The sequence below is a fragment of the Streptomyces sp. NPDC048584 genome, from assembly GCF_043199595.1.
GTDB classification, from domain to species: Bacteria; Actinomycetota; Actinomycetes; order Streptomycetales; family Streptomycetaceae; genus Streptomyces; species Streptomyces edwardsiae.
Map to the genome: position 1 here is coordinate 417,425 of NZ_JBICWF010000003.1, position 56,477 is coordinate 473,901.

Sequence of the window (56,477 nt, forward strand, 5' to 3'; positions counted from 1 at the left end):
TTTGGTGCCCGGGCACCCGGCCGCCCGCGGGGGTTACGGGGGGTTGGGCCGGCCCGGGGGGGGGGGGGCCCCGGGCGCCCCCCCCCCCCCGCCGATCAGTGACCGGCGCTCTGACCACCGTCGACGTGCAGCACCTCGCCGGTGACGAACGGCGCGTTCTCCAGGAACAGCACGGCGTCGACGATGTCGCTGATCTCGCCCATCCGCCCGACCGGGTGCAGGGCGGCGAACGTGTCGAAGTTCTCCTCCGAATGCATCGGGGTCTTGATGACGCCCAGGGCGACCGCGTTGCTGCGGATGCCCTCGGAGGCGTACTCGATGGCCAGCGCCTTGGTGGCCGACTGCAGGCCGCCCTTGGTCAGCGAGGCCAGCACCGAGGGCACGGCGGACAGGGCGTGGTCGACCAGGCTCGTGGTGACCTGCACGACGTGGCCGCCGCCTTGACGGAGCATCTGCTCGACGGCGAGCTGCGTCAGACGGAAGAACCCCGTCAGATTGACTCCGGTGACCGCGTCGAAGTCCTCCCGCGTGTACGCGGTGAACGGCTTGGCGACGAAGAGTCCGGCGTTGTTGACCAGGGTGTCGATGCGGCCGAACCGTTCGATCGCGGTGGCGGCGACGCGCTCGGCCGTGGCCGGGTCGGCGATGTCGCCCCGGACGGTCACGAAGTCCGGCTCGTCCACGACGGCGACGGTCCGCGAGGTGGCGACCACGGCGTACCCGTGCTTGCGGTACGCCTCGGCCAGCGCGGCGCCGATGCCCTGGGACGCGCCGGTGATCACGGCGACCTTCTTGGCGTAGTTGCTCATGATGTCCTTCTTCGCTCTCAAGTGGGGGTGATGTTGCCGGCCCGTGCTCATCGGCCGGTCGCGGGCTACAACCAGACGACCGGTCGTCCCATTTCAGGGCTCCCCGCCCCGACTGTCGGCCGGCAAGGCTCTGACCTGCGGTGGGAGCCTGAGCCTCCCAGCAGGGAGGAAAGCCGTCATGCAGCGGTTCATGAAGGAGGCGGGCGCGAATGTACGGTCGCCCCGGACAGCCGAACGGTCGTCCGTCCCGGGACACTCCGCCGTCGGCGAGCAGCCGGCGGCCTTGCGGCGGAGCGCGTGATCGGACACGCCTCGCTGCCCCGCGACGGCTGTCCGACCATGTGTCCAGGGAGCACCGGCGAGGCACGGCTCACGGCAGGCGACCCGCTCACTCAGGCTCAGGAGGAACACGATGGACGAGTTCTTGGTCGTACTCACCACGACCGTGCCCGAGGGGACGGACCCCGCCGAGGTCGACCGGCGCCGCGCGGCCGAGTCGGCCCGGGCGGGGGAACTGGCCCGCAGCGGTCACCTCGTCCGGTTGTGGCGGCCGGTGGGCGAGCGTCACAGCATCGGTCTGTGGCGCGCGAAGGACGAGGCGGATCTGCGCGAGAACGTCATCGGCAGCCTGCCCCTGTGGCCCTGGATGACCGCCGACGTGACCGCCGTACAGCCGCACCCCAACGACCCGGGGCCTGCCGCCCCCGCCGCGTGACCTCCACCCCGTCCCGACGAGAGGATTCAGCGATGAGCAGAACAGCGGAGCAGGAAGCCGTCGTACGCGGCGTCATGGACCGGTGGAAGTCCGCGGTCGACGCGCACGAACCGGAGAAGGTCGCGGCGCTCTTCACCGAGGACGCCATCTTCCAGGGACTCCACCCCTACAGCGTCGGCCGCGAAGGCGTCGCCCGGTACTACGACTCTCAGCCCCGCGGACTGGTGGCCGAGTACTCGTTGCTCGAGACCCGGAGCCTCGCGGACGACGCTCTCCTCGGGTATCTCGCGGTGGACTTCACCTTCACCGACAAGCCGGGCATTCATGTCACTCTCAGCGTCGTCCTCAAGCGCGACGACGCCCGGTGGTACCTCACCCACTACCAGGTGACCAGGCTCGACTGACGCTCCCGCACGGGCTGTTCCGCCCTCGAGGTGACAGACGAATGGCCGTACGCTCCACGCTCGGTGCGCACGAGCGATGCCGGAAGCAGGATTCTCGACGTTGCGCGGTCGCTCATCGAACTGCTCGAAGCGCTGTGGGACAACTGCCTGGCGCTGCTCGGACCCCGCCCCTCCCGGCCGGGCGGACGGGTACGAAGCGTCATGCGCGGAACTCACGCCGACATCAGCGCGCCTCGGACGGCCGACGCCGGTACGGGTCGCCCTCGGGGAGCCAGACGTCGGGTCCGTCGAGGCCCAGGTCTCCCACGTCGTCGCACAGGGCGTCGACCACGCCGGTGACTTCGGGGCGGGAGTCGTTCCGACGCCACACGAGCGACCAGGTCCAGTGGATCTCGGGCGCCACGACGGGACGCCGGACCAGGTCAGGGGGGATCGAAGCGGTCTGCCCCTTCGGTGAGTTGACGACCGGGCGGCCGGTGCGGCGGACGTGGTCGTAGAACGCGGGCCCGGTGATGCCGTTGTCGGAGATGCGCATCGCGCGTGCCCCCGTGTCCCGGGCCAACCGCTCGGCGTACGCGTTCCACGACGACCAGGAGATGGTGTCGTCGTCCAGCAGGACGAGGGTGTCCCGGGCGGCCACGTCGCCGGTGTCGCCCGCCGGCGCGAGGGCGTGGAGCCGGTCGGCGCCGACAAGCCTGGAGCGCAGGCCGAGCCTCTCCAGATCGCCCGTCCGCACCCAGCACACGGCCAGGTCCAGGCTGCCGTCGGCGACCCGCCCGGCCTGGGTGTGCGAGGGCGCCACCCACGCGTCGACGTGCACCTGCGCCACGGACGACGTACGGGCGAGGAGGTCCGCCGGGACCCAGTTGACGTAACCGATTCGGATCGGCTCCGAACCTGACAACCGACGTGCCTCGTGCCGGAAGCCGTCGGCCTGTTCCAACAGGGCACGCGCACGCGGAAGCAGCGCCGCACCGGCGGTGGTGAGCGACACCGAGCGGCGGTCGCGGTCGAACAGCCGCACGCCGAGATCCCGTTCCAGAGCCTTGATCTGCTGGGACAGGGACGGACCGGCGATCAGGAGCCGTTCGGCGGCCCGGCCGAAGTTGAGCTCTTCGGCTACCGCCACGAAGTACCGCACCTGACGCAGCTCCATGCCGGACATGCTATGCCGCGTGGAGACCGCCCCTCCCGCAGAGAGGACGCCCGTCAGGGCCTCGCCGCCCGTCGACGGCACGCTGGAGGACGAGCGGTTCGTCGTGGGACGCGGCGAGCAGTACGCGATCCGGGTCGCGGCTTCGTACGGGACGGCAGCGGGCGTGCCTGTCCGGCGGCCGGTGCCGCCGTGTGGCGAAGCGCCGGGTGGCTGTGCACGCGCGGTCGGTTGCGGAGTGACGGCGTACCTCCGTGACGCCGACGCGCGGGCGAGCCTCTGTCGAGGGGCGGCGGTCCGTGTCGCGCGCGCTCCGCGCCGGAGCGCCTGTCCCGCGACGAGCCCAGCCCTCCGCGCGTGCTTACCGTGTCGGGGGAGTGGTTGAATGCCCCAGTCCCCTCCGCCGCTCGGTCACCGGCCGACGCACTGAGCCGGAACGGCTCAGCCGGCCATGATCGCCCTGCCACATCTGGAGCCGCACATGACCACCGCCCGGGACCTCGCGATCGTTGCCGCCGGACCGGAGAGCAACCCCGGCGTGGAACAGGGGGACCTCTCGCTCGCTCTGGCGGGAGCCGAACTGATCGACCTCGTCGACTCCCACGCCGTCACCATCGAGGACGACCGGGTCGTGCCCGGCGCCCCGCCGGAAATCGACGATCCCCTGCTGCGGGAAGCCGCGTCGGCGCTCCTGCGGCAGGAACCGTACGAGACCGTGGGGGACTGGCTGCGGCGTCGCGGCCGGGACCTCGCCGCCCGCTACCGTGCCACGCTCGAAGCGGAAGGGCTGGTGGCACCCGCCCGTCCTCGGCGCAACCCGTTCCGCCGGGCTGACCCGACGTCGCCGGACGCCCCGGCGCTGCGTCTGGCAGCCGAGCACTGGAGCACCGGCGAACCCGTCCTCCGCGGACTGGCGGCCGCGGCGGGCGTCACCGACCAGCCGGACACCCTGTCCACTGGACTGACCGACGACCAGGGCGTTGTCGTGGGCACCGTCTACGACGCCGTCACACAACTGGCCGCCGTACGGCAACGTGAAACCATCGAGCAGGCGGCCTTCGACAACATCTGGCGGGGCAACTGAGCCGGGGGGCCACCGAGACCGCCGGTGCGGGCCGGGCCTGGTGCCAGAAGTGGCGCCGCCGGCGCCACGCAGCACGGTGAAAAACCTTCCGCCATGTGCCGCCTCACGATCAGGACCGGTACATCGACGGCACGCGCCGTCCGCTGTTCGCCCTGCTCGCCTACCCAGGGTGCCGCCCGTCCCACGATCACCATCCGCGTCACCGACATCACTTCGCTCGGACGCCTCCAGTGAGCGTCGGCTGACCGTCACCGATCACCTGGCCCGCCGACCTGACGGTCGGCGGGCCCGCAACACTCAGGTCCCCGAGCGCAGCTGGTCCAGTTCGCTGCCGATCGCATCCCGCAGCGCGTCATGCTGCGGACCGAGCCTGAACCGTTTGTCGCTCCATCGTTCACGCGGATAGAGCCACACCGGCTTGGCCACCACATCGGCCGGCTCCCACTCGAACCGCGGCCAGACATGCGCATGCAAGAACGGGTCCGTGTTCCCCAGGATCTCCAGATTGACCCGGCGGAAAGCCGGATCCAGCCGCCGACAGGCACGCTCGACCGCTTCACCGAGCTGGTCCATGTCAGACAGGAACGACAGCCGCTTGGCCTTCGGCAGTTCCGACAGCCGCTGCACCTCCGGCACGTCCACGAGCAGAACCGAGTAGCCCGGCAGGAACTGAACGTCCCCGATCACCGCGAACCCCGACGTCAGCCGTCGCAGCACGGTCGGGTTCTCGCCCTTCAGCGCAGCCCCGATCCGGTCCATCCGCCAGTCACCAGTCATGGCCGGAACCTACATTCTGGTGATCAAGGACCGCTCTTCGATCCCCACCCCCCTCACACAGTTCACGGACCAAGCAGGTGGGGCGAGGAGCGGCCCCGGCCGCTTCCTGCCGTGTCCGGACGGCGGGGTCATGGCGGGGCAGGTCGTCGGCGCCGAACCCGTCGTAGGCGGTGTGCTTGGACCGTTCCGGAGCGGGATGATCCAGGGCGCCGACGTCGACGAGATGGTCGGCCTCGTGCCGTGTTCCGTACCCGTCGTCGCCGGTCCAGATACTGACCCCGAGGAGCCGCCGGAATGGCGCAGGCGTTATCCGGTCTCCTCCTGGACCTCGCGGACGAGGGCGTCCGGCAACGATTCGCCGGGCTCGACATGACCGCCGACGATGTGCCAGCAGTCGGGAAAAGCCGCCGGTCGGCGCTGCGCTTCCGAGCGAAGGCATGGCCGCGCGGATCGAGTATGACGGCGCCGACCGTCCAGGTCTCACCGTCGGCCGGCACCGGAATCTCGACGTCTTGGCCCACGGTCGCGCCGCGCTGTTCGTGTGGCATGCCCCCACTGCAGGACCCGGGGTCTGTCATGCCCGGCTCGCCGGTCATTGACATTGTCACTCCCGCCGGAAGACGGCGATGATGATCAGACTCGATTGGTGACTACGAAGGAGCCCGAGTGCCCAGAACCGGTGACGAGACAGTCCTCGAGGCGGCTGACCACCGCGCCGTCCCTGCGCCGGCGGCCGGCGGCCGGATCATCTTCTTGAACGGGACGTCCAGTTCGGGCAAATCCAGCATCGCGAAGGCCCTGCTCCAGATCCTGGACGAGCCGTCCTTCCACATGCCCGTGGATGCCTTCCACGCGATGCGCTCACACCGGGACGTCTCTGCGGAGGAACTGCCCGAGGTGCTGCGCCGCACGTGGTTGGGCTACCACCGAGCGGTCGCGGGGATGGCGGCGGCCGGCAACGACATCGTGGTGGATCACGTGTTGAGCGAGGAGTGGCGTCTGCTGGACTGCCTCGGGCTCTTCCGCCCGGCGGACGTCGTCCTGGTCGGTGTGCGGTGTTCGCTGGACGAGCTGCAACGGCGTGAGCAAGCGCGGGGCGACCGCCCGGCGGGCCTCGCGGCGCGGCAGTTCCAGCGTGTCCATACGCATGGCCTGTACGACGTCGAATGCGACACGACCACAACCGGTGCCATGGACTGTGCACGGCAGATCAGGGCCTTCCTCCCACAACGGCCGTTCCCGACCGCGTTCCAGCGGCTTCGAACCGAGCTGCGCCCGGACCTGCCGGCCGCCGGCTGACAGCCCACGGCTCGCCGACACGGCGGAGGCGGGGCCCACTTCCTTCTGCCGCGCGGCGCTGCTTTCGTCGCCTGGCCGGCTGCGCGATGAGACCGTGACGGTGCTCCCGCCGTCCGCAGTCGTGGCAGGCCACACCATGTACCCGAATCCGTCCCCGCTGTGCCCCCCAGTAGCCGCCGCCGCAGGACAGCGGTGCCCAGAACAGGCCGAGCCCGTCGCGCGTGCCCGGTGGAAAGCCGTGGTCGGCGGGGACCTCGACGGTCCGCTGCATCTCGGCCTGCTGAGCGAGGGCCGGGAGCCGGCCACGGACCGATGCGCGGAAGAACCCGTTGACGTCCGAGCGAACGCGCGCTCCACGACCCGGAGCCGTGTGCGGTGCCGCGGCGGGCGAGCGGTGGCTTCACGCCGAGATCCCAGACCAGGCGGCCGGACCGCAGTGGAGCTCGGCACGGACCGTCAGCCCGTCCGGATGAGGAACCGCTGGTCGGCCGCGCCCGTACATCGTTCTTCGGTCGCCTCGGCTCCCTCAGCGGTGTCGTTGTCGGCGATGCCGATGCACATGCTGCTGTTGGCCGGGCGAAGCCGGAAACCCTTGCCGTCACCGGCGGTGGCTTCAACGCGGAACAGGGTGGCCCGGGCACAGTCGTCCCGGGGCTCCAGCATGCCTTTGACCGGGCCGGAGCTCATGACCGTCAGGCATCCTTTCCCCTCCTGGGGGTGATGCCACTGGATGCGGTAGAAGTTCCCGCCGGCCCGTTCGAGGTAGGTGCGCGGCACGGTGGCCTGGGCGCAGGGGAGCTGGGCGGCGACGGCGCTGGGGTAGGCGCCGTCCCGGTCGCGTCCGTCGGTCAGGCAGAGGTCGGGCGTATGGGCGGGGTGGATGGTGACCCAGCCGTCGGCGGGAGCCCGGAAAGCGGCGGCCGGATCATCGGAGCTGTCGTGGAGCAACCCCCAGGCGCCCCAGGCGAGCGGCGGGACCATGAGTGAGGCCACGAGGACGACCGCGCGTCCCTTGGTCCGGCGTGGCTGGGGGGCCGCGGATCCCTCGGTCCGCGGTTGAGTCGTGGCCTCGGGCCCGGGGCCCGATGCCACGGCAGGCACGGTGGCGACCCCTGCGGCGATCCGGTCCCTGGCGTCCAGCCAGGCGCCGACCTGCTGCCCGTCCCCGCAGGCGCGGACGAACGCGGCCAGTACGTCGGGTCGCGGCAGGCTCGTCCGCCTCAGGATGTCGGCCAGCGTGCTGCGCGCCAGTACGTCACCGTGTCGGGCGGCCCGCTCCTCCAATTCGCGATACGTCAGCCCGGAACGTTCTTTGAGCTGCCGCATCGACTCGATGAAACCGGCCGCGTCTCGGGCATCGTGCGGTGATACCTCCCCCAGGTTCCCCATGAACATCATCCTGCTGCGGTCATGCCATCAGGGCAACGGCGGAATTCCGCCATGTCCGGCTGTCCGGGACGTGCCGCGGACAAGGCTCTGACCAGCCCGGACAGCCTGCGTGTGTCCGGGACACCCGGCTGCCGTTGCTCTGGCCCGCCGACGGTCAGCAGTCTCTGCGGTGCCGGCCGGTCGAACCACCGCCATGGCAAGGCGAGTACGCGATGTTTCCGCGCAAACGGGCTGGGGCGGCTGCCGGACGACGGCCGGGCCGTAGGGCGCGAGCGTGCGCACAGCAGAGCAACGTGTCCGAAGGAGAGAGGATGGGAGTGCCGACGGTGAGAACGATGTCGATCGAACGGAAGTTCGCCATCGGAGTGGCGGGGTTGTGCGTCGCCAGTGGGGCGATCGGTGTACGGACGAGGACCGTCGGCAAGCGCCGGCGGATGGCGGCGTTCTCCACGATGCCTCGCGTCGATGGCGGTGTGGTCGAGGTCGATCACCGGCGTCCGTCGGGCGCCGCATTCGGAGTCGTCTTCTTCAACGGCCTCGGCCTCCCGCACGAGCAGTGGGCCTGGGTACGTGAGCACCTGCCCGAGACTGCGGCCTGCGTGGGCTACAACCGTCCGGGCCACGGGCTCAGCAGCCCGCTGCCCGGGGTCACCCTGGAGGAGCAGTTCCAGATAGTCGACCAACTGCGCGAGCGTTACCTCGACGGGCTGCCGGTGGTGCTGGTGGGGCACTCCCTCGGAGGGTATCTGGCCGCCGCGTACGCCGGGTCGCGCGGCGACGCGGGGCTGTCCCACGTGGTGATGGTGGATCCCACGGTCATCGACGACCTGCAGGCCATCGTCGGCGAGTCCTCCGACTCGTGGACGCGGCAGCGGCTGCTGCTGGAATGCCTGTGGGCTGCCGCCGGGCTCAACATCCTGCGTCCGATAGGACCGTTTCGCGAGCCCTATGCCGAGGAGATCAAGAACAGTCTCACCGAGTACCACGCCCTGCCGCGCACATGGACCACCGCGTACCGGGAGTACATGGCGGCACGCACCTACCCGCCCCTCGGGAAGCTGACGGTCCCGTTGCACGTGGTCACGGCACTGAAGGGCACGCGCAGTGCCGTGAAGCACCGGGCGTCGCAGGAACGGATGCTGGAGCTGTCGGATCGCTGCCGGCACCACGTGCGTGAGGACGCCAACCATATCGGGATCGTCGGGGAGCGGACACACGCGAAGGCTCTTGCCGAGCTGATCGTCCCGGGGAGCAGGACATGAACGGACAGCGTGCCGTGTACGCGGCGGTATCCACCGGACTCGCGACGTGGCTGGTCAGCACCGCAGCCGGTCAGCTTCCCGACCAGAGGTTCGACCACCTCCTCGAGAGGGGACCCCTACGCCTTCTCCGGGCGCCCAACTGGAGGTTCTTCGGGCCCAATCCCGGTGTGTCGGACATGCACCTGCTCTACCGGGACATCACCGGCAGCACGGCGACTCCCTGGAGGGAAATCGAGGCGGTCCGGGACCGGCCCTGGTACAGCCTGGTCTGGAACGCGGGCAACCGTGTTCCCAAGGTCGTCTTCGACGCGCTCCAGGTCATCGTCAAGGCAGCCAACGAGTCGTCCGCGGACCTGCCCCACATCGTTTCCAGTCCCGGCTACCGGCTCATGCGGCGCTACCTGACCACGCGGGCCCCGCACGAGCCGGGCGCCGACCACACCCAGTTCATGATGCTGCAGGGCCACCCCGAGCGCGAAGGACAGTACGCGGTGCAGCCCATGTTCGCTTCCGAACACATTCCCCTGCACCCCGCGCTGCCGGCGGCCGCTGCCGCACGGTGAGACCGCATCGGCTGGGAGCCCAGCCCTCAGGCCGCCGTGGGCACGCGTGAGGGCGGAACCCTCAGTCGAAGCGGGCGTCACGCCTCGCTGGGGAGCGGTCACCGTTTGCCGGAAAGACCACCAAGAAATCCGTCACGAAGATCACGAAGAAAGGGACCAGATGTCTCTCGTAGCCCAGTTCGCCAACGAAGCCTTGGCCGACGTCTCCCCGGGGATGCTCTCGGAGGCCGACGCCGCCTCCCCGCTCGACACCCCCGCCGACCCCGTGATGGCCACCTTCCTCACCGTCACCTGCCCGGAGGTCGCCGTGCTCGCCGCCGCCGGGTTCGGGGCGCTGGCGGCGAACATCAACAACTACCTGGCACGCAACGCCTACTGAATCCAGCAGCGGGCTGAGTGCCGCTGACCGAGAACGCAGGGATCGCCGGCGGCCGGTGACGCCGAATGCGCGTGCACCACCGCCGGCGATGCCTGAGCCTGCCCCAGGACCACGGCCAGGTCCTGTCCCCGGCCCGCCCGTACCCATTCCCACCACAAGGAGATCTCGTGTTCCGTCGTCTGACCCGGGTGGCCTTGCCTCGCACCGCGCCGGACCCGGCCACCACCGCACGCCGCATCGCCTCCGCGGGGACGTTGGTCGCGGCGCTGGAGACACTCAGCCAGCACAAGCGGTTCGTGAAGGGCGACCTGCTGGGAAGCCAGGTCGATGCCTTCCATCCGCAGCTCGCACAGCAGCACCCCGGGCTGCACCGCGTGTTGGCGTCCAGGGTGTTCCCCTACGCGGTCTACGGTGCACAGGCCGCCGTGTCGGCGGCCACCTTCATATGGCCCAGGAACCGGACCCTACGGATCGCGGGCGGCGCGTCGCTGGCCGCCCTGCAGAGCGCGCAATCCACCTTCATTCCGTTCGGCCGGGACGGCGCCGACCAACTGCAACTGGTCATCAACGCCACGATGGCTTCCACCGGGCTGATCCGCGATCGCGAGCAGGCCGACGATCTCGCGATGCGGACGCTGGCGTTGGAGACTTCGCTCTCCTACGTCGCCTCCGGGTTGGTGAAGGCCGTCTCCCCGGTCTGGCTGAAGGGGGACGCCGTTGCCGGAGTGATCCGGACGAAGAACTACGGAGACCCGCGTGCACACAAGCTCCTGACCCGCTGCCCGGTGGTCTCCAAGGCATTGTCCTGGGGCACGATCGCCATCGAGTGCGGCTTCCCTCTCATCTACGTGCTCCCCAAACCCGCCGCCCGCGTCTACCTCGGCACGATGACGGCGTTCCACCTCGGCATCGGCGAGTTCATGGGGCTCAACCGGTTCGTTCTCGCGTTCGGTGCCACTCATCCGGCGATCCACTACGTGCTGTCACAGCGCCGGCGCGAGCTGGCCGCCGCGCCCCAGCCCGCCCCGCCCCGGCCCATCGCCGCGCCTGCCGCTTGAACTGCGTGGACGCGCCCCGTGCGCACCATCGCCCGCGGGCCGCCCGAGGCAGCCAGGCCCTCGCCGCGAGGGCGTTCCTTCGACTGATCCCTGAAACGGAGAACTCATGACGATCGCCGATATCGGCTACGGCAGGCAGTTCGGCGGCTGGTACGACCGCATCTTCCGGGGCGGCGGGGCTACGCGGGTCACCGTCGACGCCCTGGCCGAATTCCATGTGCACCCCGCCTGGGGCACGCTGGAGTTCGGTGTGGGGACGGGCCGTGTTGCCCTGCCGCTGTCGCACCGCGTCGGCCCGATCACCGGTGTGGACTCCTCACAGGAGATGCTGGCGGCTCTCGAGAAGAAGGCCGACGAGGGCGAGGTGACCGCCGAGCTCGGCGACATCCGGACCTACCGCGGCGACCGGCGATACGGCCTCGTCTACTGCATCTGCTCCACGCTCTCGCTGATCCTCGACCCCGAGGGGCAGCGAGAGGTCATCGCCCGCGCGGCGGAACACCTGCGGCCCGGTGGCAGACTGCTGATCGAGACGCACAACCGTCCCGGCGTCGAGGCACTGCACCAGGGTCTGGCGCGCACCACGCTGTTCGTGCCCTTCCCGGAACCGGACACCGGTCTCCAGATGAACGCCACACTCCTGGGGGAGAACCGGATCTGGCAGGTGTCCACCATCCTGTTCGAGGCGGATGGCACGCACCGCATCGGCACGGAGACCACGCGCCTGCTCACCCCCGACGAGGTGGATCTCTACGCTCAGGACTCCGGCTTGCGTCCTGAGGGCCACTACAGCGACTGGCGGCGTACCGACTACGTTCCCACGGCTGGCGTGTTCGTCGCGTCCTACACCAAGCCGGCATGAACCTTCGGGAGACGGTCCGCCGCCACCGCGTCCCACTCGTTTCCGGCTCGGTCATGGGCCTGGCCGGCGCGGCGGCCAAGCTGGCCCAGCCGTGGATGCTGGGCCAGCTGATCCAAGCTGTGGCCCTCGACAAGCCGCTCGCCCGGCCCATCACGTTGATCGTGATGTTCTTCCTCGCGGACGCGGCGCTGAGCGCGGGGCACGCACACGCGATCGGCCGGGCCGGGGAGAACATCGTCTTCGACGCGCGGCGCAGCCTCGGCGGCCGCCTGCTCCGCAGCCAGATCCCGCACTTCGCGCGTCTGGAGCACGGTGACGTCTTCACGCGCACCGTGTCCGACACCTCCATCGCCTGTCTGGTCATCGCTCAGGCGATGGCGCAGGTGGTCACCTCCGTGTTCATGGTGGTCGGCGCCATCGTCCTGATGGCCGGTCTCGACTGGCAACTGTTGCTCACCACCCTCGGCTGTCTTGGCGTGGCCAGTGGCGGTGCGCTGCTGCTGGCCCGCCAGGTGCGCATCGCCGCCCTGCGCAACCGGACGGACGTCGGCGCGTTCGGCTCGGGCCTGCAACGGGTCCTCGGCGCCCTCACCACGGTCAAGGCATCGCGCGCCGAGGAACGGGAAACCCAGGAGCTGACCCGGCTGGCCGACCAGGCACGGCGCAGTGGGATCCGAGTCGCCGGGCTCAGCGCGCTGCTCACTCCGGCGTTGAATGTCGGCACACAGCTCTCGCTCGCCGTCGCCATCTCCTGGGGCATGGCCCGGGTCGCCACGGGGTCACTGCCGCCCGCCGACCTCACGGCGTTCGTGATGTACCTCTTCTACCTTGTCTCGCCGCTGGTGCTGCTCTTTTTGTCGATCGGCCAGATCCAGCAGGGCCGCGCCGCGATCCAGCGCGTGACGGAGTTGGCAACGATCCCACAGGAGGGGGAGGAAGAAGAGGACGTTCACCCCGAGCAGCGGCAGGAACGCGAACCCGCCGAGGAGCCGCCCGCGGTCCGCTTCCAGAACGTCAGCTTCTCCTACCACGACAACGCCCCGGTGCTGCGGGACGTATCCTTCACCCTGCCGCGCCGAGGCCTGACCGCGATCATCGGTGCCTCCGGCGCCGGCAAGACGACGACGTTCCAGCTCATCGAACGTTTCTACCGGCCGGACTCCGGCACCATCCGGGTCGCGGGCTACGACACCGCCACCCTCAGGCTCGCCGAACTGCGGTCGCTGGTCGGCTATGTCGAGCAGGACACCCCGCTGCTGCGCGGCACGATCCGGGAAAACCTGACGTATGTGAACCCCGGGGCCGACGCCGCCGACATCGCCCGCGCGCTGCGGCTCGCCAGCCTGGAGGGCTTCGTCGCCGCATTGCCCGACGGGCTCGACACGGAGCTCGGCGAGCGCGGCGCCGGCCTGTCCGGCGGCCAGAGGCAGCGGCTCGCCATCGCCCGCACGCTGCTGCAGCGCCCAGAGGTGATCCTGCTGGACGAGGTCACCGCGCACCTGGACGGCGACACCGAGGCCGCGCTGCGCGACGCGATGACGGAAGCCGCTCGTGAGTGCGCCGTGCTGGCCATCGCGCACCGGCTGTCCACCATCATGCAGGCCGACCGCATCATCGTGATGGAGGGGGGACGCGTGCGAGCGGTCGGCACCCATCAAGAACTCATGGAGTCCGACGCGGTGTACCGCAGGCTCGCCGACCAGCAGTTCGCCACCGAGGGAGCGCCGGTATGACGCGCGCCGACGTCGCCGTCGTCGGCAGCGGCCCGAACGGGCTGGCCGCCGCCGTCACCATGGCGCGTGCCGGGCTGACCGTGCACGTCCACGAACAGGCCGCCACCGTCGGCGGCGGCCTGCGCGGAGAAGCGCTGTTCGACTCCGAGGTCTGGCACGACGTCTGCGCGGCAGTGCACCCCATGGCAGCCGCGTCGGCCTTCTTCCTGGAGTTCGACCTCGCTGCCCGCGGCGTCGCGCTGCTGCAGCCCCCGATCGTCTACGCGCACCCCTTGGACGGCGGCGCCGCGTTGGCCTACCGCGACCTCATCAGGACCTGCGACCGGCTCGGCCCGGACGGGCGCCGCTGGCGGCGGCTGATGGAGCCGCTGGTGCGGCACAGTACGGGCGTGACCGACCTCCTGCTGTCCGGCCGGCGGTCCCTGCCGCATGACCTCACCGTCCCGCTGCTGCTCGGCGAGCGTCTGCTCGGGCATCTCCTGCGGGCCAACGGGCTGCGCACCGAGGCTGCCCGGGCGCTGCTCACCGGGGTCGCGGCGCACGCGATGGGCCGGCTGCCCAGCCTGCCCGCCGGAGCCATCGCCCTGCTGCTCGGGCACCTGGCCCATGCCACCGGCTGGCCGCTGCCCCGGGGCGGCAGTGTCCACATCGCCGAGGCGCTGGCCGACGACCTGCGGGCGCACGGCGGGATGGTGTACACCGGCCACCGGATCACCGACCTCGCGGAGCTCGACGCCCCGGTGATCATGCTGGACACCACACCGCGCGGTCTGCTCGCGCTGGCGGGCGAGCGGCTGCCGCCGCGTTACCGCCGGGCGTTGGACCGCTTCCGCTACGGTCCGGGCGCGGCGAAGGCCGACTTCCTGGTCAGCGAGCCCATCCCGTGGTCCACCCCGGAGGTGGGCCTGGCCGGGACCGTGCACCTGGGAGGCACCCGCGCGGAAACGCTCGCGGCGGAGAACGCGGCGGTCCGGGGCGAGGCCGGCGATCAGCCGTTCGTGCTCGTGGTCGACCCGGCCGTGACCGACCCCGGCCGCGCCGTGGGCGGCCGCCGTCCTGTGTGGGCCTACGCACACGTCCCGAACGGCGATACCCGGGATCCGGTGCCGCTGATCACCCGTCGCATCGAGCGGTACGCGCCCGGCTTCGCCGATACGGTCATCGCGGCGCGCGGTGTGCCGGCGGCCGAATACGAGACGTACAACCCGAACTATCCCGGCGGCGACATCGGTGCAGGAGCCATCACCCTCACACAGTCCGTGTGCCGACCGGTACCCGCACCGAATCCGTACCGCACGCCCCTGCCCGGTGTGTACCTGTGCTCAGCGTCGACGCCCCCCGGCCCCAGCGTGCACGGTATGTGTGGGTACCTCGCCGCCCGGACCGCCCTTCACCGGGAGTTCCGCATGACCGTGGCCCCGCGCCTGGGGCCCGAGGACGGGACCACCGTCGCCGAGCACCCCAGGAGAACATCGTGAGCGTTGCGCACCGCCCAACCGCCGCAGAGGACTACACCGGTTATCCCGCGTTCACCATGCCCATCGTGGGAGCCGAGCTGCCCTCACGAAGAGCTCACCTCGAGACAGTCGGTGTGAGGCTTCGCGGCGAGTCACCGCTGGCAGGAACTACCGCCTTTCTGCTCCCGCTTGCCGGCTTCGTCCCCGGCTCGGGCAGAGTCGTGGGTCGGGGCGCGGGTGTGCGACGGTGGGTGGACCACGAGATCGGCTGCTCCTCTCGCCCACCCCGCCTGGCCACCCGTACCGCAGGGTGGCCGTGACCGGGCTGCGCCCCCAGCCGCTGCGACCGCTGCGCCTGGCCGCCGATCTGCACCCCGTCACCTTCGACCTCGCCCGCCTCCTGCCCGGCACATCGCCGTCCGGCGTGCAGCAGGTGACCCCTGAGCGACCCTGAAGAGGGCATCGGGCCGCACCCGATCAAGTGGCGGTGCGGGCCGTCCCACCCCCGCCGGTGCTGACGCCGCCGCTGGGCTTGGCGGGGGAGAAGAGGGGCGTGTCCTGCCGGCAGGTCGCTCCGGGCAGCGGGAGGGTGCCATCGATCAAGTAGCGGCTCTCGTGGGCCTGGACGCAACTGTCGGGGTTGAGCAGTGCCGTGTGCCCAACCGCATCGTGGGTCAGCAGGCGGGCGTCGGCCAGATCCTCGGCCATGGCCTGCGCGGCCGAGTGGGGGGTCGAGGGGTCATAGGTGTTCCCGACGACCAGGATGGGGTGCGCCGTCGGCTTGTTCCACGGGCCGCGGTAGCGGTCCTCGGCGACCGCCGGCCAGGCGGCGCAGCCCGCGGAGGCCCAGATCCAGAAGCGTCCGGTGTCCCCCGCACTGGTGGCGGCCGCCTCTGCCAGGGTGTGGTAGGCACCGGGGTCCCGCGGGTTGGGGCTGTCGCCGCAGAAGACCGCGGTGCTCTGTTCCTCACCCAGGTACGGATTCGGGTGGGGCACCGGTGGCGGCGGCGGGAGGAGGGACGGCTCCGGGAGGCGGCCGTTCCACAGGTCCTGCAGCCTGCCGGCGAGCTCCCTCGCCCCGGGCCGCACGACGTAGAGGCTGTTCACCACGTCGGCTACCGTGCCGGCGTAGGTCCACGGGCCCACAGGCTCCTTTCCGAGCCGCCGCAGCAACTGGTCGTACTTGTCCTGGGTCGCTTCCGGGCTCCCGGCGGAGAAGGCGCAGCGGGCGGTCGTCGTGGATCCGCACAAGGTGAGGAACCGGTTCACGGTCTCCGCGGCGCTGCGGCCGGAGCCCAAGCGCTGGAACGAGGTGGTCCGGGGGGCCTCGTCGGAGGCGTCGTTCGTCCACGCCCGCGGGTCCCAGTTGGCGTCGAAGACCATGGCCCGCACCCTGCCGGGAAAGAGGTTCGCGTACGTGGCGCCCAGGTAGGTGCCGTAAGAGATCCCGTAGTAGGTGACCTGCTGGTCGCCCACCGCCTGGCGGAGCCGGTCGAGGTCGCGAGCGGTATCGGCGGTCGACACATGGCGCAAGAGCTCGGGATCCCGCTGCTCACAGCGTCGGCCCAGTTCCTCGTACGCGGCGGTGAAGGCCGCCCGCTCCTGCTCTCCCACCGGGAAGCCCGTGGCCTTGCTCGCGTTCCAGTCCGCGGCTTCCTCGGGGCTCCCGAAGCAGTTCACCGCGGTGCTGTTACCGATCCCACGGGGGTCCCAGCTGACGATGTCGAACCGCTCCCGCACCTCGCGCGGGAAGGACTCGTAGTTCTGCGGCATCTGCACCGTTCCCGGGCCGCCCGGGCCGCCGGGGTTGAAGAACAGGGTGCCCACGCGCCGGCCGGGGCCGGTCGCCGTCCGTCTCACGACGGCCAGCTCGATGGTGCGACCACCTGGATCGTCGTAGTCCAGCGGCACCTTCACGGTCGCGCAGTCGAAGTCACTGCCCGAGACACACTGACTCCAGTCCAGCCGGGGGGTGGGCCCGGAAGGTGTCGGCGCACCCCCGGCCGAAGCGGGGCTCGGCCCGGTAAGAATCGTCGAGCAGGTCACCAATGCTGCGATGACCGCGGTATGACGTCGGCGACCGGCTATGAGTCCGAGCATGGGGGCATACTCCATCCCTCTTTGTCCGTGGCTGAGCGTCCGAGGCCACCACCGCCCGGTCCACGGAACGCGTCCGTGTCAAGAACACCGCAGGGCGGCACGGCGTGCGAGGCAACCGCAGCCGAATGGCGTTGTCCCTGCGTCCCTGCAAGCCTCACGGTGGCCTCCGCCACCACCGGGCGGCCGGACGGCCCATCTCCCCGGTGACGTCCCGAAGCCGGCCGTCGCGCCCCTGCCCTGGGGCCCGTCACACACCGGTCCCAGGCGCTCGGTACAGCACCGCGCTCCGCCAGAGTTCGAAGGCGCGGACCGGTGCGGGGCGCAGTCGGTCGATTCGGAACCTGATCACTTCGCCCGTCGAGGACCGGCCACCATAGCAGCCGGTGGTAGGCGCGCGGCAGAAGGGCCGCCCCCGGCGTCGGGCGCAGGTCCGGGACGGTCGGGTGGCGCAGGGCCCGCAGCGCGGGGGACGGCGACCGCGTAGGGGGCACCGGGTGACGCCGTTGACGCAGTGACTTCACGGCCGTGTCTTCGCTCCCGGCCGGTCCCGGACGCCCATGACGCATGGCTCGCCGTCTCCCCCCTACGTCGCCCGCTATGCACCTGCCCGTCCAGCAGCGCGACTTCGCCGCCACCACGTCCCGCTCCCGGCTGCCGCCTTCGACGCGGACCGCGGATGTTGGCCGGCGCGCCGGTGAGGAGGAGGCCGTGCCCCACGGGGCGGTTCGTGTGTGTGTCGGCTTGTCAGGCTGAACTGTGTCCGTGGTGGGTACTGTGGCCGGCCGGTCGTCCGCCTGCGCACCCAACGCGTCTTCGGGATCCGGCGGACGTGCTCCAGGACTGCGCCCCGGGGCCCACTCCCAGTCACGCAACATGCGCTGCATCGTGACCGGACCAGAATCGGTCCGCGTGGCGGTGGCCATGTGCCGCGAGTCGGCCACGAACATGACCGGCATACCGATCCGGCACAGGGCTTGGGGGGAAAGCACCACTCGGCTGGCGTGGGCAGGAACTGTCGCAATGCCGACGCGCTTCCCGTCGGGGTCGGGAAAGGACAGGATCTGGCCGGTCGCGCCGAGCAGTTCTCGATCGCCCGCGGCCCCACCTCGCTCTCGAGGATCTCTGGGTGGCGGAGCCGCGCCTGCCAAGCTACCGACTCGGCGCGTAGCCGAGCTTTTTGGCGAAGTCGACCGCACAACGCACGATCTCGCCCCCGCGTCGATGCAGATGGATGCAGTGGCCCAGTTGCTCGTAGAGATGGCCTGCGAACGCCGGGGATGCGGTGAAGCTGGCCCGCACGAGGTCGACAGAATCGTCATCGACCGCGTACAAGATGTCCGATCCGCCAAGTGAGTAGTTGACGGGAACGTCGATCTGGGAGGCCACGGTCGCCAGCATCCCGGGGAACTTGAGGATCTCGCCGAGGTCGAGCGGCTCCGCCGGACAGGCTGCGGCGTTGTCCTCGGCAGCCACACCCTGGTCCCAGGTGCCCGATTCGCCGAAGAAGAGCTCTGTCCGCTCCCTGTCTCCGACGGTGACCGGCTCCGGTGAGCCGGCTACCGTCTGCAAGGTCGCGAGAGAGTCGCCAGTGCGAAACCGTGTGGCGAAGCCGGACACGTCGATGCCCACGACGTTGATCCGGTTGCTGTGCTCGGCGGCGATCAGGCAGGACAGCGCCGCGCCGATCGAGTGCCCGACCAGGACCACAGGCCGACGGTCCCTCGGTGCCGAGTCGGTGCCGGCGAGTGGACCTGCCAACAGGCCTGCCACGGTCCGGATGATCAGATCGGCCTGCTGGTCGAAGGTCGTGACCGGGACGTCGTCGAGGCCAGTGCCCGGACGGTTGACCGCCACAACCGTGAGGCCCTCGGCGGGCCCGATGTGCGCGAGGGTCGCTTCGCCCATCGACTCGAAACGCCAGTAATGGCTCGAATAGCCGCCGCCATGGATGGCGACCAGCACGGGTCCTCCATCGGCGCCGGAGTCGGGACGCGCGTACCAGCCCGAGAGCGGGAGTGTTTCGCTGTTCCGGAACGTCACGATGTTGCTCATGTGATCGTCGGGCCTTTCATGAGTGACGAACCGCGGCCTGGCCGGGTCTGAGCTTGGTCCGGCGGCGGACGAGCGCCACCGGACGGGGCCGACCATGTGCAGGTCGACGGCGGATCAGGGGGTGACGATCACCTTGCCGGTAGCTCGCCGCTCGTCGATCTCCAGCAGCGCCTCGACGATCTGCTCCATCGGTCGCACCGACGAGATGATCGGCTTCAGCGCGCCGGTCGACAAATGGGGGGCGAGGGCGTCCCACTGACGCCGCAACCGATCCGGGCGCGCCAGGACGAGTGGGCCCCACCCGACGCCGACCACTGCCGTGTTGCTGAGCAGGAGCCGGTTCACCTTGACCTCGGGGATGGCACCGGCGGTGAAGCCGATCACGAGCAGGCGCCCGTTTTCGGCCAAGAGGCGCAGAGAGTCGGTGAATCGATCGCCACCGACCGGGTCGACCACCACGTCGAACGTCGCGCCGGCGAGGCGGTCGCGGAAGCCGTCGGCCAGGACGTAGTCGTCGGCGCCGGCCGCCGACGCGACGTCTGCCTTCGCCGCTGTCGACACCACTGCCGCCACACGGCCCGCGCCGAATGCCTTGGCGACCTGGATCGCCGCTGTTCCGATGCCGCCGGCCGCGCCGTGTACGAGCACCGACTCACCGGCCAGGAGGCGTCCCCGTTCGAGCAGGGCGAAGTATGCCGTCCCGTAGTTGAGGATGACCGCGGCGCCCGCCTCGAACGAGACGGAGTCGGGGAGCGGGAAGACGTACCGCGGATCGACTGCCGCCCGCTCGGCGAAGGCTCCCACCGCACTCAGGGCAGCCACCCGATCACCAGGCGAGAACTCCGACCCGGTGGGTGCCTCGACGACGACACCGGCCAGCTCGGCGCCCGGCACGAAGGGCAACGTCGGCTTCGTCTGGTATTGCCCGCGCGACTGCAGGACCTCGGGAAACGACACGCCGGCGGCATGGACCCGAATCAGCACCTTTCCAGTGCTCGACGGGGCGCCGACCTCACAGACGGTCACTGCCTCGGGACCGGCCAGGGAGGTGATCTGCACCGCGCGCATCAAGAGGCACCGCCGCTCGTCGCGGAGGCGGCCGGTGCCCCGCTCGTCGAGCCGAGGCCGGCGGCAGACGGCAGGTCGGTCGGAATCGTGGTTCCGATCAGCCCGCCGTCGACGGCCAGCACGGAGCCGGTGATCCAGCGCGAGGCCGGTCCCGCCAGGAACGTGACGGCGTCCGCGACGTCCCAGGCAGTGCCCTCGGTCCCCAGGACTCCTGCGGCGGCCCGCCGGGCTCGGCCCGCTTCATCGACTCCCGAACTGACCATCGGGGTATGGACCAGACCCGGCGCGACGACGTTGACACGGATGCCGTCGCGCCCGTGCGCGAGGGCCATCGACTGCGAGAGTGCCACGATCGCACCCTTCGTCGTGCTGTAGGCCGCAGCGGGCGAGAGTCCGCGTAGGCCCGCGACAGAGCTCATGTTGATGATCGTGCCTCTGCCCTGACGCCGCATGTGGGGAATCACCTCTCGTGACGTCAGCACCATCGACGTCACGTTGACCTCGAAGCACCTGCTCCACGCTTCCATGTCGACGGTCTCGACCGTGCCGGCCGGGCCGGCGATGCCGACGTTGTTGACCAGGACGTCGACACGGTCCCAGCGCCGGGTCACTGACTCCACCAGCCGTGAGACGTCGGACACGCTGCTCACGTCGGCCACCTCGACGACGGCGACGCCTCCCGCCGCCTCGATCATCTCCTGGGTCGTGCGTGCGCGCTCTTCCTCGATCTCGACGAGAACGACACGAGCTCCGGCCTCGGCGAGGCGGACCGCACAGGCGCGGCCGTTGCCGACCCCGTCCTCGTAGGAGCCCGCTCCTGTCACGATGGCGACCTGTCCGGCCAAGGCTCCCTGTGATTCAGATACTGCGCTCAAGACCCCTCCAGAATGATTGACGGACCTCACGCCGGAGGACCTTGCCGTTGACGCTGCGTGGTAGATCGTCGACGAACTCGACGCGTTTGGGTGCCTTGTAGGAGCCGAGCCGCTGCTTGCACAACACGATGAGCTCCTGCGCCGACACACTCATCCCGTCGTTGAGCTCGACCACGGCGACCAGCTCCTCGCCCCAGTCAGGGTGCGGTGCGCCGACCACGGCGCAGTCCTGGACGGCCGCGTGCGACCACAGGACCTGCTCGACTTCGGTCGGGTACACGTTCAACCCGCCGGAGATCACCACGTCCTTCGCGCGGTCGGTGATGTAGAGGTAGCCGTGCTCGTCCATGTGGCCCACATCGCCGGTGTGGAGCCAGCCGTCCTTCAACGCCTCGGCTGTCGCTTCGGGGTTGCCGTAGTAGCCCTTCATCACGAGGTCGCCCCTGACGCAGATCTCTCCCGTCTCGTTGGCGTTCAGCGTCCGGCCGTCCCGTCGGATCTCGACGCGCACGAACGGATAAGGGCGTCCGCACGAGGCCAGGCGCCCGTCGGTCCGTGGTACGCCGTCCTGGAAGTGCTCGGACGGCCGGAGGAACGAGATGCCGGCGAACGCCTCGACCTGACCGTAGGACTCGGTCAGCACCGGCCCGAAGACGGACAGGGCCTTCCTGAGCTTCTCGACGGACATCGGTGCGGAGCTGTAGATGAGATAGCGCAGTGAGCCGAGGTCCCGCTCGGTGAGATCCGGCTGATCGAGCAGCCGGTAGATCACGGTCGGTGGCAGGAAGACCTCGGTGACCGAGTGGTCCTCGATGGCCTGGAGGATCGCCCGGGGCTCGGCGCGTTCGAGGACCACGACCTTCCCGCCCTGCGCGGAGGTCGCCAGGGAGAGCATCCCCGAGGAGTGCGTCAGCGGCGCCGCGGCGAGGTTGACCGGGGGCTGGTGGGGCTCGTAGGTGAAGGCCAGCAAGATGTGCGCGAAGGTGATGGAGAACGAGCGATGAGTGTTCATCACGCCCTTGGGGCTGCCGGTCGTGCCCCCCGTCGGGAAGATCGCGACGACGGAGTCGGGGTCGATCTCGAGCTCCGGACGATGGTCGGGGGCGTCCCCGATCCACTCGTCCAGGCCCGGCGGTCCGGGCTGCGTCGGCCCGAACGCCAGGCTGAACAGCCCGGTGCCCGCCGAAGTCCGCATGGCCGCGAATTTTTCGGCGAGCGACTCGTGGAAGAAGATCCCGTCGCCGTCGAACCCGGTGAACAGATCCGCGAGGGTCTCGGGTGGGCTCGCCGGATTCATCGGGATCCAGATCATGCCGGCGCGCCACAGCCCCAGCACGATGATCCATCCCTCCGGATCGTTGGGTGCGAGCACGCCGAACTTGCTGCCCGGAGGGAATCCCTGGGCCAGCAGCCGATGAGCGATGGCGCACGACCTCCGGCCGGCCTCGTCGTACGTCCAGGTGCGTTCGCCCTTGACGTAGGCGACCGAGTCCGGGGCGATCTTCCAGCCGCGGTCGAAGAGGTCGGTCACGAGCGTCACGCCGACCTCCCCAGGATGGTCACCGCTGCGACGGCCTCCTCGCCGCGATGGAAGCCTCCGCCGTTCTCGGCGAGGGCAGTCCGTGCACCGTCGACTTGCCGCGATCCGCATTCTCCACGGAGTTGTCCGACGAGCTCGTGAACCTGTGCGAGCCCTGTCGCGCTCAAGGGGTGGCCCTTGGACTCCAGGCCGCCCGAGGGGTTGACCGGTAGCTCGCCGCCGAGACTCGTGCGGCCGGCCTCCGCGTCGGGACCACCCCGCCCTGGCCGGCACAGGCGCGTCCGCTCCAATGCCATGATCTCTCCGAACGCCGTCGCGTCGTGCACCTCGGCCACATCCACGTCACCAGGTCCGAGCCCTGCGGCGCGGTAGGCGCGGTCGGCGGCTCGCGTGGTCACGTGCTGATCTATGTCGGCCGCCCGCCGGGGCCGGCCTGATGCGACGATGCTGGCGAGGACTGTCACGTCGTCGCGGAGGCCCAGCTGTCGGGCGACCCGACGTGAGGTGACGAGGGCCGCCGCCGCCCCGTCCGTGATCGGCGAGCACATCGGGACGGTCAGCGGATCGGCGAGCGCGCGGGCTCGGAGCACGTCGTCGACCGATATCGGTGCGCGGAAGAACGCCCTGTCGTTGTCGACGGCATGCGCGTGGTTCTTCGACGCCACCGCGGCGATCTGTCGTGCCGTGGTGCCGAACTCCTTCATGTGCGCCCGCGCGGTCGCGGCGTAGATGTCCATGAACACCGATCGCCGGCCTTCCCCGGTATCCGGAGCGGATCCGCCGAGCTCCTCCAAGGCGCGCTGCAGGCCGTCCGGATCCTCGACGTCGTACGCTCCGTCGAAGACAGCGAACGAGCGAGACTTGTCGCCCACGTTCATCTTCTCCACGCCTACCGCGAGGCCGATGTCGGCGGATCCGGCGAGCACCTGGCTGATCGCGAGGTGGAGTGCGCTCGCACCACCCGCGCACGCGTTCTCCACATTGAAGATCGGCACGCCGCTGATCCCGATCTCACGGAGAGCGATCTGTCCGCCGACCATCAACTGGCCCTCGAGCGCACCCCAGGTGGCGTTGCTGAAGACGCCCACCCCGATCTGCTCCGGGCGCAGGCCTGACGTTGCCAGCACCTCGTCTACGGCCTGGTGGCTCAGTTGCTTGACCGTGGTGTCGTCGTGACGGCCGAAGGGCGTCATCGAGGTCGCCACGATCACGACGTCGTTGTCATTCAACGCTTCCGCTTCCTTCTTGGTGCGCCGTTGCGGTCATGGGCCTCCACTGTCCGGCCAGAAGAACGCGTCGTCATCTGGGCTGGCTCCAACATGTCCGCGATCCGCTTGGAGTCTTCGACAGTCACCGACCCAGCGAGGCGGGAGACCCGGTACGCGCTACGAACATCGCAAGTGCCTGGCGCCACATCGGGGTCGATCACCGTTGGAATTCGGAACAACGGACGCGGACGGTCTTTGGATTTCGCTCCGTGGTTGGGACAGCACGCTTTCCGTATTCTCCCTCAGGTCCATGTGACCTACGACACGAAAGGGCGACTCATGGCTGCGTCCTTCACCTCGGCTGAGCAGCAGAGCCGGCCGTCCTCGCTGAGCGCCGCGTTGCGGCTGGAGTCCGTCACGGTCCGGTTCGGCGGTGTGACGGCGCTGGACGATGTGACCTTCTGTGTGGCCCCCGGGGAGATCGTCTCGCTGATCGGGCCGAACGGGGCCGGAAAGTCGACGGCATTCAATGCGATCTGCGGGCTGGCGCCGGTCGTGAGCGGCCGTGTCCAGTTCGCCGATACGAACCTCCTCGCGCTGCGACGCCACGAGATCGTGACGGCCGGGATCGCCCGGACCTATCAGGGTCTCCAGGTGTTCCCTTCGCTGACGGTGGGCCAGAACCTCACCATCGGCTATCACTCCTTGCGGAGGAGCACGGCCCTGGCACACGCGGCACGGCTTCCGCGTGTCCGGCGAGAGCGTGCTGCCGCTTCCGAGGGGGCGCGTCGGGCGGCGCGGGAGTTCGGGCTCGACGCCCTCTGGGACCGGGTGGTCTCCGAGCTGCCCTACGGGACACAGAAGAAGGTGGACATCGCCCGAGCCATGGTCTCGGAACCACGGCTTCTGCTGCTGGATGAACCGGCCGCCGGACTTCCGCAGCATGACCTGGACGAACTCACCGATCTCGTCGCCTCGTTGAGCACCCGGTTCACGATGTCGGTCCTGCTCGTGGAGCACCACATGTCGATGGTCATGTCCGTCAGCGACCGGGTGGTGGTGCTCCACCACGGGCGCTTGATCGCTGACGGTACGCCGGCGGACATCCGGAACGATCCCCACGTCCTCGAGGCGTATCTCGGTCGCGACCGACGGGACAGCCATGCTTGAGATCCGCGACCTCCATGTAACCTACGGCGCCGTAGAGGCCGTCCGTGGCATCTCGCTCACCGTCGAGGACGGGAGCATCGTGGCGCTGATGGGCGCCAACGGCGCCGGCAAGTCGAGCACTCTCAAGTGCATCACCGGACAGGTCCGGCCGGCACGCGGAGAGATCCTGTGGGACGGCGTTTCGCTGGCGGGCATGAGCGCCGTCCGGATCGCGCGCCAGGGTGTCGCATGCGTTCCCGAGGGCCGGGGGACCTTCGGTGATCTGACGGTCCTCGACAACCTGAAGCTGGGTGCGTACCGCCTGCGGGGAACGCGCTCGACGGCGTCGAAACTCAAGGCGGTCTACGACTTCTTCCCCATCCTGCGGGACCGTCGGGACCAGCTTGCCGGCACCCTCTCCGGTGGCGAGCAGCAGATGATGGTCATCGGACGTGCGCTGATGGCGGAGCCTCGGCTGCTGTTGCTCGACGAGCCTTCCCTGGGTCTGGCTCCGAAGATCGTGGACCAGGTCTACGAGATCGTTGCGGACATCTGCCGTCAACTCGACCTGGCCGCCCTCGTCGTCGAGCAGGACGCCTCGATCGCCTTGTCGATCTGCTCATCGGGCTACGTGCTGCGCAACGGGGTGGTCGCCGTCCACGGGACCCGCGACGACCTCGTGAACGACGCGGCGATCCGCGACAGCTATCTGGGGGCTTGATCATGACCTTTCAACTCATAGCCAACGGCCTGGCCAGCGGCGTGATCTACGGGATGGTCGCGCTCGCGATCGTGCTGATCTTCCGCTCCACGGGGGTGCTCAACTTCACGCAGGGTGAGATGGCGACCTTCACTACCTTCATCGCGTGGACGCTGATCGTGCATCTCGGCCTTCCCTACTGGCTCGGCTTCACCATCACGGTGCTCGGCGCCTTCCTGCTCGGCGTCATCGTGGAGCTGGTCTTCATGCGGCCGACCAGTCGCTTGCCTCACCTGTCGGTGCTGATGGTGACCCTTGGCCTCTACCTCCTCTTCAACGCGCTGTCTCATGAGTGGTGGGCGTCCGAAGCCCGCTCGTTCCCGACGCCGTTCCCCGCGGGTGTCCTCCGGATCGGCGGGGTACGCCTCAGCTGGGTCACCGTCGGGATCTTCGTGGTCGCCGCCTTCGTGGTGGTGGCGCTGACCGCACTGTTCCGGTTCACCAAGCTCGGGCTGGCGATGCGCGCGGTGGTGTCGAACGCTGAGGCGGCACCTCTGATGGGCATCAGCGTCAAAGGCATCGTCTCGATCGGCTGGGGGCTGTCGGCGGCAGTCGGGGCGATCGCGGGAATGCTGGCGGCGAACCTCCTGCTACTGGACGCCAACATGATGACGTCCGTCCTGCTGTTCTCCACCACCGCCATGGTGCTGGCCGGGATGACCAGTGCGGCAGGCGCTGTCGTCTGCGGGCTCCTCCTCGGGGTGATCAACTCGCTCGCGACCCGCGTCTCCTTCATCGGAACCGAGTTGAGCACCGTCACGACCTTCATCGTCATCGTGGCGATTCTCGCGGTGCGGCCGGCCGGCCTGTTCGGCAAGCGGACGGTGGTGAAGGTATGAGTGCTCTCACCGCGCACCGGCGGTCAATGACCGTGGCAGCCGTCGGCTCGGCCGCGGGCCTGGGCATCACCTACCCGCTGGTGTTTCTCCCCGGCGCCGCCGCGCTCTGCCTGTGCTGGCTCCTCGGCTACCTCGCCGGAACGATGGCCGGGGGCGGACGTCACCTCGCGGCGACCGCCGCTCTCGTCCCTCCGGCCGTCGCCGCACCGGCCTTCATGCCGCTCCTCGACGTGACCCAGGTTCTCATCCTCGGCATCGCCGTGCTCGGCCTGAACGTCATCGTCGGCTGGGCCGGTGAGCTGAACCTCGCTCAAGGCACGGTGGTGGGACTGGGCGCCTATGTCAGTGCGATCCTCTCGGTTCACCACGGCTGGCCGATTCTCCTCACCCTGCCGATCGCCGCCGCACTCTGCGCCCTGGTCGGGCTGTTCCTGGGGCTCGTCGCCCTGCGCTTCGAGGGCATCTTCCTCGCCATCCTGACGATGTCGTTCGCCCTGATCCTGCCGATCGTCCTCAAGCACTACGACGGTCTCACCGGTGGAACCCAAGGCATCATCGTGCCTGACGTGTCACTGCCCGGCGATCAAGCGACGGGTGAGTACGCACTGACGCTCGTCTGTGTCGTACTGGTCGTGCTGCTGACCCACAACGTCCTGCGTGACGCGATCGGGCTCGCGCTCAACGCCGTTCGCGAAAGCCCGATCGCGGCCGCGGGCAGCGGTGTGAGCGCGAGCCGCGTCAAGATCACCGCATTCGTCTTCGGCTCGGTCCTTGCCGGCGTCGCGGGTTCCCTCTATGCGATGACGGTCGGCTTCGTGGGCCCGGACAGCTTCGGACTCTTCTACGGCATCCAATTCCTCACGATGGTCGTGGTCGGCGGCGTCCGGTCGATCGCGGGGTCGTTCCTCGGCGCGTTGCTGATCTTCCAGCTCAACGCTCACGTGTCACCGATCGATCTGGCGGCCGTCGTCGGAGCCGACGGACTCGCGCTGTCGCCCCAGGCGGTCTTCGCGTTGATCCTGATCGGCGTCCTGATCGCGACCCGCAACGGAGTCGTCGGCCTCCTGACGAAGGCCGGACGCGCCCTCCCCCTTCCGTCCTCCGTCTCGCGGAAACTCCGGCGGGACCGATCATCCACCCTCCCAGAAGGAACAGCATGAGAATCACCCTCAATATGCGGTCGGTCGCCCTGATGTCCGTCACGGCAGTCGCCCTCGCCGGCTGCGGCGGACGAGGCGGAGACGACGCCGGCAGCACCCCGGGCGTGACGGACGACTCGATCGTGATCGGTATGACCGCGCCGCTCAGCGGGCCGCTCGCGGCGAACGCCGACGCCGCGAAGGGTTTGCAGGCCTACATCGACTCGATCAACGCTCACGGTGGCATACACGGCCGGAAGATCAAGTTGATCGTTCGCGACGACGCCTACGACCCGGCGAAGGCCGTGACCGAGACGACCCGGCTGGTCGCGTCCGACAAGGTCTTCGCCCTGGTCGGAGGCGTGGGATCAGCGACGCAGCTATCCGTCTACAAGCAGATGAACGACCAGCAGGTACCCACGCTGCTGCTCAACACCAGCTTGGACACCTTCGTCGAGCCGGTCTTGCCGTACGTCTCCCTCATGCTGCCGTCCACCAAGAACGAGCAGAAGGCGCTGATCAACTTCGCTCGGAACGAGTACAAGGACGCGAAGGTCGGCGTCCTCCTGCAGAACGACGACATCGGCCACACCATGACGGGAGTCTGGGAGAAGGCCTACGGAGGCGACTTTGTGGCAGCCGAGACCTACGACACCACCGACACCGACGTGGCGAACCAGATCGCCGCGCTCCGTCGGGCCGGCGCCGAGGTCGTCGTGTTCCTGGGATCAGTCAAGTTCACGTCGCTCGGACTGCTGGCGATGCAGCGAGACGGGTGGGACGTGCCGCGTATCACCCAGTCCACCGGGTTCGACACGTCCGTGATCGAGACAGCCGGCGATGCCGCGGATGGAATCATCACCGTGAACGCGCTCAAGCCGGGCGACTCCGACGAGCCCGGCGTCGCGGCGACCCGCGAGATCCTCAAGAAATACGGCAAGGGCCTCGGCCCCAACAAGACGGCGTTCACCGGTATCGCGAACGGCATGGTGCTCGAGCAGATCCTGAAGGACGCGGGCAAGGATCTGACCCGCGAGAGCCTGATGAAGGCCCACGACTCACTGAGCATGACGGCCGACGGACCATGGTACGGAACCATCGAGCTCAGCCCCGAGGACCACGAAGTCCTGCAGTGCGAGCAGTTGCTCCGCAACGACGGCGGCTCGTTGACCCCCGTCGGTGACGTCATCTGCCCATGAGCGCTGCGCCAGGGACACGGCGAGCCAGAGACACCTCAATTCTCCACCGCACCGTGCCCAGCCGCGGTGCGGTGGAGGGAAGGACCGAGACATGGATGAGCTGAAGGACAAGATCGCCCTGGTGGTCGGCGCAGGCGTCGACGGCGACGAAGGCATCGGCAACGGTCGGGCCACCGCGATCACCTTCGCCCGCGAAGGGGCGCAGGTCGTCTGCGCCGACATCGACGAGTCGTCGGCGGAGCACACGGCGCAGCTGATCAGGGACGAGGGACACGCGGCATCCGCCGTGACGTTCGACGTCACGGACCTGGCCCAGGTCGAACGAGCAGTCGAGTCGGTCATCGCCGCGCACGGTCGTATCGACGTCCTCGACAACAACGTCGGCATCGGGGTCGTCGGCGGTGTCACGGACCTGGACCCAGCCGACTGGGAGCGGGTGATACGGGTGAACGTGACCGGCGCCTTCAACACCATGCGACACGTCATCCCGCACATGGTCGAGTCCGGCGGCGGCAGCATCGTCAACATCTCCTCGCTGGCCGGCGTCCGGTGGATGGGCTATGCCGCCGCCTCGTACTACACGAGCAAGGCCGCCCTCAACCACCTGACGCGGACCACGGCGGCGGAATTCGCCGCGCGGAACGTGCGGGTCAACGCCATCCTCCCCGGACTGATCAAGACACCGATGGTGACCAACGTGGCCGGACTGACCGGCGCCTACGACAGTGCCGACACCGAGGAGATGTGGCGCGAGCGCGAGCGGCGGGTGCCCATGGGGCGCATGGGGCAGGCCTGGGACGTCGCCAACGCCGCCCTCTTCCTCGCCAGCGACCGCTCGGCGTACGTCACGGGAGTGGAACTGCGCGTCGATGGCGGGATCACTCTTGTGAGCGGGCGCTGAGATCATGACCCGAGTGTTCGACACGCTCGACGATTTCACGTCCGTCGTGGGCGAGGAGCTCGGTACGAGCAGCTGGGTCACCGTCACCCAGGAGCAGATCGATCGGTTCGCCGAGGCGACCGGCGACCGTCATTGGATCCATGTCGATCCGTGCAGGGCTGCCCACGGCCCCTTCGGCACCACGATCGCGCACGGTTATCTGACGCTGTCGCTGCTGGCCGTCTTCGCAAAGGAGATCTACCAGGTCGACGGCCTGGCGATGAATATCAACTACGGTGCCGACAATATCCGGTTCCGCGCCCCTGTCCCAGTCGGCTCCCGACTGCGCGGAACGGCGACGCTCACCGACACGACCGCGATCCGCAAGGGCACACGGACCACGATCAGGTTCGTGGTCGAACGCGAAGGCGGCGACCATCCGGTGCTGGTCGCCGACGTGCTGTTGATCATGGCCGCCTCACCCTCGTGAACACCCGAGAGGCCGAAGCCCACCCAGCCCCTCCAGGTCGGTTCGCGGTGCCGGGGGCCCACGGCGGGGGTGCGTCTAGGATCGGACGTATGGATGTCCCACGTCGGCCCAGTGCCTCGGTCCAAGAGGTCGCCGAGGTGCTGTATGCCAGCGTGGACCAGATCTGGGACCGCGCCTACACGGCTCTCATCGAGATCTCGTCGTATCGGGAGATTCCGTGTGATGCCCTGCGCGCAGCCCATCGGTTGAATGTCGAGCGGGCGGCGGCGACCGTCCGGTACGGGCGGTTGCCGGCACCGGCAGACATGGCAGAGGCACAGGCCACCACCACCGCGCGGCTGCGCGCGGGTCTCCCGATCGAAGACATCATCCGAGGTTACCGGCTTTCGATCAGCGCGACGTTCGAGCAGTTCGTCGAGATCGCCAAAGATGCCGGGCTCGACGAGGACGAGCTGATGAAGGGGATCGGTCTGCTCTGGGGACTCAGCGACCTGTTTGTAGCCCAAGCGGTGCTGGCCCATCAGCGCTATGCGGTCGAGGTTGTGATCGGCGAGACGCGGCTGCGCAATGATCACGTGCGTGCAGTCCTCGACGGGAAGGTGTCTCGGGCAGATCTCGAGCAATGGCTGCCCGATGCGCCAGGCCCCTTTCGCGCCTTGCTGGCACGCGTCAACGGTGGCGAGAGGGACGTCGACGAGGCGCGGTTGGAGTTGGAGAGGGCCCTTGCCAGGGCCAACGTCAGCGGTGTCATCGGTGTCGTCGACGGAATGGTCACCGGGTACGTCGTCGATGCCGTTCCGCGTGCGGTCGAAGGACTGAGCGTGGCAGTGGGTCATCCGGTGACGTTGGATGACCTGCCCGCCTCCCTCCAGCTCGCGCGCAGGCTGCTCGCCGCCGATCGTGGCGAGGCAGTCCTGACCGTCGAGACGTGCGGGTGGCGGCTGACGGTGGACACCATCGAACCGCTTGCCAGCCATCTCCGCTCACGGTACGTCGATCCGCTGCTGGAGCTCGGCGAGTTCGGTCCGGATCTCCTTGCCACACTCGCGGTGTATCTGGAATCGGACCGACATGTCGATCGTTGCGCCGCTGTCCTCAACCTGCACCCCAACTCGCTGCGTTACCGACTCCGACGACTCAGCGATCTCCTCGACGTCGACCTCAACGAGACCGACAGCGTCATCGCGCTCTCCATGGCGCTCGAGCTGGCGAGGCGCCCGGCGTAGGTGGAGCTGATGCGGAGCTCGCCAAGTGGCAGCAGGAAGGCGTGTGTCGAACTGGGGCACTGCCGGCGGTGGTAGTCGGAGTACGTGACCAACATCGGCTTCGCCGCATGAGCCCTGTCCGCTGTTCGTCCCGGTCACCGCCGCGTTCGGTGCAGGGCATCGCACGGGGACAGTTCCTCCTCGATCACACGGCGGGTCCGCACTCCACGATGCGTGAGGATGGGCCCGACTGGTGGTGCCCCGACACCTCCTCTTGCGTGCCGCGGCACTCGGCGTCGGCTTCAGCCCACCGGCGTCAGCTCGGGGACACGGCTCGGGGACGTGTGCGCATCGGCAGTTTGCGGGGCCGCAACGTGATGCTGAGAGCGGGACGCCTCTTGGCGCCCGGCGCGTGTTCCAGACGCCAGCGGGTGGTGATGGTCGCCAGGGCGAGAGTGGCTTCTGCCATGGCGAAGTTGTCGCCAGGGCATTTGCGGGCCCCGGCAGCGAACGGGATCAAGGAGTTGCGGGGCGGCTGAGGGCGCTCGGGATCCCATCGGTCGACGTCGAAGTCTTCCGGCCGGTCGTGGAGATCGGACCGGTGGTGGATGATGTAGGAGCTGTAAGCCACGCTGGTGTCGGCGGGGAGGAAGTGCCCGCCCAGGCGAGTGTCAGTGGTGACTGTGCGAGTGAAGAACCAGGCGGGTGGACGCAGCCGAAGCGTTTCGGTGATCACCCGGTTGGTGAACTGCAGTTGCGGCAGGTCGGCGTGGGTGGCCGGCGCGCCGTTCAGGACGGTGTCGACCTCGTCGTGCAGTCGGCGCTCGATCTTCGGATGCTGTGCCAGGAGATCCAGCGCCCAGGCAAGAGCGGAGGCGGTGGTCTCGATCCCGGCCAGAAGGATGGCCACGATCGTGTCGATGATCTCCGCATCCGTCATCCCCTGCCCGTCCGTCTCGACGTCGCGAGCCGCAAGCAGGGCGGACAGCAGGTCGTCATGGTCGGTGCCGTCGGCACGGCGCTGGGCGATGATCCGGCCGCATGTGGCGTGCAGCCTGTCGCGGGCGCGTGCGTAGGCGCGGTTGCCCGGGGTGGGCAGCCGGTCCAGTGGCGGAACCAGGAACATGCGTTTGTAGAAGCCGGCGAAGAGGGTCTTGCCGGCGTCGAGGAGACGGTCGAGTTCGTCCCGGGGCAGCGTGTTGGAGAACAGAGTGGCAATCGCAATCCTGGACGTGATGTTCATCATCTCGTCGGGCACGTCCAGGACCTGCCCGGGGCGCCATGAAGCGGTTGCTTCGTCGATATAGCCGGTCATGGTCTGTGCGTAGCCGGGAAGCCGAAACGGATGGAACGAGGGCTGGACGAGCCGTCGTAGCCGCCGGTGTTCGGCGTGCATGCTGGTGCCGATGCCGTTGCCGCTCACTTCCCGCGCCCGGTCATACATCGGGCCGCCCTTGTCGAAGGTGCGGTCGTCGAGCAGGACCTGGTGGGTCAGAGCTGGATCACACACGACCACGAGGGGGAAGGGGCCCAGACGGATCTTGACCAGGTCACCGTAGGCGGGCAGTGACGACAGGAAGGCGGTCGGGTCCCGCAACAGGGGCATCAGATGACCGACCAGAGGCAGCGCCTTCGGGGCGGTGGGGATCGACTGCAAGTTCTTCATGGTCGCTCCAGAATGTGGCCGTGCGGGGGCGGCGGCGGGGGCCTTGGTGACGGATGAGTCCGGTTTCCGGCGGTGCTCGGACGTCTCAGGACCTGGCCCGCACCACCATGGGCAGGTGGTCGGGGCGGAGCACTGCCGCGGGGACTTCTCTCACCTTCCTGCGGGTGGCGGGGGCAAGTCGCCAGTTGGCGGCGATCGTGGCGAGGTTGATCGCCAGCTGAGTGAGGGAGAAGTGGTCGCCCGGGCATTTGCGAGGGCCCGCGCTGAAGGGCTGGAAGGCCTCACGCCGGGGCGGTGCGAGCCAGCGGTCCGGGTCGAAACGCAGGGGATCGGGGTAGAGATCGGGGTCGCGGTGCATGGTTGTCGCGCTGAACAGGATCTCCGCTCCCGCGGGCAGATGCGTATCGCCGAGCCTGACGGGGTTGATGGTGCGGCGCATCTGGATCCAGGAGACGGAGTGGAGACGGAGTGTTTCCTGGATCAGGCGCTGGGTGTACTGGAGTTGAGGAAGATCGTCGAAGGTGACCGGGCGGCCGTCGAGGACGGTGTCCAGCTCGTCGTGCAGGCGTGCCTCGACGGCGGGGTTGCGACCGAGTTCGTAAAGGAGCCAGGAGAGTGTGTAGGCGGTGCTGTCCGCGCCGGCAACCACCATGGTGATCACCTCGTCGTGGATCTGCTGGCGACTCATCGGCTCGCCGGTCTCCTCGTCGCGTGCCGCGATGAGGAGTGACAGCAGGTCGTCTCGCTCACCCTCCGCGCGAAGACGCTCGTCGAGGATGGTGTCGACGATGGCCTTGAGTCGCTCACGTGCCGCTTCGAACTTTCGAGTGCCGGGGAGGGGCAGACGCTCGACGAAGTTCGGCGTCATGGTGCGCACGATGACCTGCTGGAGGAAGACGCCCACGCACGAGTCGATCTCGGCGATCGTGCCGTTGTCGATATCGGTGCCGAACAGCGTGCGCACGGTGGTCCCCACGCTCAACTCGTGCATGACCCGGTCGACGGCGATGCGCTGCCCCGGCCTCCAGGAGGCGATGACCGATTCGGCCTGTTCCCGCATGGCCTCGCTGTAGCGGCGCAGACGGGGGCGGTGGAAGGCGGGCGTGATCAGGCGCCGCTGCCGGTGATGGAACGCGCCCTCCGAGGTGGCGATGCCGTTGCCGACGACTGGTCGTGTCTTGTCGTACATTCGGCCCTTGGTGTAGGAGCCGGCATCGGTGACGAGGACGTCGTGCAGCAGTTGCGGCGAGTTGACGACGTAGATCGGCAGCGTGCCCAGGTGGAGGGCGACGATGTCGCCCTGACCGCGCAGGTCCTGAAGGACCTTCAGCGGTCCGCGAACGAACTGCAGGGCGTGACCGATCACCGGGAGGCGTCCTCGTGCCGGCGGAGGGAGATGGGAGACGGCCGGGGTGGTGGACATGGGGATGTTCTCCCTTTCAGGAAGCGGGATGAGTATGAGCGGCGGCCGCTCCGCTCGGACCGGGGCTCGGCCGGGCACCGGCACGTGGGGGAGGGTGCGGAGCGTTCCGTTATGCGCGCGTATTCGCTGCCTACTCAGGCACCGTGGAAGTTGCCCCTGTAGCGCGGGGTGTTGTCGTACCAGTCGTACAGACCGGACAAGTAGCTCTGGGCGCCCCGGACCCAGACCCTCATCTGCTCGGCCTCAGAAGGCGACAGGCGCACCTCCGCGGCAAGTTGCGGCAGTTTCACCTCTACCAAGTGGTCAAAGTGTCTGACCCGGTCCTCGATGAGACCGGTGGCGATCTTGTGTGCCTGATCCAGGCCGCCGCCGAAAACGTCCCTCAGGACCAGCATGAGATTGTTGATCTCACCTTCATCGTTTATCTCCATGTCGTAGGAGACGGCCTCGTTACCCAGAGCCATGACGTCGATGAAGGCGTCCAACAGCGAGGTGACCACCTCTGTTTCGCGAAGGGTTTCAGGGATTTCAGCACCTGTGGCCATCGCGGCGAAGCAGGCCCCGGTCCCGCCGGCGAATGTCCGACGCCTGAGCCCGATGAAATCGATCAGATCGGGCACCCGGTCATCACAGATGTTCTCCAGTTCGAGCGCGGCTCCGGTGACGAATTCATGAATTGCTCGCGAGAAGTCCCGACGCCAGCGGAGGGATCGCCCCTGTGCGAGGCGCGGCCACAAGTCGGCCAGCCCTCGCTCTACCGCGTCGGCCGGCTCGGGAACGGGATGCCCGGGATCTGGGTGGATGAAAGTGCAGAGCCTACGAGCGTATTCCCAACCTCCTTTTCTGTCATGAGACTTCTTGTAAGCCGAGGTGAAGTGGTCGTCGTAGGCGAATATCCAGACAAGCGCCTGGTTGATGAGGACGAGGTCGTCCGCTTTCGCGTCAGGGGCAATCTTCGCCGCGAGCTCAGGTACGGCGATCATGCGCAATCGATCCGGTTTCCAGACTCCCTCGGACTGGGACGGGCCCGTACGCAGCATTCCCATGTCACGAGCCCAGATCTCACACTCTTCGTGGGAGACCGCGAGGTACGGATTCACTCGCACCTCGTACGGCAGGGAAACTCCAGTCGCACTGAATACGGGAGCTTGATCGGCAAGTCCGCGCATGGAAACCTCCTATGGGTCGAGCGGAAACGGAACTCCCGAGAGAGCGGTGGAACTCGCCCGCACGCGCGGACCCGCTCCGGCAGCAGTGGCGGGCGGGACAGGGCGATCACCTGGTGCTGACGGTTCCCAGGCCCCGTGAGAGGCACGCGAATCCCCGTGCGGCGGCAGCGGAGACCGGGACCGCGTGGGTGTGGGCGGGCGGCAGAGTCACCCACCACGGTGTCGATCTAGGAGTTGCTGAAGGGTGTGACGCTGTCGGTGGTGGGCTGGCGGCGGAGACACGGCGGCGTCGCCGGTAAGCCCCCGCGCCTGCGCGGGGCTGACGATGACCGGCGCGAGAGGCCGTCCTCCACAGTCGCACGAACACCTGCGACCCCTTTGCGGAGTCGGCGGGGCGTCAGGGGCGGGGCCGACGGTTGGATTTGGAGGGGGGTGGACAAGACGACATCCTTCGTCAGTTGCCCTCGTCAGGGCGGTAGCGATGGCCGCACCGAGCACAGCCGCAGTGCTGTACGGAAGCCAACTACGCCTGGCGTGCGGGAGGTAGAACGTTCAGTCTCAACTTAGAAGGCGCGAGCGGTCATGTCAATACCGATCGTTCTGTCTCCTGTGGGCTGCCTTCAGCGCGCGGTGCCCTTGTGTGGTCCCAGCCGACCGGGGCTGCCGGCGGCGGCTGTTGCAGCCATATGAAACCCGGCATGAGCGCGGACGACGTGGTGGGTCGCCTCGCTGATGAGGAAAGCCGTGGCCGGCACACCTGGGGAGGTCGAAGCGGCCCAGCTTCCTCTTCCGAACCGGCGGATGCGACCGCTTGGGCTGCTGGAGCAGTAGGCCGTGTATCGACAGTGGATCTAGGGCTGGGGTCTGCCAATGCCTCCGACACCGGCGACACCACCTTTTCGATCATCTCGACTGGGGGCTCAAGTCATACCGGGGCCGAAGGCCGGGAGCCTCCTTGCGAGGCCACGAAGAAGGTAACGGGGCCCTTGACGGGACCGAATCCGACCGACCGCGGCAAGTCGGGGTCGAAGATTCACCTGCTCACGGACCGGAGCGGGCTTCCCCGGTCACTGGGCATCTCGGGCGCCAACACGCACGACGGCAAGGGCCTTGAGCTGCTCGTGCGTGGCATCCTGCCCCTCCGTTCCCGGCGCGGACCTCGAAGGCGACGCGCGGCAACTACACGCCGACAGGGCTACGAATGTGCCAGCAGTTCCAGTGCACCCACGCTGTCCGTCCCGACGGCCGGCGTGTACCAGAGCGGGCGTTGACGCCCGTCCTCGCTGAAGAGCGTGAGGCAGGTGTCCTCGATCAGAACCAGCACGGAGTGGTGGAACCGTCTACGGGCGTCCCGCCGGACCGGCTCGTCCCGGCTCACCCTGGTGGAGCGCTGGTTCGCCGAGCTGACGCACATACGGATACGGCGAGGCGTTCACAAGAGCGTCCAGGTGCTGGAGAGGGACATCCGTACCGGGAACGCCGATCCCATGCCGTACGTATGGACGAAGACCGCGGACGAGATCCTCGAGCGCCTCGCAAGTCATCTGAACGGAATCCTGATTCAGAAGACTTGCTGCTTCGGCAAGCTGGTGACCGCCCTGCGCCGTGAGGGAGCGGACGCGGTCCGTAGAGGCCGGCCGTGGAGCCTGCCCCTGGAGGACCGCGTCCTGTTGGTCGCGGCGCGAGCAGCGGTGCGAGGCGGTTGATAACGCGGTCGCGCCAACAGTTCCGCAAGAGCACCGTGCTCATCGTGGACGGCACCCTGGTCCCCACGCGTGACCATATGGTGGCCGAGCAGTCGAAGAACCACCGGTACTCCATCAACCACCAGCTCGTCGCGGTTGGCCGGCCTCTGCCCCGGCAACCGCAACGACTGCAGGGCATGGGAGTTGTCCGGAGCGAAGGCCGCCATTGGCAACGCCATGGTGATTGCTGACGGCGGTCACCGCGGCACTGGCCTGGTGATCCCCCGGAAGGAGGAACACAACCGCTCACACCGCAAGGTCCGCGCCCACGTCGAGCACGCCTTCGCCCGCATGAGGAGCTGGAAGATCCTCCGCGACTGCCGCCTCAAAGGTGACGGCGTCCACCACGCCATGCTCGGCATCGCCCGCCTCCACAACCTCACCCTCACCGGGTGACCGGGGAACGGCGCTGGTCGACCAGCATGCCGTAGATCATTTACGGGACAACGCCTAGACGACTACCAGGTCCGCCGCTATCCCGGCCGGCACCGACACATGACCCTCGCCATGGCCGCCCACGCCTGCCTGACCGTCCTGCGAGCTGGAGGCGGGGAAAGCCCGTCGCCCTCCACCCGCCGAGCACATCCCGCACTGGTCGACCTGGCGCCGGCGACGACAACGCCAGGCCCGCACCAGTCACTACAAACGATGCGTACACATCACCTGACGTGGCCATCAGTCACGGCAAGCACCGTGGCAGTACTAAGGGTCGCCGATGCTGTGATGCCGAATCTGCAGGACGCGGCTTCCTGAGCAGGGTCCAGGCGCCGTAGTAGTACTGGCCTAGCGGTTGTTACGGCTTGCTGCCGTTCATGATGTTGGCGATTGGTCCGATGAGGAACCACTTGCCGTCGACGCCCTGACCCTTGATCTGCTCAGGAGCGGTGTCGCCCTCGAAGTAGTACAGCGGGTGGCCTCCGTAGGTGACCTGCTTTGTGCCGTCAGTCCGGGTCATGGTGCCCAGATTGCTCGGCACGGTGTACTTGCCGGTCACGGTCACCTGCTTGGTCGTTGTGAGCGGAGGCCACTTCTTGGCGCACGCGTCGTAGCAGGTGGACGTGGTCTTGGTGTCCTTGGTGTTCAGGTACAGCGTCTGCCCGGCCGAGTCGGTAAGCCAGATGCCCGCAGCGCCCTTCGCGGTCTTGAGGACCAGCTTCGAACCCGAGTCGTCCGAGTCCGGTGCGGCCGAGGCCGTCGTCGAGTCCGATTCGGCCGAACTCGAGGCCGATGAAGACGTCTTCGAACCAGCATCCGACGAGTCGGTAGAAGAGCTGCTGCACGCGGCCGCGAACGTCGCCAGGGCGGCGAGAGAGAGGCCCAAGCCAAGCGTGCGCGGTGAAGTCGTACGGAGCATGACCATCCTTACTGATGTGCGAGGCAGAGCGTCTCGCCAAGGAGTGTATGTAGCGTTCGGTACAGATGGGAATGTAGTGCGCCATTGGTGCGAGAGTCAAGACCGAACATTCTATCTCGCAAGCTTAAGGCGCCCGCAGGCTCATGCATCAGGCGGCAGTTCGCTCATACCTGCTCAGCGCCCTGCTCTCGCCCGCTCCTGAACCCGGCTTGAGTTCCAACTCCCACGCGTCCAGGGAACGAACGTCTGGTCCCATGGACAGGGCTGGCAGTGCAGGCGCGGACGGTCCTGACCAACCCTCGACCCTTGAGCCTTGCGAAGCGCTCACGCGCGGGCCGGCGAGAGAAGCCGCGCGCCGGAGACGGGCCCGCGTCGGGGCGGCCCGGCGGCCGCGCGCTCCGCCCGCGTGGCCGGTCAGGAAACCTTGACCGTGATGGTGTGGTGGCCGGTGGCACCGTTCGGCACCACGTCCTGAACGGCCGACGTCTGCACAGCGCCGGTGCCGTCCGTCGCGCGCACCTTGACCTTGTGTGAGCCCTTGGGCGCGTTCTCCCACTGATACGACCATTGGCGCCACGTGTCGGGGGTGTCGGACGCCGCCAGCGTCGCTTCCCGCCACTCGCCGTTGTCGATCTGTACTTCCACTGCGGCGATACCGCGATGGTTGGCCCAGGCCGTGCCGGCGAGCACCACGGTCCCGGCCGGTACCGTCGCCCCACTCCTCGGCACATCGATTCGGGATGCTGTTTTGACCGGAGCCTGCGGCGAATAGCCACGCGGTGTCCAGTACGCGTCGGAGGCGGCGAACGTGGTGATGTTCAGATCGGTCACCCACTTGGTGGCCGACACGTATCCGTACAGGCCGGGAATGAGCATCCGGCACGGAAAGCCATGCTGGGTCGGTAGCGTCTCACCGTTCATCGCGACGGCCAGCATCGCGTGCCGGCCGTCGAGCACCGCTTCGACCGGCGAGCCGATCGTCATCCCGTCGGTTGAGGTGGACAAGATCATGTCCGCCCCGCGGCGGACACCGGCGCGGCGCAGCAGTGACGCCAATGGCGTGCCGAGCCAGCGAGCGTTGCCCATGTACGGTCCGCCCACCGGGTTCGACACGCAGGTCAAGGTCATGTCGTGTTCCTCGAACCTGTAGGAGAGCAGCTCCTCGAAAGTGATCTCAAAGGGGCGCTCCACCATGCCGTGAATCTTCAGCTTCCAGTCCCTCGGGTCTACGCGAGGGACCGTTAGCGCCGTGTCCACCCGGTAGAACTCGGAGGTCGGAGTGAAGAACGGCCCGAGTCCGCTCACGTTGGGGTGTACCGAGGCGGGCGGTTCAGGCAGGGTCTTCGCCGGAGTCGGCAACACCACCTTGGCGCGCGCCTCCGAAACGCTGTAGCGCTGTTTGATCCACAGGTTGCCGCCGTACCCGGCCGCCAGCGCGCCCGCAGCCGTGCCCAGCGTGCCGAGCACGAAGCGGCGCCTCCCGCTCGGCTCGGTGGAAGACGCCGATTCCTTCAGCGACAAGATCGTCAGCCAGCGCAGCACCAACGCCGCTACGAGGCCCGCGAACAACGAAGGAAGCAGCGCAGCCGTGTCTGCAGCAGGCCGCGTGACTGCGGCGATCGCGCCGGCCACGCCGACCACCGCGGTCAGAATGCTCGCAATGGTCAGCCGGGTCCGGGCAAGCACGCCATCGACGACCGCCGCCAACGCCAGCGTCACATAGACGCCGATCAGCAGCACGGTCTTGTCGTTGTTGCCAAAGTTGCGGATTGCGAACTGCTCCAGCCAGGTGGGCGTGATGCTGATCGCCCAGTCTCCGGCTGCCGCCACCGGCGCAGACGCTTCCCCGGTAGCCACCGCTACCAGTTCACCCACCGCCAGCCCGGCGCCGCCAGCCACTAGGCCGACCAGCGCCCCGCGCGCGATGTGCCCGCCGAGCGCGGTCAAGCGCCCCTTGGTTGTGGTGGGACCCGACTGTTGCTGTGTGTCTTCCCCACCCCCACCCGGCGCCGATTCATCCGCGGCCCTCTCCTGGCCGCCGCCGGGCTGCTGCTCGCTCACGAGTCCTCCGTAATGTTGGTCATGCGGCCCGGGTGGACCGCGATGGCTGATGCAAAGACGACGACGACGTCGTCGTACGACGTGGTCCTCATGTCAGTCCGCCTGATTGGCGCGGCCGAGACGCAGTGCCGAGATGAGGAAGAAGATGCCGCCGAGAATGGCGTAGCCGCCCACACTGGTCAGTTGGGGATCCGAGGTGGAGGCGCCCAGGATGATCTGCGCCCCGGCCAGCACGGAAATGCCACCGCCGAGCACCATCGGCCACTGGCCGCCCACCTGGCCCTTGCGGCGGCTGAGGTCCACGATCAGCTGAACGGCCCAGGACACGATTGCCCAGGCACCCCCCACGCGCAGGACTGCCGAAGCTCCCGACGCACTGGCAACGGCCAGACCGAAAGCGGCGACGACACTGATCGCGATGTTCGTCTGCAGACCGCGGATCGGTCCGGCGGTGCCCGATGGGCGGGCGTCGACGATGGCTGCTGCGAAGTACAGGTGGCTCAGAGCCAACGCAAATCCGCCGCCGGACGCTGACGCGTCAACGACTGGCGAGTCAACGGTGGTCACGATGATCCTTTCGGACTGCAGCCAGGCGGGAAAGCGGGATTCAGCAAGCGGTGCCGCGGCCGTCTTCTCGAAGGCGAGAGCGTAGAGCCGCTGAGCGTCAGGTAAGACTGAACGTTCTATCTCAATGCAGCATCACAGCCTTCTCCTTCGCCTGTCAAGAAAGAACGTTCTCCCTGTAAGGTCCGTGGAGAATGACGAAGCACTGCTGATCCGTAAGGAGGGGCCCGCGTGCTCATCGACACCTATGGCCGAGTGGCCACCGACCTGAGGGTCTCGCTGACCGACCGCTGCAACCTGCGGTGCACGTACTGCATGCCCGAGGAGGGCTTGCAGTGGCTGGCCAAGCCCGACCTGCTCACCGATGACGAGATCGTCCGCCTCGTGGACATCGCCGTCACCTCCCTCGGTATCGAGGAGGTCCGCTTCACCGGCGGCGAGCCCCTGCTGCGCCCCGGCTTGGTCGGCATCGTGGAGCGCGTCGCCGCCCTGGCCCCGCGGCCCGCAATGTCCCTGACGACGAACGGCATCGGCCTCAAGCGCACCGCGGCCGCCCTCAAAGCAGCGGGCTTGGACCGGGTGAACGTCTCGCTGGACACTCTGCGCCCGGACGTCTTCAGAACCCTGACCCGCCGCGACCGGCACAAGGACGTTATGGAGGGCCTGGAGGCGGCTCACGCCGCAGGGTTGACGCCGGTTAAGGTCAACGCCGTCCTGATGCCCGGGCTGAACGAGGACGAAGCCCCGGACCTGCTTGCCTGGGCCGTGGAGCACGACTATCAACTGCGCTTCATCGAGCAGATGCCCCTCGACGCGCAGCACGGCTGGAAGCGCGAAGGCATGGTCACCGCGGGCGACATCCTCGCCGCCCTGCGCACCCGCTTCGAACTGACCCCGGAAGGCTCCCAGAGGCGTGGCTCCGCCCCAGCCGAGCGCTGGATCGTGGACGGCGGCCCGCACCGCGTCGGCGTCATCGCTTCCGTCACCCGCCCGTTCTGCGCGGCCTGCGACCGCACCCGTCTGACCGCCGACGGACAGATACGGACCTGCCTGTTCGCGCAGGAAGAGACGGACCTGCGCGCCGCCCTGCGCTCCGGCGCCCCTGCCGAGGAGATCTCCCGCATCTGGCGTCTGGCCATGCGGAGCAAGAAGGCAGGATCGGGACTGGACGATCCGTCGTTTCTCCAGCCGGACCGCCCCATGTCGGCCATCGGCGGCTAAAGCAAGGGAGTACTCGGAGGTGAAGATGCCGCTGCGCCCGGGCACCGCCCGCGACCTACCGGCGTCCATGCCGCCGCGTCCGCGAGTCGGCCGGCGATCTGCCGGGAGCTCTCATCGTCCAGGGATTCGGTCCGGCCGCCGGTGGAGGTCCCAGCCGACCCGGACACAGTGCCGGAGCCGACCTGCATGGGCGGCAAGAGGACCGTTGCCCCAGGACGGCCCTCCGCACGACTACACCGGCTACGGCGAAGACTCGCCAGTGCCTTCCGCGTTGGTGAGCCTGATCGGAGTTCCTTGTCCACCAGTTGACCAGCTACATCGATGATCTTCCGCCGGAGGCGGGCGTCCCAACTGGAACGACGCGCGACGCGACAGCTCCTTTCCGGCCCGCATGGACAACGTCGACGACGTCGCCCACCCGAGCCGTGATGGAGAAGCCGGCGGCTAGCCATCGGATCGACATGGGCTGTCGTCGGTTATTCCAACGGCGGTCAGAGGACGCGGCCCCAGGGGCAGGCGAGTCCGCGACTGCGGGCTCTCACGACCGCCGCATACTCGAACGGTGCCTGCTCACCGCTCACGTCACCGCCCGACGGACGCCCCGAAGTACCCACTGGTCGGCCGGACCGCCGAGTACCACCGCGAGCAGATCCGCGAGGCGGGAACCCACCGGAACATGGACATAGTGGGACCGAAATGCGGTCCACGGGTCGGTCTCGACCCGGCGCCGCGTGACACTGGGCACCGACGCGCCCGCGGCCTTCAAGTTGCCATACCCAATCTTCCCGAACGGCACGCCTCTAATTTGCGGGTCTCGTTGTCAAGCTCCGGGAACGGTGCACTTCATCAGTTGATCGGTCGGGCGGGGTTCGATCACGCGCCGAAGCCGTCATCTGGAGCGTGTTGCCGGGGGTGTGCACTCATGGCTGCTGATCCAGTGGCCGGCACTCTCCAGGAGGGACTCGGAGTCGGCCTCGGTCCGGAAGGTGAAGGCGACGCCTGTTCCCTCGACCCGCAGGGTGAGCTGTCCGGGTGGCTGGTGGAGTCCCGCGGGACTCAGGCGGCAACCGACTGCGTTGAGCCCCGCTGTGACTCGAGTGTGGGTGAGGGGCCCGGCGAACTCGGCGAGTGTCGTCGTTCCCGAGGCAGGAAGCTCGACGGCGTCTCGCCAGGTCTGCAGGCTGATCAGCGTGATGCGACGGCAGCGACAAACGCAGAGCTCAACGTCTCCGTGGGAGAACAGATGGGGCCAACGCCGCCGCTTGCTCACCCGACCGATGTCCCACGGCGGCCCGAGCGGCGCCGCGATCTCATGGAGAGTCGCGCCTCAGTGCAGTGGGCCGATGGCCGCGGTGGAGCCGAACTCGGCCAGGATTCGAAGGGCGGTCACGCGGTGGAGCGTGCCACTTCTGCGGCAGCGACCTGCCCGCGGCGTGGAATGTGGATCCCGCCGCGTGACGGTCGAGGGTCACAGCCACTCGTTGTTGGCAGGGACGAGGACGGTCGCCTCGTAGCGGACGGCGAGCCTGTCGTAGCGCGTGGCGACAGCGCAGCGTCATGAGAGTCGGTTGATCCCGCACGCGAACGCATGGCGCTCGCGACAGTCGGCCGGGTCGAAGCGCGGAGGTCGGCCGCCGCGGGATCCGAGCTTCTGGCGGTTGTGGCGGACACGTGGCCGGCCCGGCCCGATGCGGGGCACGCGGATCTTCTCCAGCACTGGTTCGGGCCGTGAGGGCTCGTTCGGATGGACGCTGGTCAGGCGACGTTGTTCGCCGCTACCCACGTCGCGACCCGCTGGCACCGCTTCGTCGTCAGGCGCGGGGAGCAGTTGTCGCGGACCATCGCGACGCGCACGCCGCTCGCAGGCTCACCAGCAGCGAGCTCGGTAGCCGGGTCCACATCCCTTGATCGGGTTTACACGATGTTTACGGTGATCCTCGTCAACCGCTTGTGTATCGATACAACCTGCGCTAGCTTTTCGCGCTAAGCCGCCCCGAGCTGCCACCACCCAGCGTGCGGGGCGGATGGTGGGATCCGTCCGCGAGGAAGCAATCAATGAACCACACTGGATCAATTGATCGACGTCCGAGTCCAAGCCCATGGCGGGTGGCAACGATCTGTGGAATGGCGTCGTATGTCGATGCCTCTACCATCGTCAGCACCGGAATTGCCCTCGTAATCTACCAGCAGTCGATCGGTGTCACTCCGAATCAGATCGGCATCCTGTCCGGCGTGCTAACTCTGGGCATCGGGTTGGGCGCACTGCTCGGCGGCCGCCTGGGCGATCGATTCGGTCGGCGAAACGTCTTCATAGCGACCATGGGGCTGATCGCCATTGGGATTGCTTTCCTGGTTTTCGGCACAAGCTTCTATCTGCTGCTGGCGGGTATCGTGCTTTCCGGGTTCGGCACCGGGGCTGATCTTCCGGTGTCGCTGGCGACAATTTCGGAAGCGGCCACCGACAAGAACCGCGGTGCGATGATCGGGCTCTCGGCCGTACTCTGGAGCGTCGGCGTGCTGGTGTCGGTGACGCTCGCCATCTTCGCAGGCGGCTGGGGTCACCTCGGCGGGCAGGTGCTCTTCGGCCAGATCGGGGTCGTCACGCTCATCGTGCTGATCTGCCGCGTGGGCATTCCGGAGTCGCAGATGTGGTCGGAGGCGCGGGAAGAACGACTCGGCGGGACCCACACCATCCGTGCGGACAAGGCACGCGCGCGGGACCTGCTCAGGACTCCCTACTTCGTCCCCTTCGCGGTGCTGCTCGTCTTCTACGCCCTGACCAATGTGGCGTCCAACACCAATGGACAGTTCGGGACCTATCTCGCGGTCAATGTCGCGCACATTTCCGTCCAGATGAACTCGCTCATCGGCTTCCTGACCTTGCCCATCTATATCGGGCTCGGCCTCGTCTTCATGCGCATCGTCGACCAGAAGAACCGCATGCTGTATTTCACGGTCGGCAGCGTGTCGCTCATTCTCGCGTATGCGGTACCGGCGGCCTTCGGCTTCACCGTCACGACGATCATCATCATGAACGTGCTGTCGGCGATCGGTGGCGCTTTCGCGTTCGAGGGGATTCTGAAGGTCTGGGCCCAGGAGTCGTTCCCGACCCTGCTGCGGTCGAGCGCGCAGGGGGCGATATTCGCCGTCGGACGAATGGCGGCTGCTGGTCTGGCGTTCTTTACGCCGGCGATCGCCGCGGCCAGCTTTCGGGGCCTCTATTGGGGACTGACGATCATTGTCGCGATCGGTCTCACCGCGGCATGGGTCACGTTTCGACGGGTTGAGCGTACCCAGTTCACCATCGAGCAGGAACTGGACCCGGAGATCGAGTCACCGCGCGATGTGCCTGGAACTGCTGTGCTCTGATACGAGCCGGACCATGAGCGCCGCAGAGCGCGAGCGCTGGGTGCAGCTGGAGTGCGTCCCTCCACGGCACTCGACGGTTGCAGTCGCCGGACCTGTGGCTATGTAGCCTCGCGGGACACCTGACCTCGGCCGCGTGCCGTAGCGCTGGCCAGCGGACGACGGTGCGGATGGCCAGTCCGGTGCGGCGCCGGACTTCGTGGGACACAGCCGGAGCGCACGGCCTCGACAAGTCAGCACGGGTTGTATCGATTTACATGCGCTCGTCGAGGCCGTACGGTGTTCCGCAGGTTCCGTGGGGTCAGCTAGGGCGACACGAGGAGTGCTGCGCAGGACCGAGAAAGGCTCAGTCCGGTGTGCCTCCTCGACCGCGGTGAACAGGGCCCTCGGTAAGCCCTGTCATCGGGTCTTCACCAGGCATTTTCCCTTTCCGGAACAGGTTACCGCCCAGTCCGCCACGAAGGGTCTGGGCTAGCATGGAGGCTGAGCGCGGGCTCAGGGAACCGATCGAGTGGGGGCGGCTGTGAGTTCTGCGAAGGGCGTGGGGAAGTCGCCACGCGTCAAGGACGTTGCCGCGCGTGCCGGGGTCTCTGTGGCCACCGTTTCCAATGTCCTGAACACACCGGGACGAGTCGCGTCGGCGACGCGCGATCGTGTCGAGGCCGCCATGGCAGAGCTGGGCTTCGTGCGGAACGAATCCGCACGGCACCTGCGTGCCGGCAGGAGCCGCACCGTGGCGTTCGTCGCGTCCGATGCGGCGAACCCCTTCTTCGCGCAGATCGCCTCCGGCGTGGAAGACGTCGTGGAGCAGGAGGACCTCTCGCTGTTCATCTGCAACAGCCGCCAGAATCCGGGTCGTCAAGCCGCGTACCTGAGCCGGCTGGAACAGCAACGCGTACTCGGAGTTCTCATCACGCCGGTCGCCGGGGACAGTTTGATAGACGCCCTGCCCGCACGTGGCACCCCCGTCGTGGTGCTCGACGACAGCTCCTCGGGGAACTTACACTGCTCTGTTTCCGTCGACGACCGCCTCGGGGGCAAGCTCGCCGCGGAGCACCTGGCGGAACTCGGTCACATCCGCGTTGCGTTCGTCGGCCCGCCGGGCTTCCGGCAGGTGAGCGAGCGTCGAGAAGGATTCGAAACAGCGCTGTCGACGCTCGGCGAAGTCACCCCGTCGATCACCCATGTGGTGACCGACGGCCTCAGCGTGGCCCACGGTCGATCAGTGGCGAAGTACCTCGCCGACCTCCCGAAATCGGAGCGTCCCACCGCGGCGTTCTGCGCCAACGACCTCCTGGCCATTGGGCTCATCCGAGGCTGCGTCGACGTCAATTTGTCGGTGCCCGGCGACCTGGCCGTCGTGGGATACGACGACATCGAGTTCGCGGAGACGGCCAGGGTTCCGCTTACCTCGATCGCGGGGCCCAGCCGTGAGCTCGGCCGCGCCGCCGCGCGTCTGCTTCTGGACGAGTCGGCGAACCCGGAACATCAACATCAGCGCGTCAAGTTCACGCCTCACCTGGTCATTCGCTCGTCCTCCTGCTAGTTGCCCGACGGCCGTCCGCCGCCGGACACCTCGCTGGGGGGTTGGTGGCGCAGCACTGCTCTGGTACGTTGTGTATCGATTCAATTAGAGCGACCCGCCACCGCGCTGGCACGATGTGTATCGATTCAATCGCCTCAAAGGAGACTCATGAGCACTACGAAACCACGCAAGGGACTCAGCGAGGAATATCTTCGCGCTCTCCCCAAGGCCGAGGTGCACTGTCATCTCGGAGGGTGCGTTCCTACCGAGATGGCCGCGCGGTTGGCGGCGAGCCACGGGGTAGCGATTCCGGAATCTGCTGTGCGACACGGCGGCCGCTACCGCTTCGCCAATTTCGACGAGGGTCTCATCGTCCTCAACGCGGTCACGAGCTCCATGCAGACGACGAGGGACTTCGAGGAGGTCACCTACGTCAGCCTGATGACCGCGGCCAGTGGCGGCGTACGCTACCGCGAGTACTACTTCGACCCGCAGAACCACCCCGCGCTCAGCTACCCCGAGATGCTCGAGGGCATCCTGGCGGGAGCCCAGGCGGCGGAAAAGGAGACCGGCGTCGTCACCCGGATCGTCCCGGCGATCAATCGGGAACTCGGAGGCGAAGCTGCCGTCGAGCTGGTTCAGGAGATCATTCGGCACCCGCACGAGTACGTCGTGGGCATTGGCCTCGACTCGGATGAGAAGGCGGGCCGGCCGTCCGAGTTCGTCGCAGCATATGAGCTGGCTCGAGATGCCGGGTTGAAGCTGTCCGCCCATGCCGGTGAACACGGAGACCCGAGCGAGATCCGGGAAGCGCTCGACCTGCTGAAGGTCGACCGTCTGGACCATGGCTACGCGGCCCTCGACGAACCGGAGCTGCTGTCACGCCTCGTTGTGTCGCAACTGCCGGTGGCCGCGTGCTGGTTCGTGGACTATCCGCCGCCGGAGGTGCCCGGCCGGATTCGGGACCATCGGGCCATGGCGGCGGCGGGGGTCAATCTGTCGATCAATTCGGACGATCCGGCATTGATCGGTCCCGAGCTGCATGACTGCTATTTCGATTCCGCACTTCACATGGAGTGGACGGTCGAGGATGCAGAGAAGTACTCGCTGGCCGGGCTGGAGGCGAGTTTTGCGGACAAGGAGACGATCGACCGCCTGACGGCTGAGTTCAAGGCCGAGCACCAGCGTATCCGTCACCTCGCCTGAGACGCCCGGGGTACAAGGCGGGCCGTGGAGGCGGGACGGCCGTGCCGGACCGTCAGCGGGGAACGCACGGCGTCGAACGAGGTGCGACCTCATGCGGCCCGCCCGAACCCCGGGCAGGTCACGAGCACTGGCGCGAACGAGTAATCACCGAGGCGCGGCCGCTGAGTCGTGTCGTGGGAAGAAGGAAGCGCATGGTTCATTTCATCGGTCCGGACAACGACGCGTATGTCGCGAGTGTCATCAGGCACCTCGCGGAGTACGAGGAGCTCTCCGGCGAGAAGGTCGAGCTCGAGATCATCCCCGAGACCGACTATGTCACCAACTCCCTGGACGTTCTGCGGGGCCGGCTGCGGGGTGAGTCTGCGCCGGACGTGTATGTGTCAGGGCCGGTCTCGATGTGGAAGCTGGCCGGTGAGGGCTTGGTCGAGCCACTCGACGGATACCTCGACCGGTGCTCCGCCGACTTCGACCCGAGCGACTTCCTGACCCCCCTGATCGACTGCAACCGGTGGACCGGCAAGCGCGGCGACGCCCTCGGCACGGGTTCGCTACTGGAGATCCCGGTCAACTGGGAGACCTACAACCTGGCCTATCTGCCTGAGGTCCTCGAGCAGGCCGGTCTCGGCGAGGCACCAACGACCTGGGAGGGCTACTTCGACGCCGCGGCGACCATCGCCGAGAAGGTGCCCGGCGTGCGTGGTTTCGCGCAGCGCGGCACCGATACCTGGCACACGATGTACACGGGGTTCGCGACCCAGCTGTGGTCCTACGGCGGGGTGGACTTCGACAGTGCGGGCAGGAGCGCTGTCGCCTCCCCGGAGGCGCTCGCGGCCACGCGGGACTTCATCTCGGCACTCCGAGCATCCGGCCCGACCGCGTGGCCTGGTGGCCACTGGCTGGACGTGGCCCGGGACTTCGCCGCCGGCCGGTACGGCATGATCGTCGACTCCGACCACTATGTGGCCTTCTTCGAGGGACCGCACTCGGCGGTGCGCGGGCGGGTCGCCTACACCCGGCCGCCCGCCGGTCCGGGCGGGCAGCGGGAGTCCAACATGTGGACCTGGTCGCTGGTCATGAACAGCGCCTCCCGGGACAAGGACGCGGCGTGGCGCTTCATCGAGTGGGCCAGCTCGCGCTCGTTCCTCACCCGGGCCGTGCACGAGGGGAACATGAACCCGACGCGGCAGAGCACCTGGGACGACGAGGGCTTCCGGGCTGTGGCGGCCACGTGGAACGGATTCGCCGAGAACAGCCTCGAGATCCTGCAGACCACCGCCCGCGTGCTGCCGACCCCGATGCCGGAGTACCTGGACGTGGCCAGCATCTGGTCCCGGGGCCTGGTCGACGCCTTCGCCGAGCCGGCGCGGCTCGAGGAGATCATGAGGGCGACCGCCGCGCGGATCGAAGGCCTCGAGGGCGGCGGCGGCCCCGTGGGCGCCCCGTGAGGATCGGCCTGGTCGGAGCGGGCAGACACGCGAACAGCGCGGTCTGCCCGGCGATCCTGGAGGCAGGCCTCGAGCTGGTCTCCGTCTGCGCCCGCACCGAGGAGCGCGCCCGGTCCACGGCCGCGCGGTGGGGGGCGAAGGGGCACTACGTCGACCTCGACGCCATGCTTGAGGCGGGGGGCATCGACGGCGTCGTCGTGGTGGTCCCTGCCGGGCAGTACCGGTCCGTCGTCCCCCGATGCATCGAGGCGGGTCTGCCGGTCTTCTGCGAGAAGCCGGCCGGAGGGTCCTCGGCCGAGCTGCGCGAGCTCGCCGACCTGGCCTCGGCGGCGCAGGCCCAGGTCGTCGTGGGCTATATGAAGCGGTTCGCCCCGGCCTATCGCCGGGCCCATGAGCTGATCAACTCGGCCGAGTTCGGGGCGCCGTCGTTGGCGCATTTCACCTTCGTGATGGGGCAGTTCGACGGCTACTTCGAGGGGAACCGAGACGACCTGCACTTCTACCTCACCGACAATCCCGTCCACCTGATCGACCTGGCGCGGTACCTGGTCGGTGACCTGAGCGAGATGTCGGCCGTGCTCAATGTGGTCCCCGGCTTCGGGGTGGACGTGAGCCTCGTGGCGAGGGTCGGCGGTGGGGCGGCGTGCTCGTTCAGCTTCTGCACCACTGCCTCTTTCGCCCACCGCGGTGAGGCGATCGACGTCTATGGGCGGGGTAACGCGGTGCAGGTCGACAACGTCGACACCTGCATCTACCGCCCGCTCGACGGGCCGGCGCAGACCTGGCGGCCCAATTACACGCTGCCCTGGGGCGACAGCTCGAGCCTGGTGACCATGGGCTTCGTCCCCGCGCTCCGGCACTTCGAGGAGGTCGCCGCCGGGCGCGCGGTGAACGAGTCCGACCTGGACAACGCGGCCCGCACCCTGGAAGTCACCGAGCAGCTCTACGCACAGCTGCTGCCCACCTGGTCGAAGGCGATGGACCGGTAGCCCGCTCGCCGCACGGGCGGGCCTCGGTGAGCGTCCCTCACGTGCCCGACGCTGCTACGGGTCGCGCCGTAGCACATTGATACGTTTCATGTGAGGAGGTCCCCGATGCCGTCCCGTGCCGACAGTACCGTTCTCGACGCGCTCGCCGAGGGCGCCCGCGGCCGGAGAGGCCGCGCAGCGCCGGGCAGTCGCCGCCTACTGCCGACGAATCTCTGACTCAGATCACTGGGCTCACCCACCGAGGCTCCTCGCTGGACCACGAGCACGAGCAACGTCCCATCTTGCACGGCACGTTGGTGCGGCTGCAGGTCGAGCGCCTGCCAGGCGACCGCGACCCGAAACCGGTCTGGCTGTGGTGCTCAGCCACCGCCGCGACGCCGGTGGACGTGGACCGCTGGTGGCAGTCCTTCCTCCGCAGCTTCGACCTGGAGCACACTTTCAGGCTCTTGAAACAGAGCCTGGGCTGGACGGCCCCGAAGGTCCGTCACGCCGACAGCGCCGATCTGTGGACCTGGTTCATCATCGCCGCCCACACCCAGCTCCGTCTCGCCCGCCCCCTCGCCGAGAATCTGCGACATTCCTGCGAGCGACCCGTCGCACCCCGCCGCCTCACTCCCGCTCGCGTCCGCCGGGGGTTTCGCAACGTCCGCGCGACGGCGGCCCGTCCGTCGGCCGCACCGAGACCGTCCAAGCCGGGCCCGGGACGGCCTCCCGGCTCGAGGAACAGGCACCGGGCCACACGTCACGACGTCGGCACGACGGTCAAGCGCGCTGAGTCGATCAAGGAACACCAGACCCGCCGAGGATAAAAGCCAAGGTGAGGGCGTGTCAGCGGGTGCCGCGGTCTGCCTGCTCGACCAGGTCCGCAACCGCCCCAGGGTGGCTGACCATGGCGGCGTGCGAGGAATTGATCTCGACGGTGTGGGCTCCGATGCGCTCGGCCTCCCAGCGCTGGAGGTTTGTGCTGTTCGCTTTGTCCTGCTTGGCGATCAGGAACCAGGAGGGAATGGTCTTCCACGCGGCCGCTGTGGCGGGCTGGTTGAGGGCCGCTATGTCGATCGGCTTCTGCGTGTCTGCCATGTCGGCTGCCACGGTCGGATTGACGTCCGCGGCGAAAGTCTCGCGGAACTTGGCCGGGTCGATGAACGCGTCGTTGCTTCGGGTTCCGTCCGGGTTCGTGAACTCCACCAGCTGCAACGGGAGGGGCGGTGCGGGGTTGTCGACCGGGTGGGCCTTCAGGTCGGCCAGGGACTCGCCTACGTCCGGGACCGAGGCGGCCACGTAAACGAGGGCCTTGACGTCCGGGTCACCCGCGGCTGCTTGGGTGATGACTGCCCCGCCGTAGGAGTGACCGGCCAGGATGATCGGTCCCTTGATGCTGTTGAGGAAGTCCCGAACGTAGGCGGCGTCGCTGGGGAGGCCACGCAGCGGGTTGGTCGCGGCGCGGACCGGATAGCCGTCCTTGCGCAGGCGGTCCATCGCCCCGTACCACCCGGAGGAGTCCGCGAACGCTCCGTGTACGAAGACAACGGTCGGCTTGGGCGTGGCGGCGGAGTCCCTGGTGGCGTCGGCGGCGCCGGCGACGCCGACGGCCGGGATGTAGACGGCCGCTGCTGCCGCGAGAGTGGCGGCGGCGAGTGCGGATCGCCGAGTTGCAGGCTTGATCACAGGAACCTCATCTAGGTAGATAGAACGTTCTCTCTTCTCAGGCAGTGTTGCACGCATGAGGCGGGAACGGCAAGGGAGAACGTTCTGTCTACGTTGTGATCAGCGTGACAGTCTCCTGTGACGAAACGGCTCACCATTGGCTGAGCGGCTCCGTGAGCACGTCGAGGGGACCGCCGTGCAGCTGGTCGTGTTCATCACCGTCACCAGCGAGGCCCGGACTGCTCCGCGTGGATCCGCGTTTCACGTCCTCCCGGGCTTTGGGTTCACTCGTCGAGGACGTAGCGGACGTGCTGGTCGCCGTAGTCTCCGCGAACGATGTGGGGCTGACGTTGTCGGCGGTAGACCGAACCTGGGTGATTCGGCGGCGAGTTCAGCCTGGTTCCTGGCCCGGTGAGGATGAGGCAGATGCCTTTGAGGCCGGCGTTGACCAGCTCGTCCAGGTTCAGCTCGGGTGAGTGCGAGGCAGGAAGCGCAACTCGACCCGGTCCCTGTGGTCCGCGAGCCCGCTCCGTACGGCCTTTGGAGCGGTGGGCCGCGTGCCGGTCGACGACCAGGTGGACCTTGTGGGCGAGCGAAGGAGGTCAGGATGTCGACGGCTTCGGCGACATCCTGGGACCTGCACGAGTACCGCCACTCTGCCCTGCCCCACCTTGGCGAGCAGGGCGCCTCGTTGCTGACGCTGGTGGCGAAGTCCCGGCACGAGAAGCCGGAGAACGTCCGCCGCTGAAACTGTTGCCGCCTGGGAGGGTGGGTCGCGTGGGCGGGGCCGTTCGGGTGGCGGGGTTCGGGCGATGAGCGATGAGGCCGCCGACAGGGAGGGGAGGGTGTCAGCCTTGGCGGCTGGGGAGCATGGCCAGGGCCTGGGATCGCTGTGCGACAAGGTCGTCGTAGGTGCCGTCGCGCTCGGCCCAGCGATGCACGAGGACGCCCTTCACGAGAATCTCGTGGGGGGTGGGGTCCTGCGAGAGCAGGTGCATGACCTCGGTGGCGAAGCCGTCCAGCGGCAGCGCGTGCGGGTTCACCTTTTCCTGTCCTGCCGTGGCGACGGCCGGGGGGACGAGCTCGACGACGCCGACACCGGTGCCGTCGAGTTGCGCGCGCAGTGCCTCGGAGTAGGCGTGCACCGCGGCCTTCGAGGCGGCGTAGCTGGGCATGGGCGGGAACGGCAGGAAGGCGATGCCGGAGGTGACGGTGATGAAGGTGCCGGTGCCCCGCCGGACCAGGTGCGGGGTGAAGGCGTCTACGACTCGGATCGTGCCGAGCAGGTTGGTGTCGATCGTCGTCGCTGCCGCCTCGAAGTGCGCGGGGTCGCGCAGATCCTCCAGGAGCATGACGCCCGACATCGTCACCACGGTGTCCAGCTCGGGGTAGCGGGCGAGTACGGCGTCACGGGCAGACGTGACGGAAGCACTGTCGGTGACGTCGATGCTGATCGTGCCGAAGCCTTCTCCGGCGAGTTCCGAGAGTGACTCCGGGCTGCGGCCGCCAATGGCCACGGTGCTGCCCGCCGCAGCGAACCGCCGGGCCAGCTCTCGCCCGATACCCGAGGTTCCGCCGACGATGAGAACGGTGCGGTTGGAGAGATCCATGAGGTCTTCCCTACATCCAGGGCGCCGCCGGCGTTCAGGCCCGCGGCGCAGACAGTGATGCTCTCTGTCTCTTTCAGAACATTGCTATCGCAGTCTTGACGGCATCCGCCGGGTGTGGCAGGGCCCCCGTCTTCCCTGGTCCTCCCAGGGCCCCCTCTGGGACACGCACACCGCACTACGGTGTCGGTATGAAGGATGAGGAATCCGGCAACCGGCTCGGCAGCTACCTTCGTGCACGGCGTGAGCTGGTCTCCCCGGCGCAGGCAGGACTCCCGCCCGGGGGCAACCGCCGCGTGCCCGGCCTGCGCCGCGAGGAAGTCGCCCTGCTCGCCGGAATCAGTCCTGACTACTACCTTCGCCTGGAACGGGGCCGTGACAAGAACCCCTCACCGCAGGTCCTCGAATCACTCGCGCGGGTCCTGCAGCTCGACGACATCGAGCGGACGTATCTGCTCGGCCTCGCGGCGGCACGCCCCAGGGCGCCGCGGCGCAAGCGGCCCGAGCACGTACCGGCGCGCGTGCACGAGCTGCTCGCCCACCTTCAGATCCCCGCGTTCGTCGAAGGGCGCGCGTTCGATGTCCTGGCCTCCAACCCCATGGCGGTCGCTCTCTCCCCCCGCCTGACGCCCGGCAAGAACCGGCTGCGCTCCCTCCTCCTCGACCCCGAGGAACAGGTATTCCAACAGGACTGGACGAAGGCCACCGCGGATTCTGTCGCCGCCCTTCGCATCACCATCGGGGACGACACCGACAACCCCCGGTTCGTCGAACTCGTCGGAGAACTCGCACTGTCCAGTCAGCGGTTCCGCACCCTGTGGGCCCGCCATGACGTCCGCAGTCTCGACGGAGGCACGACCACCGTCCACCACCCCGTTGTCGGTGAACTACGCCTGCACCGCGACAAACTCCCCATTGGCGACGTCATCCTCGTCGTCTACTACCCCGACAAGGACAGCGACAGCGACGAGAAAATGCGGCTCCTCGCGGCACTCTCACACACCGGGTCCGCCGGTACAGCACACGACGGACCGGAGGGCGCCTCGCGCCCAAAGACACCCTGACGAGCACGCGCTGCCTCGGCGTCGCGACCAGAACGCCCGCACCATGCCGCACCGGCCTGCACCGCCGGACGTACGTCCATGGTCCTCCCGTCCGGCGGTTCGGACCAGGACCCGGTCATTCCTCGTCGGTGGCGTCCGGGTCGCGTAGCGGGCGCCGGCCACCGGGCAGGTTCGGGAAGCTGGAAGGAGTACCGGCCGAGCATGTTGGTGTGATGCCTGACGAACGGCAGAGGCGGGCCACGTCCTCGTCACGGACGTCGAAGCCATCCCGCGCGCAGCTGATTCACCGCGGCGTCCATGTACCGCGTCGAAGAGCACGAGGGCGTCGAGGACCAGGCCCAGGGCGCCGATCTGGTCCCCATGCCGTCCTGGTGGCGCGGGGACAACTGCCCCCTGCTTCCCATGGAGATCATCCGGGCGAGGGTGAGGGCGTGGTGGCCCTCCTGGAGATTGGCCTGCATCTTGGTCTGGCGGCGGTAGCCGGGCTCGTCGACCAGACGCAGGATGTGCAGGGTCATGGCGATCCGCCCGTAGGGGGCGATCGCGTCGCCGAGCGGCGTGGAACGGCCGCCGCGGGACAGCATCCGGATCACGTCGTACGCGCGCACGGCCCCGGTGCGGATGGAGCCGATGATCCGAAGGATGTCCTCCCAGTGCCGTTCGATCCGGGCGAGGTCGATCCGGCCGCGACCTTCCCGCCCAGCCCCGCCGCCCGGTACGTCGCCAGCCGCAGATACCTCTGGTCGACATGGGACAGGCGCCCGTACTTCAGGGCGTCCGCGGCCCCGATGACCGGGGTGTAGCCCACGTTGCAGCTGTGCGCGACCAGGGCAGCAGCTTCGCACGGGAATCGCCCCACTCGGAGGAGTTCTTCCTCCGGCGCAGGATCTGGTGCACATCCGCTCCCACATCGCCTCCAGCGTCTCCACCTCGGGCGGGGTGATCCCCCCCGGTGTCCGTGTCGACCTGCTCGCTGG

At 68.4% G+C, this 56,477-nt stretch carries 47 protein-coding genes and 8 pseudogenes (1 of these 55 cut by a window edge); 34 read left to right on the plus strand and 21 right to left on the minus strand.

The genetic code is table 11. The features are described from left to right. Positions 1-95 precede the first annotated feature (95 nt). Entirely contained in the window at positions 96-809 is a 714-nt protein-coding gene (locus tag ACGFR9_RS09860; protein ID WP_393204945.1) for an SDR family NAD(P)-dependent oxidoreductase, read from the minus strand. 412 nt (positions 810-1,221) lie between these two features. On the opposite strand from ACGFR9_RS09860, the gene ACGFR9_RS09865 reads away from it, so the two are divergent. Further along, on the plus strand, positions 1,222-1,524 hold the full coding sequence (locus ACGFR9_RS09865; RefSeq protein WP_393204948.1) for a muconolactone Delta-isomerase family protein: 303 nt from the start codon (positions 1,222-1,224) through the stop codon (positions 1,522-1,524). A gap of 32 nt (positions 1,525-1,556) precedes the next feature. Beyond that, positions 1,557-1,928 (plus strand): SgcJ/EcaC family oxidoreductase, encoded by a 372-nt coding sequence (locus ACGFR9_RS09870; protein WP_393204950.1) that lies wholly within the window; start codon positions 1,557-1,559, stop codon positions 1,926-1,928. Positions 1,929-2,151: 223 nt separating this feature from the next. Here ACGFR9_RS09870 and ACGFR9_RS09875 read toward each other — a convergent pair whose 3' ends face one another. Next, positions 2,152-3,093, minus strand: coding sequence for a LysR family transcriptional regulator (locus ACGFR9_RS09875; RefSeq protein WP_393204953.1), 942 nt, complete (start codon positions 3,091-3,093; stop codon positions 2,152-2,154). Positions 3,094-3,562: 469 nt separating this feature from the next. Between ACGFR9_RS09875 and ACGFR9_RS09880 the strand changes: the two genes are divergently transcribed. Continuing rightward, complete coding sequence (locus ACGFR9_RS09880; protein WP_393204956.1) at positions 3,563-4,165, plus strand: GPP34 family phosphoprotein; 603 nt, start codon at positions 3,563-3,565, stop codon at positions 4,163-4,165. Positions 4,166-4,462: 297 nt separating this feature from the next. On the opposite strand, the gene ACGFR9_RS09885 is transcribed toward ACGFR9_RS09880, so the two are convergent. Further along, positions 4,463-4,942 carry an HIT family protein gene (locus tag ACGFR9_RS09885; protein WP_393204959.1) on the minus strand — a complete coding sequence of 160 codons (480 nt, stop codon included), beginning with the start codon at positions 4,940-4,942 and terminating at the stop codon, positions 4,463-4,465. On the opposite strand from ACGFR9_RS09885, the gene ACGFR9_RS09890 reads away from it, so the two are divergent. Beyond that, positions 4,941-5,315, plus strand: a complete 375-nt coding sequence (locus ACGFR9_RS09890; RefSeq protein WP_393204962.1) for a hypothetical protein — start codon at positions 4,941-4,943, stop codon at positions 5,313-5,315. The two genes, ACGFR9_RS09885 and ACGFR9_RS09890, sit on opposite strands and share 2 nt — an antisense overlap. Here the strand turns inward: ACGFR9_RS09890 and ACGFR9_RS09895 are convergent. After that, complete coding sequence (locus ACGFR9_RS09895) at positions 5,249-5,419, minus strand: NUDIX hydrolase (RefSeq protein WP_393205205.1); 171 nt, start codon at positions 5,417-5,419, stop codon at positions 5,249-5,251. The genes ACGFR9_RS09890 and ACGFR9_RS09895 overlap by 67 nt on opposite strands. 267 nt (positions 5,420-5,686) lie before the next feature. Here ACGFR9_RS09895 and ACGFR9_RS09900 point away from each other — a divergent pair, with 267 nt between their 5' ends. Next, on the plus strand, positions 5,687-6,241 hold the full coding sequence (locus ACGFR9_RS09900) for a chloramphenicol phosphotransferase CPT family protein (protein ID WP_393205208.1): 555 nt from the start codon (positions 5,687-5,689) through the stop codon (positions 6,239-6,241). A gap of 456 nt (positions 6,242-6,697) precedes the next feature. Here the strand turns inward: ACGFR9_RS09900 and ACGFR9_RS09905 are convergent, their stop codons facing one another. Then, positions 6,698-7,567, minus strand: a complete 870-nt coding sequence (locus ACGFR9_RS09905; protein WP_393204965.1) for a helix-turn-helix domain-containing protein — start codon at positions 7,565-7,567, stop codon at positions 6,698-6,700. Positions 7,568-7,965: 398 nt separating this feature from the next. Here ACGFR9_RS09905 and ACGFR9_RS09910 point away from each other — a divergent pair, with 398 nt between their 5' ends. The 8 genes from ACGFR9_RS09910 to ACGFR9_RS09945 all read left to right on the plus strand — a co-directional run bounded on the left by ACGFR9_RS09910 (position 7,966) and on the right by ACGFR9_RS09945 (position 15,398). Further along, complete coding sequence (locus tag ACGFR9_RS09910) at positions 7,966-8,892, plus strand: alpha/beta fold hydrolase (protein WP_393204968.1); 927 nt, start codon at positions 7,966-7,968, stop codon at positions 8,890-8,892. Beyond that, positions 8,889-9,455, plus strand: coding sequence for a hypothetical protein (locus tag ACGFR9_RS09915; protein ID WP_393204971.1), 567 nt, complete (start codon positions 8,889-8,891; stop codon positions 9,453-9,455). Before ACGFR9_RS09910 ends, ACGFR9_RS09915 begins: the two co-directional genes overlap by 4 nt. Before the next feature lie 160 nt (positions 9,456-9,615). Further along, positions 9,616-9,834 carry a linaridin-like RiPP gene (locus ACGFR9_RS09920; protein ID WP_393204974.1) on the plus strand — a complete coding sequence of 73 codons (219 nt, stop codon included), beginning with the start codon at positions 9,616-9,618 and terminating at the stop codon, positions 9,832-9,834. 167 nt (positions 9,835-10,001) lie between these two features. Continuing rightward, positions 10,002-10,892, plus strand: a complete 891-nt coding sequence (locus ACGFR9_RS09925; RefSeq protein ID WP_393204977.1) for a hypothetical protein — start codon at positions 10,002-10,004, stop codon at positions 10,890-10,892. A gap of 106 nt (positions 10,893-10,998) precedes the next feature. Further along, on the plus strand, positions 10,999-11,754 hold the full coding sequence (locus ACGFR9_RS09930) for a class I SAM-dependent methyltransferase (RefSeq protein ID WP_393204980.1): 756 nt from the start codon (positions 10,999-11,001) through the stop codon (positions 11,752-11,754). Continuing rightward, positions 11,751-13,487: an ABC transporter ATP-binding protein gene (locus tag ACGFR9_RS09935; protein ID WP_393204983.1), complete on the plus strand. Its 1,737-nt coding sequence runs from the start codon at positions 11,751-11,753 to the stop codon at positions 13,485-13,487. The genes ACGFR9_RS09930 and ACGFR9_RS09935 overlap by 4 nt, the downstream gene beginning before the upstream one ends. Beyond that, entirely contained in the window at positions 13,484-14,965 is a 1,482-nt protein-coding gene (locus ACGFR9_RS09940; RefSeq protein ID WP_393204986.1) for a phytoene desaturase family protein, read from the plus strand. Before ACGFR9_RS09935 ends, ACGFR9_RS09940 begins: the two co-directional genes overlap by 4 nt. A 295-nt stretch (positions 14,966-15,260) precedes the next feature. Further along, on the plus strand, positions 15,261-15,398 hold the full coding sequence (locus ACGFR9_RS09945) for a hypothetical protein (protein WP_393204989.1): 138 nt from the start codon (positions 15,261-15,263) through the stop codon (positions 15,396-15,398). A gap of 23 nt (positions 15,399-15,421) precedes the next feature. Here ACGFR9_RS09945 and ACGFR9_RS09950 read toward each other — a convergent pair whose 3' ends face one another. From ACGFR9_RS09950 to ACGFR9_RS09975, 6 genes are all read right to left on the minus strand, one after another. Continuing rightward, on the minus strand, positions 15,422-16,861 hold the full coding sequence (locus tag ACGFR9_RS09950; protein WP_393204992.1) for an alpha/beta hydrolase: 1,440 nt from the start codon (positions 16,859-16,861) through the stop codon (positions 15,422-15,424). Between the two features lie 1,332 nt (positions 16,862-18,193). Then, positions 18,194-19,096, minus strand: a complete 903-nt coding sequence (locus ACGFR9_RS09955) for an alpha/beta fold hydrolase (RefSeq protein ID WP_393204994.1) — start codon at positions 19,094-19,096, stop codon at positions 18,194-18,196. Between the two features lie 114 nt (positions 19,097-19,210). After that, a complete protein-coding gene (locus tag ACGFR9_RS09960) occupies positions 19,211-20,164 on the minus strand; it encodes an NADPH:quinone oxidoreductase family protein (RefSeq protein WP_393204997.1) in 954 nt (317 codons plus the stop codon). Beyond that, complete coding sequence (locus tag ACGFR9_RS09965) at positions 20,164-21,009, minus strand: SDR family NAD(P)-dependent oxidoreductase (protein WP_393205000.1); 846 nt, start codon at positions 21,007-21,009, stop codon at positions 20,164-20,166. Before ACGFR9_RS09965 ends, ACGFR9_RS09960 begins: the two co-directional genes overlap by 1 nt. A 13-nt stretch (positions 21,010-21,022) precedes the next feature. Further along, positions 21,023-22,579, minus strand: a complete 1,557-nt coding sequence (locus ACGFR9_RS09970) for a class I adenylate-forming enzyme family protein (RefSeq protein ID WP_393205003.1) — start codon at positions 22,577-22,579, stop codon at positions 21,023-21,025. Beyond that, positions 22,576-23,808: a thiolase family protein gene (locus ACGFR9_RS09975; protein WP_393205006.1), complete on the minus strand. Its 1,233-nt coding sequence runs from the start codon at positions 23,806-23,808 to the stop codon at positions 22,576-22,578. Before ACGFR9_RS09975 ends, ACGFR9_RS09970 begins: the two co-directional genes overlap by 4 nt. Before the next feature lie 318 nt (positions 23,809-24,126). On the opposite strand from ACGFR9_RS09975, the gene ACGFR9_RS09980 reads away from it, so the two are divergent. The 8 genes from ACGFR9_RS09980 to ACGFR9_RS10015 all read left to right on the plus strand — a co-directional run bounded on the left by ACGFR9_RS09980 (position 24,127) and on the right by ACGFR9_RS10015 (position 31,469). Next, positions 24,127-24,957, plus strand: a complete 831-nt coding sequence (locus tag ACGFR9_RS09980; protein ID WP_393205009.1) for an ABC transporter ATP-binding protein — start codon at positions 24,127-24,129, stop codon at positions 24,955-24,957. Next, entirely contained in the window at positions 24,950-25,657 is a 708-nt protein-coding gene (locus ACGFR9_RS09985; RefSeq protein ID WP_393205012.1) for an ABC transporter ATP-binding protein, read from the plus strand. Before ACGFR9_RS09980 ends, ACGFR9_RS09985 begins: the two co-directional genes overlap by 8 nt. A gap of 2 nt (positions 25,658-25,659) precedes the next feature. Continuing rightward, complete coding sequence (locus ACGFR9_RS09990) at positions 25,660-26,535, plus strand: branched-chain amino acid ABC transporter permease (protein ID WP_393205014.1); 876 nt, start codon at positions 25,660-25,662, stop codon at positions 26,533-26,535. Further along, positions 26,532-27,695 (plus strand): branched-chain amino acid ABC transporter permease, encoded by a 1,164-nt coding sequence (locus ACGFR9_RS09995; protein WP_393205017.1) that lies wholly within the window; start codon positions 26,532-26,534, stop codon positions 27,693-27,695. The genes ACGFR9_RS09990 and ACGFR9_RS09995 overlap by 4 nt, the downstream gene beginning before the upstream one ends. Then, the gene (locus ACGFR9_RS10000) at positions 27,692-28,873 is read left to right on the plus strand and encodes an ABC transporter substrate-binding protein (protein WP_393205019.1); all 1,182 of its coding nucleotides are present in this window, start codon (positions 27,692-27,694) and stop codon (positions 28,871-28,873) included. The genes ACGFR9_RS09995 and ACGFR9_RS10000 overlap by 4 nt, the downstream gene beginning before the upstream one ends. Positions 28,874-28,964: 91 nt before the next feature. Further along, the gene (locus tag ACGFR9_RS10005; RefSeq protein WP_393205022.1) at positions 28,965-29,774 is read left to right on the plus strand and encodes an SDR family NAD(P)-dependent oxidoreductase; all 810 of its coding nucleotides are present in this window, start codon (positions 28,965-28,967) and stop codon (positions 29,772-29,774) included. Between the two features lie 4 nt (positions 29,775-29,778). Beyond that, positions 29,779-30,243 carry a MaoC family dehydratase gene (locus tag ACGFR9_RS10010; protein WP_393205025.1) on the plus strand — a complete coding sequence of 155 codons (465 nt, stop codon included), beginning with the start codon at positions 29,779-29,781 and terminating at the stop codon, positions 30,241-30,243. A gap of 89 nt (positions 30,244-30,332) precedes the next feature. After that, on the plus strand, positions 30,333-31,469 hold the full coding sequence (locus ACGFR9_RS10015) for a PucR family transcriptional regulator (RefSeq protein ID WP_393205028.1): 1,137 nt from the start codon (positions 30,333-30,335) through the stop codon (positions 31,467-31,469). A 295-nt stretch (positions 31,470-31,764) separates the two neighbouring features. Here the strand turns inward: ACGFR9_RS10015 and ACGFR9_RS10020 are convergent, their stop codons facing one another. From ACGFR9_RS10020 to ACGFR9_RS10030, 3 genes are all read right to left on the minus strand, one after another. Continuing rightward, complete coding sequence (locus tag ACGFR9_RS10020) at positions 31,765-33,114, minus strand: cytochrome P450 (protein ID WP_393205031.1); 1,350 nt, start codon at positions 33,112-33,114, stop codon at positions 31,765-31,767. An 85-nt stretch (positions 33,115-33,199) separates the two neighbouring features. Further along, the gene (locus tag ACGFR9_RS10025) at positions 33,200-34,537 is read right to left on the minus strand and encodes a cytochrome P450 (RefSeq protein ID WP_393205034.1); all 1,338 of its coding nucleotides are present in this window, start codon (positions 34,535-34,537) and stop codon (positions 33,200-33,202) included. 134 nt (positions 34,538-34,671) lie between these two features. Next, positions 34,672-35,520 carry a hypothetical protein gene (locus ACGFR9_RS10030; RefSeq protein WP_393205037.1) on the minus strand — a complete coding sequence of 283 codons (849 nt, stop codon included), beginning with the start codon at positions 35,518-35,520 and terminating at the stop codon, positions 34,672-34,674. 1,166 nt (positions 35,521-36,686) lie between these two features. Here ACGFR9_RS10030 and ACGFR9_RS10035 point away from each other — a divergent pair. Next, a pseudogene (locus tag ACGFR9_RS10035) lies at positions 36,687-36,878 on the plus strand (transposase); the annotation flags it as partial. A gap of 23 nt (positions 36,879-36,901) precedes the next feature. Here ACGFR9_RS10035 and ACGFR9_RS10040 read toward each other — a convergent pair. Beyond that, positions 36,902-37,075, minus strand: a pseudogene (locus ACGFR9_RS10040) (transcriptional regulator); the annotation flags it as partial. On the opposite strand from ACGFR9_RS10040, the pseudogene ACGFR9_RS10045 reads away from it, so the two are divergent. The 3 pseudogenes from ACGFR9_RS10045 to ACGFR9_RS10055 all read left to right on the plus strand — a co-directional run. Beyond that, positions 37,065-37,250 (plus strand): annotated as a pseudogene (locus tag ACGFR9_RS10045) (IS630 family transposase); the annotation flags it as partial. The pseudogenes ACGFR9_RS10040 and ACGFR9_RS10045 overlap by 11 nt on opposite strands. Continuing rightward, positions 37,227-37,847 (plus strand): annotated as a pseudogene (locus ACGFR9_RS10050) (transposase family protein). The pseudogenes ACGFR9_RS10045 and ACGFR9_RS10050, both read left to right, overlap by 24 nt. Positions 37,848-37,901: 54 nt before the next feature. Continuing rightward, positions 37,902-38,065 (plus strand): annotated as a pseudogene (locus tag ACGFR9_RS10055) (IS701 family transposase); the annotation flags it as partial. A 179-nt stretch (positions 38,066-38,244) separates the two neighbouring features. Here ACGFR9_RS10055 and ACGFR9_RS10060 read toward each other — a convergent pair. The 3 genes from ACGFR9_RS10060 to ACGFR9_RS10070 all read right to left on the minus strand — a co-directional run bounded on the left by ACGFR9_RS10060 (position 38,245) and on the right by ACGFR9_RS10070 (position 41,433). Then, positions 38,245-38,772, minus strand: a complete 528-nt coding sequence (locus ACGFR9_RS10060; protein WP_393205040.1) for a hypothetical protein — start codon at positions 38,770-38,772, stop codon at positions 38,245-38,247. A 447-nt stretch (positions 38,773-39,219) separates the two neighbouring features. Beyond that, positions 39,220-40,866 carry a molybdopterin-dependent oxidoreductase gene (locus tag ACGFR9_RS10065; RefSeq protein WP_393205043.1) on the minus strand — a complete coding sequence of 549 codons (1,647 nt, stop codon included), beginning with the start codon at positions 40,864-40,866 and terminating at the stop codon, positions 39,220-39,222. A 93-nt stretch (positions 40,867-40,959) separates the two neighbouring features. Then, complete coding sequence (locus ACGFR9_RS10070) at positions 40,960-41,433, minus strand: hypothetical protein (protein WP_393205045.1); 474 nt, start codon at positions 41,431-41,433, stop codon at positions 40,960-40,962. Positions 41,434-41,661: 228 nt separating this feature from the next. Here ACGFR9_RS10070 and moaA point away from each other — a divergent pair, with 228 nt between their 5' ends. The 7 genes and pseudogenes from moaA to ACGFR9_RS10105 form a co-directional block, all read left to right on the plus strand. Further along, positions 41,662-42,651, plus strand: coding sequence for a GTP 3',8-cyclase MoaA (gene moaA, locus ACGFR9_RS10075; RefSeq protein WP_393205048.1), 990 nt, complete (start codon positions 41,662-41,664; stop codon positions 42,649-42,651). Positions 42,652-44,706: 2,055 nt separating this feature from the next. After that, positions 44,707-46,020 (plus strand): MFS transporter, encoded by a 1,314-nt coding sequence (locus tag ACGFR9_RS10080; RefSeq protein WP_393205051.1) that lies wholly within the window; start codon positions 44,707-44,709, stop codon positions 46,018-46,020. 520 nt (positions 46,021-46,540) lie between these two features. Next, positions 46,541-47,563, plus strand: a complete 1,023-nt coding sequence (locus ACGFR9_RS10085; protein WP_393205053.1) for a LacI family DNA-binding transcriptional regulator — start codon at positions 46,541-46,543, stop codon at positions 47,561-47,563. A 147-nt stretch (positions 47,564-47,710) separates the two neighbouring features. Further along, the gene (locus ACGFR9_RS10090) at positions 47,711-48,748 is read left to right on the plus strand and encodes an adenosine deaminase (protein ID WP_393205056.1); all 1,038 of its coding nucleotides are present in this window, start codon (positions 47,711-47,713) and stop codon (positions 48,746-48,748) included. Between the two features lie 191 nt (positions 48,749-48,939). Continuing rightward, positions 48,940-50,193, plus strand: a complete 1,254-nt coding sequence (locus ACGFR9_RS10095; protein WP_393205059.1) for an ABC transporter substrate-binding protein — start codon at positions 48,940-48,942, stop codon at positions 50,191-50,193. Further along, positions 50,190-51,182: a Gfo/Idh/MocA family protein gene (locus ACGFR9_RS10100; RefSeq protein ID WP_393205061.1), complete on the plus strand. Its 993-nt coding sequence runs from the start codon at positions 50,190-50,192 to the stop codon at positions 51,180-51,182. Before ACGFR9_RS10095 ends, ACGFR9_RS10100 begins: the two co-directional genes overlap by 4 nt. 230 nt (positions 51,183-51,412) lie before the next feature. Further along, positions 51,413-51,991, plus strand: a pseudogene (locus ACGFR9_RS10105) (transposase); the annotation flags it as partial. A gap of 19 nt (positions 51,992-52,010) precedes the next feature. On the opposite strand, the gene ACGFR9_RS10110 reads toward ACGFR9_RS10105, so the two are convergent. Beyond that, complete coding sequence (locus ACGFR9_RS10110; RefSeq protein ID WP_393205064.1) at positions 52,011-52,850, minus strand: alpha/beta fold hydrolase; 840 nt, start codon at positions 52,848-52,850, stop codon at positions 52,011-52,013. Between the two features lie 604 nt (positions 52,851-53,454). Between ACGFR9_RS10110 and ACGFR9_RS10115 the strand changes: the two are divergent. Then, positions 53,455-53,577, plus strand: a pseudogene (locus ACGFR9_RS10115) (site-specific integrase); the annotation flags it as partial. Between the two features lie 100 nt (positions 53,578-53,677). Here the strand turns inward: ACGFR9_RS10115 and ACGFR9_RS10120 are convergent. Further along, positions 53,678-54,439 carry an SDR family oxidoreductase gene (locus ACGFR9_RS10120; RefSeq protein ID WP_393205067.1) on the minus strand — a complete coding sequence of 254 codons (762 nt, stop codon included), beginning with the start codon at positions 54,437-54,439 and terminating at the stop codon, positions 53,678-53,680. Between the two features lie 188 nt (positions 54,440-54,627). On the opposite strand from ACGFR9_RS10120, the gene ACGFR9_RS10125 reads away from it, so the two are divergent. Further along, positions 54,628-55,500: a helix-turn-helix transcriptional regulator gene (locus ACGFR9_RS10125; RefSeq protein WP_393205070.1), complete on the plus strand. Its 873-nt coding sequence runs from the start codon at positions 54,628-54,630 to the stop codon at positions 55,498-55,500. A gap of 115 nt (positions 55,501-55,615) precedes the next feature. Here the strand turns inward: ACGFR9_RS10125 and ACGFR9_RS10130 are convergent. Then, positions 55,616-56,477: pseudogene (locus ACGFR9_RS10130) on the minus strand (Tn3 family transposase); its annotated part runs 211 nt beyond the window's last position; the annotation flags it as partial.

Excerpts from the sequence above, each read along its gene's own strand:
- ACGFR9_RS09860 (WP_393204945.1), bottom strand. The coding sequence starts at position 809 with ATGAGCAACTACGCCAAGAAGGTCGCCGTGATCACCGGCGCGTCCCAG.
- ACGFR9_RS10005 (WP_393205022.1), top strand. The coding sequence starts at position 28,965 with ATGGATGAGCTGAAGGACAAGATCGCCCTGGTGGTCGGCGCAGGCGTC.
- ACGFR9_RS09905 (WP_393204965.1), bottom strand. The coding sequence starts at position 7,567 with ATGCGGCAGCTCAAAGAACGTTCCGGGCTGACGTATCGCGAATTGGAG.
- ACGFR9_RS09955 (WP_393204994.1), bottom strand. The coding sequence starts at position 19,096 with ATGAGCAACATCGTGACGTTCCGGAACAGCGAAACACTCCCGCTCTCG.
- ACGFR9_RS10095 (WP_393205059.1), top strand. The coding sequence starts at position 48,940 with ATGGTTCATTTCATCGGTCCGGACAACGACGCGTATGTCGCGAGTGTC.
- ACGFR9_RS10000 (WP_393205019.1), top strand. The coding sequence starts at position 27,692 with ATGAGAATCACCCTCAATATGCGGTCGGTCGCCCTGATGTCCGTCACG.
- ACGFR9_RS10090 (WP_393205056.1), top strand. The coding sequence starts at position 47,711 with ATGAGCACTACGAAACCACGCAAGGGACTCAGCGAGGAATATCTTCGC.
- ACGFR9_RS10125 (WP_393205070.1), top strand. The coding sequence starts at position 54,628 with ATGAAGGATGAGGAATCCGGCAACCGGCTCGGCAGCTACCTTCGTGCA.
- ACGFR9_RS09940 (WP_393204986.1), top strand. The coding sequence starts at position 13,484 with ATGACGCGCGCCGACGTCGCCGTCGTCGGCAGCGGCCCGAACGGGCTG.
- ACGFR9_RS09915 (WP_393204971.1), top strand. The coding sequence starts at position 8,889 with ATGAACGGACAGCGTGCCGTGTACGCGGCGGTATCCACCGGACTCGCG.
- ACGFR9_RS09910 (WP_393204968.1), top strand. The coding sequence starts at position 7,966 with ATGTCGATCGAACGGAAGTTCGCCATCGGAGTGGCGGGGTTGTGCGTC.
- ACGFR9_RS09875 (WP_393204953.1), bottom strand. The coding sequence starts at position 3,093 with ATGTCCGGCATGGAGCTGCGTCAGGTGCGGTACTTCGTGGCGGTAGCC.
- ACGFR9_RS09930 (WP_393204980.1), top strand. The coding sequence starts at position 10,999 with ATGACGATCGCCGATATCGGCTACGGCAGGCAGTTCGGCGGCTGGTAC.
- ACGFR9_RS10120 (WP_393205067.1), bottom strand. The coding sequence starts at position 54,439 with ATGGATCTCTCCAACCGCACCGTTCTCATCGTCGGCGGAACCTCGGGT.
- ACGFR9_RS09960 (WP_393204997.1), bottom strand. The coding sequence starts at position 20,164 with ATGCGCGCGGTGCAGATCACCTCCCTGGCCGGTCCCGAGGCAGTGACC.
- ACGFR9_RS10015 (WP_393205028.1), top strand. The coding sequence starts at position 30,333 with ATGGATGTCCCACGTCGGCCCAGTGCCTCGGTCCAAGAGGTCGCCGAG.
- ACGFR9_RS09980 (WP_393205009.1), top strand. The coding sequence starts at position 24,127 with ATGGCTGCGTCCTTCACCTCGGCTGAGCAGCAGAGCCGGCCGTCCTCG.
- ACGFR9_RS09995 (WP_393205017.1), top strand. The coding sequence starts at position 26,532 with ATGAGTGCTCTCACCGCGCACCGGCGGTCAATGACCGTGGCAGCCGTC.
- ACGFR9_RS09920 (WP_393204974.1), top strand. The coding sequence starts at position 9,616 with ATGTCTCTCGTAGCCCAGTTCGCCAACGAAGCCTTGGCCGACGTCTCC.
- ACGFR9_RS09865 (WP_393204948.1), top strand. The coding sequence starts at position 1,222 with ATGGACGAGTTCTTGGTCGTACTCACCACGACCGTGCCCGAGGGGACG.
- ACGFR9_RS09885 (WP_393204959.1), bottom strand. The coding sequence starts at position 4,942 with ATGACTGGTGACTGGCGGATGGACCGGATCGGGGCTGCGCTGAAGGGC.
- ACGFR9_RS10080 (WP_393205051.1), top strand. The coding sequence starts at position 44,707 with ATGAACCACACTGGATCAATTGATCGACGTCCGAGTCCAAGCCCATGG.
- ACGFR9_RS09880 (WP_393204956.1), top strand. The coding sequence starts at position 3,563 with ATGACCACCGCCCGGGACCTCGCGATCGTTGCCGCCGGACCGGAGAGC.
- ACGFR9_RS10025 (WP_393205034.1), bottom strand. The coding sequence starts at position 34,537 with ATGTCCACCACCCCGGCCGTCTCCCATCTCCCTCCGCCGGCACGAGGA.
- ACGFR9_RS10030 (WP_393205037.1), bottom strand. The coding sequence starts at position 35,520 with ATGATCGCCGTACCTGAGCTCGCGGCGAAGATTGCCCCTGACGCGAAA.
- ACGFR9_RS10010 (WP_393205025.1), top strand. The coding sequence starts at position 29,779 with ATGACCCGAGTGTTCGACACGCTCGACGATTTCACGTCCGTCGTGGGC.
- ACGFR9_RS09890 (WP_393204962.1), top strand. The coding sequence starts at position 4,941 with ATGGCCGGAACCTACATTCTGGTGATCAAGGACCGCTCTTCGATCCCC.
- ACGFR9_RS09935 (WP_393204983.1), top strand. The coding sequence starts at position 11,751 with ATGAACCTTCGGGAGACGGTCCGCCGCCACCGCGTCCCACTCGTTTCC.
- ACGFR9_RS10020 (WP_393205031.1), bottom strand. The coding sequence starts at position 33,114 with ATGAAGAACTTGCAGTCGATCCCCACCGCCCCGAAGGCGCTGCCTCTG.
- ACGFR9_RS09870 (WP_393204950.1), top strand. The coding sequence starts at position 1,557 with ATGAGCAGAACAGCGGAGCAGGAAGCCGTCGTACGCGGCGTCATGGAC.
- ACGFR9_RS09985 (WP_393205012.1), top strand. The coding sequence starts at position 24,950 with ATGCTTGAGATCCGCGACCTCCATGTAACCTACGGCGCCGTAGAGGCC.
- ACGFR9_RS09990 (WP_393205014.1), top strand. The coding sequence starts at position 25,660 with ATGACCTTTCAACTCATAGCCAACGGCCTGGCCAGCGGCGTGATCTAC.